This is a genomic window from Providencia sp. JUb39, assembly GCF_012272845.1.
GTDB classification, from domain to species: Bacteria; Pseudomonadota; Gammaproteobacteria; order Enterobacterales; family Enterobacteriaceae; genus Providencia; species Providencia lanzhouensis.
Map to the genome: position 1 here is coordinate 2,361,344 of NZ_JAAWXD020000001.1, position 56,313 is coordinate 2,417,656.

A 56,313-nucleotide genomic window follows, 5' to 3' on the forward strand; every position below is an offset into this window, starting at 1 on the left:
CTCGTACTGCCCAAGTATATCGCCGCGCCATTGATGATGCGGTAGCGGGTAAGCCATTTGACCCAACCCTGCTTTCTACCCTTGAAGGGTTAGCACACCGTGGTTATACCGAAGGTTTCTTACGTCGTCACACCCATGATGCCTACCAAACCTATGAATATGGCTATTCCGTTTCGGATACCCAGCAATTTGTCGGTGAATTTACAGGCAACCGAGTGAATGGCTTAGCGGAAGTTGATGTGAAAAACAAATTTAGCGTCGGTGACAGCTTAGAGTTAATGACACCGTCAGGTAATATCGTCTTCACTCTAGATGCATTAACTAACCGCAAAGGTGAATCTATTGAAGTTGCTCCAGGTAATGGACATGTGGTTTATCTGCCAATCCCTGAAGATGTGGATGTGAATTTTGGTTTGTTGATCCGCAATCTTGCAGGAACGACTACTCGAGATCCGCACCAAGCCCAAGAAGAAAAAGCGTAAACTGACTAAGCATTCCATCGCTTATTACTAAACACGTTTTACTAAATAGAAGCCCATGGTCGATGACTATGGGTTTTTTCTTAGGCATTCGTGTAAAAAATGGTCATTTTATGCTTTATTTTAGTTGAGAATCATTCTCGTTATTGACAGTTTCGTTAAAAAGTGCACTCAATATCCAAATTTATGCAACAGATCACATCAATTGGTTATTCTATATCGTATAGTCACTGTCGAAAACGAAGAACTAGAAAGTCATAAATTAAGACTAGGAACCACCTCCTTGGCTGGCTCAATCTCCCTTGAGCTAGCCATTTCTTTTTTCTAGCCCCTCAAAATTCTCACCACCAGCGATGAAAATGGTGTACAGGCCCAAAACCACTACCAACTTCTAAACTATCCGCTTGCTCCAGCGCCCCTTGCAAATAGGCTTTTGCTTCCACAACTGTTTGTTGCCAATCCTCAAAACGCGGCCTCAGTGCAGCTAACGCAGCTGATAATGTGCATCCTGTACCATGGGTATTTTTGGTATCGATACGTACCGATGTAAAGCGCCACTCACCTTCTGGGGTGATCAACCAATCAGGGCTTTGAGAATCGATTAAGTGCCCGCCTTTCATCAAGACACTCTGGCAACCCAATTGCAGTAAGCGTTGCCCTTGCTCGCGCATTTGTTCTTCGGTTTGCGCCATCGGCTCATCAAGTAATACTGCCGCTTCGGGCAAATTTGGCGTGATCAGCGAAACCATGGGTAAAAGCTCCCGCCTTAGCGTCTCCACCGCATCTGGCAATAATAGCGGATCTCCGCTTTTGGCTACCATCACCGTATCGAGCACCACATAAGGCACGGGTGTTTTTTTCAACGCATTGGCGACAACTTGAACATTGTCGCGATTAGATAACATACCGATTTTCGCGGCATCAATACGGACATCACTTAAAACAGAGTTCAATTGGGCCGCAACAAAGTCTGAAGGGATATTATGGATGGCTTGAACACCTTGCGTATTTTGTGCCACCAGCGCAGTCATCACACTGGTTCCATACGCACCGAGTGCAGAAAATGTTTTCAGGTCTGCTTGAATACCGGCTCCACCTGATGGATCCGTTCCCGCAATCGTTAATGCATTCACTCTCATTAATGCTCTCTCCATTGTCTTCAGTAAAATAATTGTCTTCAGTAAAACAATTACCTTTAGAAAGATAATTGACCTTAGTCATATTGCGCTTATTACGTCTTTTTAACTTAATAAAAATCATTAAGTTAATTAAATAACGTCCTTAAATGAATTGTCTCATACACAATGCTAATTACTAGCAGATTATCCATTGTCTTCAATAATTAAATGCGATTGATTTCCATCAAAAATAAATTGGATTTTTATAATTAATAATCAAATAGTTATAGTTAATAGACTCATTCTAATATCAAAAAATTGATATCAATATAGAGTTGATTCCTTACAGCAAATTACGCCCCCAATACGTCATTATCCTAATTTAACCATTTATTGCTGTCCTATTTAGCTTATCTTTATTAAAATAATTTCCACTACAATTATTACAATTGCGATAATGATGTCATCATTGTCAATGTCTATCATGACTCATCTATCAGATAAAACTAGATTGGATCCACAATGAGAGTTAATAAAAACATACAGTTGGTTGTAGGCGCATCGGCAATTCTGAGCGCTTCAATCTGCATGTCATCGCCTGCATTTGCTGAAGAGCAGTCAGTCGGTTTATGGGATAAATTCACTAATAATGTCAGCACCACTTGGGATTCTGACAAATATGAGCTGTATATCCCGTTCTTCACTTGGCATAACCGTCTTATGTACGATAAAGAAAAAACAGATACCTATAATGAAGAGCCATGGGGCTTTGGTATCGGTAAATATCGTTATGATGAAGATAATGACTGGCATGCACTCTACGCAATGGCATTTATGGATTCCCATAATAAAGTCGAGCCAATCGTGGGTTATGGTTTCCAAAAAATGTGGATCCCGGGCGATCTTGATGGCTTCCGTATGGGTGCGGGATTCACATTAGGTATTACCGCGCGTGAAGAATATAGCTATATTCCACTCCCTGCGCCTCTGCCTTTAGTTTCTATTGAATATGATAAGCTTTCTGTTCAAGCGACCTATATTCCAGGAACATACAATAACGGTAACGTCCTGTTCGCTTGGTTACGTTGGCAGTGGTAATAGCTTAAGTTCATCTCGCTAGATTGATTTACCAAAAAGTAAGTATAAAAAAACCGGTAGATTAAAAATCTTACCGGTTTTTTTGTTTTTTATTTATCTGGTCTTTTACTGATTGATAAGGCTATAACGCTTTGCTCTCTACACCTTGTTTTTTAGCACCTGAGAATTGATAACCAACCCACAGAACCGCGATCCAAAGAGGCATAATCAGCACAGAAACGCGTAACCCATCCATTGTCAGAATAATAATCAAGATCAGCGACAAGAATGCTAAACACAGATAGTTACCAAACGGATACCAAATACTCTTAAACTTCGTTTCAATACCCTGTTTATTCATTGCAGCCCTAAACTTCAAGTTAGAAACACAAATCATAATCCAGTTTAGTACCAGCGTCGTTACCACTAAGGACATCAGTAATTCAAATGCCTTGCCTTCCATCACGAAGTTAATCAAGATCCCGCCAGAAGTCGCGATACCTGAAACAATCAGCGCCATTACAGGCACTCCGCCTTTATTCACTTTTGCCATAAAGCGCGGTGCGTTACCTTGTTGTGCTAAACCATACAGCATGCGGCTAGTACAGTAAGCACCACTGTTATAAACCGACAGAGCCGCAATCAAAATCACCACGTTCAATGCATTGGCAACGAGTAAATCACCCAGCTCATGGAAAATCAGTACGAATGGGCTCGTTTTACCATCCAGTTGCACCCACGGATACAGCGCCAGTAATACCGCCAGTGAGCCGATATAGAAAATTAAGATACGGTAAACCACTTGATTGATGGCTTTTGGAATGCTTTTATCTGGATCTTCAGCTTCTGCCGCAGTGATCCCCACTAATTCCAATCCACCAAATGAGAACATAATAATCGCCAGCGCGACTAATAGCCCATTATAGCCTTTGGCAAAAAAGCCGCCGTATTCCCATAAGTTACTCACTTTGGCTTGAGGGCCGCCATGGCCACTAAACAGTAAGTAACAGCCAAATAAAATCATCGCGATAACCGCAACAACTTTGATCAGCGCAAACCAGAATTCCGTTTCTCCATAGGAGCGAACATTAATCAGGTTAATTGCATTAACCGCAATAAAAAACACCAGTGCCGAAACCCAAATAGGTAACTCAGGCCACCAGTGTTGCATATATTTACCCGCAGCGGTCAGTTCAGTCATCCCCACGAGGATAAACATCACCCAGTAGTTCCAACCCGAGAGGAACCCGGCAAAACCGCCCCAATATTTGAATGCGAAATGGCTAAATGACCCTGCAACAGGCTCTTGAACAATCATTTCACCTAACTGACGCATGATCAGAAAAGCGATAAATCCACACAATGCATACCCAAGTAGTACCGACGGACCTGCCATTTGGATGGTGGTTGCTATCCCTAAAAATAGCCCTGTACCGACAGCGCCCCCCAAGGCAATTAACTGAATATGCCTGTTTTTCAATCCGCGCTTTAGCGTCTGTTGCGCCATATCTTTACCCTTCATCCTCTAGCTTTTTGTTATCGTCCACAGTTGTGATAATCACGCAAGTTTATTTGAATTTTTACATGAACTCCACTCGCAATTATACAACTGTAAAGCTGGCTTTCTGCCTGTCTTCTAATGTTTCCAAATAATGACAAACTAATATCCTGTAAGACGTTGCAAAATGCAAACTCAAAATGGTAACAAACCCGTCACGCGGCAAACACCGAGTTGAAAGTCATCCCCGCCCTGATCGCAGAGATTATTCATCGCCAAGAGGTATAAAAAAGCACAAATAATTACAATGCTGATGATTAATAGCATATTTCGCATAGATAATGGGGTTCTTAATAGTCACATCATCTGGCAATATTAATCGATATTATCGTCTTTAGTTTCGTAAAATGGGCTATTCATCGTTTTCAAGAAAACAATTGTTTATTTTTGCAGCTCTTGATAAATAACTGGCTATTATTGTGTGATTTTTATACATAAATCTGTAATACCGCACAACCAACCTTTGTCATGGTGAAATGAAGTTGTGTATACTTCGGTTACCGTAAAATAAGAATGAATTTGAGATGGCACAAGATAACCACGTAGCACTTGTTAATGCTCTAAGTAAATGGATCGAAGAGCATTTAGGTCGAGTCATCCACTTGGAAGAACTCGCTGCCTATTCTGGGTATTCCCTTTGGCATATGCAAAAAATCTTTAAGGAGGTCACCGGGATCTCCTTAGGAAAGTATATCCGTCAGCGCCGACTGGCTGGCGCCGTAAATTTATTAAGAAACAGCAGCCAAAGTATTTTTGATATTGCGTTAGATTTTGGCTTCGGCTCGCAATCTCACTTTACCTATATGTTCCGCAAAGAATATGGCATTACGCCGTTTGATTTTCGTCAAAATGACCAAATTCATTTGGATGTAAAAGAGCCATTACACCTAATCCCGGATGATGAGTGAATTTGTTTTACGCGCATTAACCTGCATTTTTTCAGTTTTAATGCGATAAAACATGGGTATTCTCATCCTTTTTACTGAGCAACTTATCCGTTGCCCTCTTAGATAATTTACATTCTCGATAATCAGAGTAAGGTACGTGTAAAAGTTCTATTTTAGGAGGCATTGATGTCAATCAAACTGGTCGCCATTGATTTAGATGGCACGTTACTCAATTCGCAGCACCAAATTTCTCCCGCAGTGAAAGAAGCCATTACCCGCGCGCACAAACAAGGTGTGCGAATTGTCCTTGCCTCAGGTCGCCCCTATTCTGGCATTTTGCCCTATCTTCAAGAACTTGGATTAGACACCGCCAGTAACTACTGCATCAGTAACAATGGCAGCGTTATCCATCAAGCCAATGATGGCAGTCACCTGTATGAAAACTTGTTAGATTTTGAAGATTATCAATATTTTGCTGAACTAGCTAACAACGTGGGAGTTCATATGCACGCCCTTGCAGACAACACCATGTTCACTGCGAATCGTCATATTAGCCGCTATACCATTCATGATGCCTATTTCACCAATACCCCTCTGGTGTATTGCCCGGTTAACGAAATGGATAGCTCGCTCAGTTTTACCAAAATCATGATTATTGACCATCCCGAGAAACTGGATGTAGGTATCAGCTATATTCCTGAAAATACCTTTGAAAACTACTCGCTGATCAAAACTAGTCCTTATTTCCTCGAAGTTTCGAATAAGGATGCAAGCAAAGGCTCTGCACTAAAAGTGTTATGTGAGAAATTATCTCTCACGCCGGATAAAGTCATGAGCATCGGTGACCAAAATAATGATGTTGCCATGCTACAGTATTCGAGTGTTTCGGTTGCAATGGGAAATGCTGCACCACATATTCGTGAAATAGTGAAATTTGTCACCGACACCAACGATTGTGATGGCGTTGCTGTCGCAATAAACAAATTTATTATCTAGTGAGCAGTTAATTTAAAGTTCAAATCTCTAGACCAAAATACAATTTAACTGGATATGCCTAGACATCCCCATTCTGGCATATCCATCTCCTGTGTTTCTCTTAGGGCTATTTTATCCTTTACCTTACTTACTCTTCCAAATTTGATACTATCTGCCTCTTTTAAAAAATTGTCATTCATCTATAAGTACAATAAAACCCACATCACAAACAGGTAGTAAAATGTTTTCGACTAAAGATATGTTAATTCTGGGGATGATGGTATTCGCCTTATTTCTAGGCGCGGGAAATATCATCTTTCCACCGATGGCAGGCTATCAATCAGGGACAGACTGGTTTGATACCTCATTAGGTTTTCTGATCACCGGTGTTCTATTACCCTTCTTAACCTTAGTAACAGTTGCAGTAAAAGGACGTGGTGAAAAGCTTTCTGTTGATTTACCTAAATGGGTTGCGGTCATTTTCTGGGTTGCACTCTACCTAATTGTCGGCTCCACATTTGCGATGCCAAGGGTGACGAATACCGCGTTTGAAATGGGCTTCTTACCATTAGGCTTCGTTGAAAAAAATACATTTTCTCATCTCACTTTCGCGCTCATTTTTAACTTTACCTCGATGTTCTTCATGTTGAAGCAAGGCACCATGATCAGCGCGATTGGTAAGTTTATGACTCCAGCGTTACTTGTTTTATTAGTAGTAGTGGGAATTGCCGTGGTCATTGACCCGCTTTCTGATATGAATCCCCCTGTTAAACAGTATGCAGAATTTGCCTTTTTTGGCGGTGTAATTGATGGTTACCAAACCATGGATGTACTATCTGCGATGGCGTTTGGCGGGATTGTGGCGCGTGCATTAGCTTCAAAACAGATCACTGAACCACGCCAAGTCGCGACCATCACGATTAAAGCGGGTTTAATTTCAGTGAGCTTACTCGCGGCACTGTATATCTGCCTGTTCTATTTAGGCGCGACCAGTGAACAAGTGGCGAATACAGCCACCAACGGCGGACAGATCTTCTCTCGTTACGTCGATGTCCTGTTTGGTGCGGTAGGTACGTGGATCATGTGCGGAATTGTATTACTGGCAAGCATGACCACGTTAGTGGGTGTGACCAGCGCCTGTGCAGATTACTTTGCCACTTTCCATCACCGTTTAGGTTATCGCTTCTGGGTGGTTTTCTTCACGATGCTAACCACTGTCGTGTCCACGTTTGGTCTCGATACTTTATTGCGCGTCACTATTCCGGCTCTGCTGATGATTTATCCTTCATCGGTCACTATCGTCTTCCTGCAATTTGCACGCAAATTTATGGCTGCTCCTAGGGTCACTTATGGGATCACCATTGGCGTCGTTGTACTGATGAGCCTATTCGATACGCTAAATAATATGGAATTATTAAGCACGACAGTAAAAGCAAACCTGATCACCTACTTACCGCTGTTTGAGCAAGGTATGGGTTGGTTAATTCCAGGGATTATCGCGTTTATTATCTCGATGTTTATCGGCAAATTGACCGCGAAAAGCGAGCCTGTTGCTGAGCAAAACTTAGCTTAATCTTGATATTTAAAAGCCGAATGTTGGCATATTGCTGACATTCGGCTTTTTATTTGCTTGATGGGCTTTTTCAGGTTGGAAAAGTAAAGCTGTTCAACATGGCTTACCAGAACATTGGGTAGTGCAGCTACTCGGTGTGATTTTTATCTTCGGCGCTATTAGTGTTCGATACACGCCCAAACATAACTCAGCGCCTTGTCGCAATAAAACAGGTGATTGACCCTATGGTTACCATCAAGACGCCTTGCCAGAACCCCAGTGTTAATGCAGTGCTCAATAACATTGAAGAAAACGCTGTAGAGATCACTGGAGTGAAATAGGACAATGTCCCGAGAAAAGCCACATTGCCTTTGATGATTGCCACTGTCCAAAGTGCATTCGCTCCGCCGGTTGCAATAGCAGTGACAAATAACAAACTGATACTATTCACATTGATATTAAATGGCGCTGGCGTCGAAAAGATAAATAAGATCCACAATCCGACCGATGTCATGATAAAAAACAGCACCATACCATTGCAGCCATTCGACATTCGTTTTGTAACATTGCTATAGAAAGCCCACAATAATGCGCCAACAAAGGCTAAGCCGTAGCTCAGTGGGTTACTTTGAATATTTGAAAGAATCGCATTCAGAGACAAAGGTTGATCCCCTGAGATAACCCACAATAAGCCTGCAAACGCTAAAATAAGCCCAATAATCAGTAATAGGCTAAAACGCTGCCGATTAAATAAAACCGCTAACGCAATTGTGAAGCTCGGCCATAAATAATTCACCATACCCAGCTCAATGGCTTGCTGACGAGTGTTGGCAAGCCCTAGAGCTAAAATAAAGCAGATTTCATAGCTAACAAATAAAAATGCCCCCCAGAACAAATAACGTCTAGGGAAAAGATGAATTTTCGGCAATCCCATTACAACAACCAAAACTAGGCTCCCTATCGAATAGATAAGTGCCGCACCACCAATAGGGCCAAAGTTTTCGCTCGTACTGCGAACAAGCCCTACCATCGTGCTCCACAATAATATGGATACGACCCCGTAAAATGTTGCTGCGTATCGTCCGAGTTTCATCTTCCTGATCAACACCTTATTTCATATTTATCTTGGTTATTATTTTCCTCCAAAACCTTACGCTCTAAAGGCAATAAAGCAAGTTTTTTATATTTATTGACCAGAGAATGAAGAATAAAAAAGGCGCTTAGAAATAAATCCAAGCGCCTTACATTTCTATTAATTTTCAACTGCGGTCAACTGCATCCAGCTATCGCAAAATTAGTGTGCCTCGTTCTTAACCCACTGCTCAACCGACTCTTTTTCCCAAATTCCTTCATTGAGCTGCTTTTTCAGCTCTGGATGATCATTAATATCAAATGTTGGAATTTTGCCCGCACCTAACTGTTGGTTGTAATCTTTCGCGAGTTTAAATGCCACACCGGACAACAAGAGGATGGCAATCAAGTTTGTAACTGCCATTAAGCCCATCGAAATATCCGCAAGTTTCCAAATCAGTGGCATTTCACCGAGCGCCCCGAACATCACCATGCCCAATGTCGCTAAGCGGAAAATAAATAGCCCTGCGGTATGATTATTTTCCAAGAAAATCATATTGCTTTCTGCATAAGCATAGTTGGCAATGATGGATGTGAAGGCAAAAAAGAAAATTGCAATCGCAACGAAGATACTTCCCCAGCTGCCCACCGCAGAAGATAAAGCTAGCTGAGTCAGCTCAATGCCATTGATTTTACCCACCGGACCATCTAACACGCCAGAAGCCAAAATAATAATGGCTGTAGCGCTACAGATCACAATGGTATCCATGAATACACCCAACATTTGGACATAGCCTTGGGAGGCAGGATGTGGTGGATAAGGTGACGCAGATGCCGCCGCATTTGGTGCAGACCCCATTCCGGCTTCATTCGAGAATAATCCCCGCTGAATGCCTTGCGTCATCGCTTGAGCGATACCATAACCAATTGCACCGCCTGCGGCTTCCTGTAAACCAAAGGCGCTACGGAAAATCAGCATAAAGACATCAGGTAAGCGCTCAATATTTTGACCGACGACCCAGAAAGCCAGTACTAAATAAGCAATAGCCATGATTGGCACAACCAATTCGGCAACTTTAGCAATTGATCTTAATCCACCAAAAATAATGATGCCACTGAGGATCACTAAGGTAATTCCAACATAGAGTGGGTTAAAATCAAATGCCACAGCAGTTGCTTGTGCAATGGAGTTCGCTTGAACTGCATTAAAAACCAAACCAAATGCAATAATTAAGAAGATGGAGAACAATACACCCATCCAGCGCTGTTTTAAGCCTTTCTCCATGTAATAAGAAGGTCCGCCGCGATAGTTACCTTGGTCATCTTTGGTTTTATAAAGCTGCGCTAATGTACATTCAACAAATGATGTTGCCATTCCTAATAATGCAACGACCCACATCCAGAATATAGCGCCAGGGCCGCCTGCCGTAATCGCGATAGCAACACCCGTTAGATTTCCAGTACCGACTCGTGCCGCTAGGCTGGTACATAGTGCTTGGAATGAAGAAATACCTGAACTGTCCGATTGAGTGCTATTTTTCAGTACTCCGAACATGTGACCAAAATGCCTAAACTGAATAAATTTAGATCGTATTGTAAAATATAAACCGGCTCCCAATAATAAATAAATTAATAACGAGCCCCAAATAAGATTGCTGATTGAGTTTATAAATTCTATCAAATTATGCTCCTTTTATTATATCCACTAATAGAGGTATTAGTTGGTGAGTTATTTAGCTCCATATTATTTAAGTAATTAAACAAATAAAAATATAAACCATGATGGTTTATCATGAATAATCAATGTTATTAAACAAGACCCATGAATTATATTTTTTTTACTTTCTCTGTAAATTTTTTTCTGACCATCAGCCTATTTAATACTGAGGACAGAGAACAACCATGCAAGCAAGAGTAAAAAATCGAAATAAAATAATTATTAAAACAAAGTGATACAACCAGAACGGTTAATTTAAGAACAATCTCAATCAATTGATTAAAAATATGATATTTTTTAACCAGAATTTACTGTTATAAGTAAAAAATCATTAAATTTAATTAAGTGAAAGCGTATTTGGTTAAATGATATTTGATTATTTTTTAAATTGAATAACTAATTGGTGAATTTTAATGATTACTCCTTTGAATAATCATTGATGATAAATATTAAATATAGTTTGATACGTCTTCATTGAATTATATTTTAAATCTACCGCTCAAACCTATTTCAGAGTAGAATAATCGTTTTGCAATCATCATAATAAGATTATTGCTAATGTTTTATGATACCAATACACTTATCGCTAATTTGCTTTCTACATCAAAGGGTAATATATGGAAATCCACATCAAAGTTTCTGACGATTTAGTCTCAACGCTCTCTGAAAAATCCTACGACGCGTTCACTGCTGAATTACATGCCAGAGTTTTAGAAGTATACCCAGGTAGTAACCTTTTTATTACACATGACAGTGGTGCAACCACCTTCAATACCAAAGGCTTCCATGATGATAAAGAAGCCCATATCGTTCTCCATGAACTGGTTGAAGATGTATTCCATCATGGTCACTGGTTAAAAGCATAATACTCTAGCTCTATTTTCCAGCCTCCAGCGATAACCGCTAGGCTGGAACTCATCCCTCTCGCCCTTCCCCTATTTCAAACCCTGATCAAGATCATAGTTAATGATGATGTTAGTCAACTTTGTATAAAAGTCCTTTTCTTTTAAGCGTTATATGATAATGTATATAACGAATTTTCATTTACATTGCTTTTGCTAATTTATAGCAGCCAGTATTCATTACTGGCTTTTTTTATGGGGAAAATGTAGGCGAACGCCTGAATTGAGTACGTAGCTATACCGTAAATACTCTAGATAGAATTACTGTGATTTCTCACACAATGACACAATGGCAGTGCGTAGTTCTGGTGTATCACTGGTGATCAATTGATGATGTTCAGAGAATTTTCCACCTTGAACACTGACGCTAGCAACAAACGGTAACTTATCACCTTTCTCACTGATTTGATAAAAACCACAGACTCGGTAGCTTTCACCTTCTTTAAATTCGCTTTTCAGGACAATTTTGACATCCTCAAAAGTCAGAGGACTACCTGAACTTAACTTATTCTCGATAAGCTTTTCAGCTTGCTTAGTGACATCACTGTCACCGATCGTTGTATAAAACTGATAAGCAAATGCGCCTAACGCCAGTAAAATCACTATCAGTAGCTTACTTTTTATACGTTTCAATCTCAAATCCTTCTCATACTACACTTATGGGCTTATCGATTATGTTAACACCTTTACCCCATCAATAATAAGTATCTCGATATTCATGCCGCACAAAAAGTTCTATTTAATTGACAGAATAAAAATAAATTTATTTTACATTTAAAATTCTATAGCTTATATAATATTGTCTTTCAAACATTAGAATAATACCAATATTTATTTAACAAATTTTTATCAGTGTGAAGAAATAATGAATAACTGTGTTTTAAATATGAAACTCCCCTATATTTAAGTAAATAAGATTGAAATAAAAAACCACAGTGGCAACCTGATAATAAATAAAGAGGAGAATCAAAATGAAAAATTTAAAATCACTTATTTTAGTCGGCAGCTTATTAGCAGTGAGTTTCTCTACATTTGCTTATCACGGTAATGGTTATCACCGAAATGGCAATGGAACTTGGTGTAACGGATCCAGTCAATCTCAGTATGACAGGCCCTGTGATGGTACTTACCGTGGGCAATATATGGGACGCCATCAAGGAATGATGCAATACTCCACAGCTGTACAAACCACTCAACCAGAAGAGGCGTTAAAGAAAATCACAGCGGAAGTACCAAAGGGTGAGAATAATAAAAAATATATGGTGAAAGTGGCAGTGATTGAAATTTCACCTAGCTTAGCGACACAAGAAGCTCAATAAATTTCACTCTGAATAATAATAGCCAGTAATATCTTTAATAATGCTGGCTATTACATATTAACTAAAATTTAGCTATTTATACCTATTGGTAAATATCCTTGCCATAATGGTTGATATCTATTTCCATTCTCATTTTTATTTAGGTGAATATAATATTCACCAATTTTTTGTAGTAATAAACAATCATCAACATCTTTTAAATTATCTTTATGCTGTTGCTGGCTATTCACTAAGAGTTGGCTAATTGCTTTTTGTTTAGCTTCTTGGGCATTTTTTGCCACAAAGAGATCAAACTCATGCAGCTCCGCAAGTGTTGATGAAATATATCCACCTACATTAATAAAATAGAGTCTGTATTCACTTTCTGATGGTTCTTTGCTCAAACTGATGTCGAACCCATCTGCCCAATTGATATCTGCATACCCATCCACATGAATTTTATCTTTATCCCCAAACCATGCATCTCGCAATAGTGGCCAAGCTTCTTTTGGTGTGTTGACTGCCGCAAACTGAACATCGTGCACCTCAATATTGGATTTTCCGGCATTACCACCAACATAAAACATAAATAGCTTCATTATTGTCTCTCTGTGATTAGTTATCGTTATACATAACAATATACAACCATATCAATTCAATTTGCAATAATTAACACCGTTCCCTAAAATTAAAAATAATCAAAATTACTATTTATAATCAATCAATTAGAGAGATTTGAAAATTATCTCCGTTTCAAATCAGCCTTTTGAAACATAACAAAATGAATAAAAAATCACTTTAACTATATATTTATTTACAACTGAATTATTTCGAGTAATCTAATCACACAAGATAAATATATTTCAGGGACTCATTATGGATCGTCGTTCTTTTCTAAAATCAAGCTCACTTGTTGCAGGTGGATTAGCACTAAATTCAGTTTTAAATCAAGCAAGTGCAAATACTAGCGCACTTGTTAAACCAAATGCCCAACATCCTTTATTACTCAATTTCAATGAGAACTCATTGGGAATGTCACCCAGTGCACAAAAAGCGGTTATTGAAGCTTTACCCGGTTCATTCCGCTACCCTGATGACGCACGCTCTGAGCTTATTGGCAATATTGGCACACTGCATAGCCTAGACAGCAAGAATGTGACCCTCGGAAATGGTTCGTCAGAAACCATTCAGGCGGCTGTCGCCATGCTCGCAAATAAAGCAAGAAAAGATGGCATAAAAATTCAACTTGTCACCCCAGATCCAACATTTAACTATGCTGAACTTTATGCTCTCCCACTCGGTGTAGAAATTACTAAAGTTCCATTAAAATCGGACTTGAGTTTTGACCTGAAAAAAATGGAGCAAATCGCCAATGATTACGATGGTTTATCCATTATATATATCTGTAATCCAAACAACCCAACGGCGATGATAACTCCGCATAGCCCACTCGATAACTGGATGAAAAAAGCTTCAGATAAACAGTTTTTTATTGTTGATGAAGCCTACGCGGAATTTGTTGAAGATCCACAGTTTGTAAGCGCAATTGAATTAGTCAAAGCAGGACAAAAAAACCTAATAGTGACACGGACTTTCTCGAAAATTTACGCATTAGCTGGCCTACGAGTGGGATACGGCATTGCAACCCCTGAAATCATTGAAGCGGTTGATGAGTTTATCTCGATTGATAACACCAATACTGCCGGTGCTGTCGCTGCCATTGCATCATTGAAAGATAAGAAATTCCTGGAATATAGCCTTAAATCTAACAATCTTTCACGTAAAATCGTTGAAACTGCGCTTAATGAATTAGGCTTAGAGTATGCGCCATCACAAGCTAACTTTATTTTCCACAAAGTAAAAGGTGATGTGAAAACTTATAAACAGCGTATGAAAGAGGCCAATATTATGGTTGGCAGAGAATTTCCACCTGTTATGGGTTGGAACCGCTTAACCTTAGGTACCCCACAAGAAATGGAGCAGTTCGTTGCGGTACTTAAAGAGTTTCGTCAAAAAGGTTGGGTGTAAGTAAAAATCCCATTATTTATTAAGCATCTTCTACTTTCTATAAAGTAGAAGATGCTGTTCACTAAAAAGGACCTTTAAAAATAAAAAATGCGCCTGCAAAAATAAGAATAAAGCCAATGATATGGTTTATTGTAAAACTCTCACCTAGATAAAGCACAGAAAACCCAGCGAATACGCATAACGTAATCACTTCTTGCATCGTCTTCAATTCAGCGGCGCTGTAATATTGGTGCCCTAAGCGATTTGCAGGTACCGCGAAACAGTATTCTACAAATGCAATCAACCAACTAAAGAATATGACTATATATAATGGCTTATTCGTAAATTTTAAATGTCCATACCAAGCGAACATCATAAATACATTGGAAATAACCAATAAGATAACAGGATAGAATTTTGCTAGCATGATAAGCCAATGGCGAGTTCAAATATGCATATATTATGCGAATAACACCCCTTAATTTCAATCATCTTCCCATACTTGTTCATTATTGCTTTCACATATAACCAACCAAATAGCTTGCATTATTTCCCAACATGGAAATTAATTGTACTTATTGGTACATTTTTATTTACTTTAATCTTACAGTGACTACAATGACCTCAATTAATGTATGCATAGGTACACTTTATGACGGATTTTATTACTGCAAACCAAAAGGCATGGGATAAACAAGCGGCATCTCAACAACCTTGGTCTACTCCGGTTGATAGCCAAACAATTGAAGAAGCAAAAAAAGGAAATTGGGAAATTCATCTAACGCCAACCCCATTAAATAAAGCTTGGCTTGGTGACGTAAAAGGGAAAAAAATTCTCTGTTTAGCTTCTGCTGGTGGGCAGCAAGCGCCAATATTGGCTGCTGTGGGCGCTATCGTGACAGTATTTGATTTGTCAGAAAAACAGTTAGCGCAAGATAGTATGGTGGCTAAGAGGGATAATCTAGCACTGACAACAGTTCAAGGTGATATGCGTTATCTCCCTATGTTTGAAGACAATTCATTTGATATTATTTTTCACCCAATTTCAAACTTATACATTCCCGATGTTAATCCTGTATGGCAAGAATGCTTTCGGGTACTTAAACCGCAAGGTCGATTGCTCTCAAGCTTTTTTAACCCTGTCGTATTTGTTGATGATAGAGATAAAAGTCCTACTGAAAATACAATTATTCGACCACGATATACCATGCCGTTTTCAGAATTAGATAACTTATCGCAGGAACAGGTGGCATCGAAACAAGCAAAGCAAGAAGCGTTTGTCTTTGGTCATTCACTGACGGACTTAATTGGTGGGCAAATACAGGCGGGCTTTAACATTGCAGGTTTTCAAGAAGATTGGCAGCCAAATCCTCGTTTTGTTATCGATAATTTCTTGCCAACATTCCTAGCTACATTGGCAATAAAACCATGAAATCATAAGGCAGAGTTGATAATACAAAGATCAATCTGCCTTTTAATTATTATGATTTATGACTCTCGATTGCAATAACGTTCCCAGATAGGGCCAAATTGTTCAACAGGAACAATGTCATCAACTTTTTCCACCAGTGGAATAGAAACCACTGTTTTACCTTCTTTGTTTTTATGTAAACGAACAATAAATCGTTTATATCCGTAAGGTAAACCATCTTCAAACCCAAAAACTTCACCACAATAGTAGCCAGTCTCATCGCCCTCTTCATTCTGATTCAGAACATGATATTTCACATTTTTGTATGTTGCGGCTGATGGATATACCAGAAAATCTTCAACGGCGCTTTTGACTTTACTCTCTGCGTCCATCTCTGTATCTGAAGAAACTTCTGTCATCACACCTGCTATGTAGGAACAGCCCGCGACTAATAATACTACAAGGACTCTTAGTAACATTTTTCTCTATAGAATGGCGAATTAGAACACACTAAGTATTATTATAAATCGTCTAAAAAATAATTCGAGTGCAAATCTAACACAGAAATGTTGTATAAAAATTTAAGTGTTGAAAAACGCATATTTCATTCAATTTACTCAACAAAGAAGTTAAAACAATAGATTTCACTGTGCAAGTTGCCAGAAATACACTAAAACAGCTGCGGTAATTATCCAAATCAACGTCGCTAAACTTAAACAAATCCACGGTGTTAATTTGGTTGCAAAGACATAAACAGTGATTAAATACATTGCATAAGGGATTAGTGACCATAAACCAAATAATGCTGTTTTTCTTAATGCCTCCGCACCTTGCTCCTGAACCACGATCACATGGGCAATTAATGCAAAAGTAGGAAACAAAGGAACCAATCCCGCAATATAATAAATTTTGCTACGCGAGAGGATCGCGATAACTAAAACAGCGAGTGCACCAAACAAGCATTTTACCAATAACGAAATCATAGCAAACTCAATAGGGTTAAGAGTATTTGTATTGATTATCACTCTAAAGCACCCGCATTGACTAGTTCGCTTTCATAAACAACCCTTTCCCGATCACATATTTAAACATGTGATTTTTTACACCCTATATGTTTATCGATGGTTGAATATTTTTTGCCATTATTCTGATATAACCTCTTTGTATAATGAAACAACTAAAGAGATAAAAATGACAATAAAAATTTCTGTACTCGTTGATAACAACACCCTGATTGACAGTTATTTTTGTGGCGAACCCGCAGTTTGCTATCACATTGAAGCTGACGGTAAAAAAATCCTATTTGATACTGGCTATTCCGATGTTTTCATTAACAATGCCAATATCCTCAATATCGACCTTGCTCAAATTACTGACCTCGTTTTATCCCATGGTCATAATGACCACACATGGGGAATTAATCACCTTATTCAATATTTAGATCGCCGAAATGTTGAATCCCAGCAATCCAAAAAATTGATTTATCATCCGGACGCTTTGCAACCTAAAAGTTATCACTCAAAAGTTATTGGCGCGAATACCCCTAAGAATGTTTTAACCGCCTACTTTGATACAGTTGAAACTAAAGGTTCTTACTCTGTTTCTGAGAATGTCATTTTCTTAGGTGAGATCCCAAGAAATAACACGTTTGAAGGAAAAGAGCCGGTAGGTAAAACTATCGATGAACATAATAACAGTGTTGATGATTATGTACTGGATGACAGCGCCCTTGCGATTAAAACCTCTGAGGGGCTGATTGTTATTACGGGATGCTCACACTCAGGGATCTGTAACATTGTCGAGCATGCTAAGCGAGTCACTAAAATAGACAAAATTGTGACTGTCATCGGTGGATTTCATTTACAAAAAGCATCCGATGAGCTGTTAAACCAAACCAGTGAGTATTTTAAAAAACAGAATTTATTGCAGATCCACCCATGCCATTGCACGGACTTGGCTGCTAAAATTCATTTGGCAAAACACGCCCCTGTACAAGAAGTTGGAACCGGTATGCAACTCACTTATCCTGCATAAAATAGCACTTAATCATGTAGCTAATTACAATAACCCCTATATTAGCTACATGGCTTCATGTTGATTGCCTTTATAAATATATTTATGTTCTAGAGCCCAAATCATTATCGTGTTTTGAGCCAGATAACATTCTCGTCAGCTCTTCACATCGAATAATTTTTCCATCCATCAAATGAAAGCAAGCAAATACTTCAAATTCACTCACCGTGCCCTCTTTTTTTATTGCTTTCGCAATATGTTGCGTATGAACACAATTTTCACCTTCTGCAATTGACTTAATTTCTATCGTAATGCTCTCGGTGGCTTCTTTTAAAACCTGCATATGCGCGTAGAACTCAGAAAAATTAATCTGTTTTCCGTCAACTACTTGCACATAATCCGATGAGAAAAATTGCTTAATTATAGCTAACTCTCCAATTTGTTTACCAAGAACCGCTTTTAATGCCTGCTCCACAAATACCATCTTATTCATGACTATTTCCCAATATAATATTAATTTTGCATTTCTTAATGTTATATTCGGTCAAATCACATGACTTTCAATCACTCTGTCTTTTATTGGATAAAAATAATTCTTATTTACATTACGTAAATCTATTCATCTAATTCTTATCATCAAAATAAACTTATTGAATTTCATAAGTAAAAAGACTACAACATAGAGTAATAGAAAAAGAATTCTTTTAAGGAATAACATGAAACTGTTTAAATCTATTTGGCAGTTTTTTGGTGTTTATCAAACGCCCGCGGTTCGCTTAACTCATTGCATGATATTTTTATTGGTCATTGGGCAAATTATCATCAGCAATTGGATGTCTGTCAGTAAAAGTGGCGTAATCCCAACAAGTGGGCTTACGTATTATTTTACTTGGCTACACATTATCATTGGGTTTTGTTTATTATTTTTAGCGGTTATTCTCATTTTTGTCTGTCTCTCAAATCGAGGATTTCGATATTTCTATCCTTATTTATGGGGGGATCTCACTCAGATAAAAAACGATATCAGAAGCTTATTTAATTTAAAGCTTCCTGACAGCTCACCTAAAGGGTTAGCAACAAGTGTCCAAGGGCTTGGACTGGGTGCATTGGCGCTAGTTATCCTTTCTGGTGTAACTTGGTTTATTTTATGGTGGCAAAACTCATCATTAGCCCCTGAAGCAAGAAATATTCATAAAACACTCACAGGACTAATCGAAGTTTATATTGTGGGACATGGTCTTATGGGCTTATTGCATTTTATCCTATGGAGAAAAACACCCCATTAACCTACAACTAATAGAATGAAGCATCCGTCGTACTATGTTTCTTCAATGTAATTTGCTTTCCATCCGAAATAAGTGTCAATACAAATTGGCACTTATGCGACACGCCCTGCTGGTTATACTCACATTGAGTATCAACAGTTAGCACAGACTGATCGAGCACTTTAACTTCTAGAATAAGATCATACGGCTTAGTTTCATCACTCGTATACCTTACGGAAATCTCTGAAAACAATTTATTATCATTATAATAGGAAACATTGTATGAGCGATTATTTTCATCATAGTGGAACGCACTGAGCTTGGTTTTAGGTTCCGCGACCCATGAGCTATTAATGAAACCATCGGCATTATACTGGTAGGTTAATTTCCCATCGGAGTCTTTTTTAGATAGAATTAAACAATTATTTCCAATTTCCATTTCTACTGGTCCATTAGAATCTTGACCAATCAATTTATTCTTCTCACGTTTAACAGAAAGCTCATTATGTACACTATTAATATACTCATCTTTTGTACGAGTCATGCTAAAGCTTTCAATACAGCCATCCTTTGCTATTTTCAAATCTGACTCATAGTTTATAGAACCATCTTTATTATAAACGACAGATTTAACATGCTTAACATTGCCTTTTACTGGATTAAAATCATACAGTTGAGCCATATTAAAAACAACCGGGTTATATTTATCCATAGGGACTGCACCGGCCTGAAATGGTAAAAAAAATGTTGTTATGCTGGAAGCCAGTGATAAGAACTTAATATTCATGCTGTCCTCTAATTTTTATATTTATTCTGATAGTTAAATTACTATTTATTTTAATGAACTTGAAATTTTATACGTAAAAACACCACCAGAAGGATGCGCCTAATTTTACTGTGCTTACCTTTAAAGTTAAAGGTTAGATTACCTCACTGAGCTCAAGAAATTTAGAGCTTAGATGCACTACCATACAAATACTCTCGGTCATACTATCTTTATCTCTAACATAAAACTATTTCCATTTAAGTCATACATTTTTAAAATAGGAAAAAACCAGCACAATCTTTTAGCAAAGTGAAATAAGCTGCTAGAATTAATGTAAAGTTTCGCAAGCATGCCTGTTTTTAACAGATTATCTCATGGGAGATGGATTAATTTATTGAGAGTTATCTTACTGTTATCTTGAAATATACAGATAATGCTGATTTACACAAATTTAAGTTCTACCTATACTCACCACTCAATTTTTCGTCAAGGAATAAACATGAATTGGTATTTAGAAGTCATCAAAAATAACTATGCTAATTTCGAAGGTCGTGCTAGACGTAAAGAGTATTGGATGTTTACTCTTATTAACATGATCATCATTATGGTTCTATATGCATTGATCATTTCATCTGTTGATTACACAACAGGCGAAATGGGTGGATTAGGAATGATCGCTGGAATTTTATTAGGGATCTATGCGTTAGCCACTATCGTCCCTTCCATTGCTGTATCTGTACGTCGCTTACATGATACTGAAAAATCAGGCTGGTGGTATTTAATCTCATTTATCCCATTTGGTGCGATCGTTTTACTCGTCTTCATGTGCTTAGAGGGTACTAAAGGCGACAACCGTTTTGGCGCAGATCCAAAAGCATAAAAATAGTGCCCCTTATTATGTAAGGGGCTTATTTAACCGTCTTTTAAAACTCTCTTCATAGCATCTTTAATCTATTTACTTCAATCCATTAGCTGCTAGTAAAATACAGTTTCCGTAACACTTCTTTTAGGTAACTTTATTGTTTTTCCATTTGATACGATTGTGAGTATAAAATTGCATTTGTGTGCAATATTTTGCTTGTCATAATCACATTTAGAATCAACAACTAAGATAGGCAGTTCAAGTGCCTTAATTTCCATTTGAAGATCAAATGGCTTTGTTACGTCTTTGCCGTAGCTAATGATACTTTCCGAGAACACAATATTATCTTTATAATATTTTATCGTCTCAGGAAGGTTATTCTTGTTATACGTGTTTTCGCTGTATTGAACTTTAGGCTCTGCACTCATTGAGCCTATAATTATCCCATCATTATTGTACTGATATATTAACTTTCCATTACTATCAGTTCTTGAAATAATCAAACAATTCTCTGCCACTTCCATTTCAACAGGTCCATTTGCATCTGAACCCACTAATTTATTTTTGTCTCGTTTGATTGAAAGCCAGTTATCAATGCTATTTAAATACTCATCTTTTTTTTGTTTCATCGTGAAGCTATCAACACAACCATCACGACCAACCCTTAATGCAGACTGATAATTAATGGTTTCATCCTCATTATAAACAAAGGTATTCAGTTCTTTGATATTGCCTTTAACTGGATTAAAATCATAGAGTTGAGCAAAATTAAAAACGATCGGGTTATACTCATTTTTTTGAAATGCTGCAGATTGAAAAGAGACGGTAAATAATGCCAATTGAACAATTGAAGCTAAGTATTTGTTATTCATATAATTCTATACCTCAGAATTGCTAATTTGCTGTGTTCTAAACTTTATAACGATTCTTTTCTAATTTTTATTTACTTCATTAATTTCACTACAAATAATTCTTATCATATTAACATTTATCAAACTAACTTCCAGCGCCATTTCCTTATGCAAAAGTAAGTACAAACACTTATTCATTAAATGTCTTCACATTGCATTAAGATAATCTTTAGATAATAGGATTCATACCTATTTGATTGTTTAGAATTAATAAAAGACTGCACTAGGCAGCTGTAAATACAAGGCTAAATACTATTAATTAATATATATTTTAACCCTTTTAAGTTTTCCAAATTTTGGTTATGCGACCTATAGTCTAATGAAATTAATTTATGCATTTTTGAGAGAAAAACCCGAAAAAAACGGGAGTTTTTAGGCTCCCGTTATTAATCACACTACGTAATAAATTACATGTGTTTAATGATTGCGTCGCCGAATTCGCTACATTTCAGTAATTTAGCGCCTTCTAATTGACGTTCGAAATCGTAAGTTACAGTCTTAGCCGCGATTGCGCCTTCCATACCTTTAACGATTAAGTCTGCCGCTTCAACCCAACCCATGTGGCGCAGCAGTATATAGATACATTAATCATAACCATCTGATATTTATCATATTACTATAAATATTTTATCTTTTTCATGATAAAAACAGAGAGTTTTAAGTCATTGATAACATAAATGATTAATTTAGTTTTGATAACTGCTATTTCTCAAACATTGAGTGGAAATTAATCGATTTTAACACAATTAACCCATCACAATAATCGTCTTTTCTAATCGCTTAAATTATCTTTGCTTTAATTAGACAGCTAAACTCGAGTGTCTGGTTTGAACAATAAGCGGACGTTCATAATTATCCCTGTTCAGGAATGCATGGTTAGCGCGACCGCTAATGCATTTTTAGGTAACAACCTACTTTATATAGGCTCTTGCGTTGCTAATAAGCGGAACCGACGAAAACATATGCTATCAAACATCACTTCACCATCAGGTTGAAAACCCAACCGTAAAATAGTTTTAATTTTTACCCTACTCAAGGGCAGTAAAATAGTGATGCTTTCTAGTTTCATCTCACAGAAAGCACGTCTGATAATTTCGTCATAGATTATTTTACCAGCCCCCCAATAATCTGGGTGAAGCACCAGGGCAAGGTCTGCATCACCGTCTTCATATTGTAATCCCCCCCACCCAGCAAAATGCTCATTAATCATAATTGCCCACGGGCCATAACCATGTTCTTTCCATTGAGCATCTTTTTGTGCCACCCATTCTATACACTTTTGGTAGTTAAAATCGGGGCTTCCCAATGGCATGTGCCGTAATACATCAGGATGGTTATTGAGCGTAATAATATTGCTAACATTGACCTCTGTTAGTCTTTTAAATTCTAAAATCAAATACGGATCCCTTATGAAAAAATGCATGAATAAAATAATTCTACTGACATTATCATAACGTTATGGTTCTAATGATACTTTCATGACCTATTCAGCAAAGAATTGGGATAGTAGAACTTATCACATCTATCAAGATAAGCTATTAGAACACTTCTGATGATATTTCTTCTAAGAAATAAATCATATTCACTGCTGCGCTCCATTACATCGGACTTTTTTAATTATTTACAGCGTCCGTTTGAATTTCCGCTCATGGCACAAAGCTGATGGAGACCAAAACTTAAAGGTTTACACTGAATAAGTACCTTATTATAACTTTTTTAGAACAACATTATCTTGTGTTAAGGGGATCAGATATCGCTTCGCATCATTTTCCATGACGCAGCAGTATATAGCTATATTAATCATCTGATATTTATGACATTATCATTAATATTCTATCTTTTACATAGCAAAAATAGAGGTTTTTAAGTTATTGATAATATTAGAAATTAATTCGTTCATCTAGAATCCATTAAATCAATTGCAATGGCATATATGGTAATCATTTGTTTCTCTTGCTCACTTTCTTTTTGCTCTTTTAAGATCGCAGATATGCGCTCTCCAGTAATGTTATGCTTTGACTCATTTAGCAACATAACAGCCCGACCAACTACTTGGCATATTCGCATATAAATTACATCTTTATCCGTATCCATAATCACCTCTGAGTATTCTCTCAACAGTATCACTTAGTTAACGTAATTCCCAGATAAGATTTGTATAGTTTTACTATAATTAATTTTTCTGTAAAAAATTTAATGAATTCATTTAATATTTTTCATATTCAAACATTTTCTGATTTTTAGTTCATTAATTATTTTACTTGTTTAGATCAACTTTCCTACCATAGCTTATCATTAAGCTAATTATTTATTTTATAATAAAATCATTCTTTGGGCTTTAACCTATCAGCATTGGAAACATATAGAGCAAAAATAAGTACTAATATTGATACGGAGTAAATAATAAAGAGTTGTGGATCTTTATGCTCAACCACTATTAACCTAATTACTGCAGTAATTGCAATATAGATAAAATACTGTAATGGAAAATGATAGTTAGATTGAAAATATTTAATAATCAATGCAATGAACTCAAAGTATAAAAAATAAACAATAAGGCCATCTACTAATAAATAAATTGATATGGAATCATTAGCTGTAAATAATAACCCTGCTAATACAACAGTTTCTTTTATTAAAAAGGCTATTAATATAACAGCAAGTAAAAGTAATGCGGCACTACTAATCCACTGCAATATTCTACAAATCAATTTGGATTGACTTAGTCCTGACATGATACACCCACAGGATATTAATCCTTTGATATTAAATAGTAATATCATTAATTAAGGAAATGGACCACCATCGAGGCATCGAACCTCGACTCTTAGACTTAATAAGGCTAAATACTCTTCCAGTTGAGTTAATGGTGGGAAAAAATCATTTAAATAAATTAACTACATATGAAGTAATCAAAATTAATATCCCTACTAATATAATTACTACAAATATATTTCCTGAATATATAACAATACGTCGATAAAGAGGAAACCAGTTCACAGAATACACCTTATGAGTTAATTGTTAGAAAACACATACCCATTACCAAGCTTATTTAATGATGGCGTATCAAAGAAATAAATTGCACCAAGGATCGCTATAGTTAACACAGCCAAAATGAGTATGTTCTTATAAATAGTTACAACTAAACACTGAACTGTTTGCTTTTTCATTAGTATACCTTGGGTAAATATCCCTTGGATACCACATTTATTTTTAGATAAAAGCTTGCGGATGCAAGATTTGCTATTCATAGCAATGAGGTATAATTATTCCTTAACCTTAACACATCCATTTAAATAAATACGATTTAAATAAAAAAACCTCGTTGTAACGAGGTTTTAAGTGCTATTGAAATTTTAATCAGCAAACTTTTGCTTTCATTGAGCTTTTGCAAAAAATGCATTTAGCCCCATGTGGATTATTTACTGAAATATCAAACTGTGAGGTTCTATATTGAGATCCACTACAGCAAGGACATTTAAAGTACAGATAGATTTTTATAGTGTCTTTAAAGCGCCACCACTTGTCCTGCAGCAGGACCTTTTGCACCATTTTCAATGATGAATGAAACTTGCTGACCTTCAATTAAAGATTTGAAGTTATCACTCTGAATTGCAGAGAAATGAACAAATACATCTTTAGAGCCATCAGCTGGAGTAATGAAACCAAAACCTTTATCGTCGTTAAACCATTTTACTGAACCAGTCATTGTATTAGACATAGAATTTCCTTTAATTTTTTAAGTTTGCCACAAGGCATATTAGGTTTGTTTTTTATTTTTACTTATGGGAATTAATTAGAAGGAATTCGCAATGAAGGGTATCTTAGATAACGCTAAATGGTGAACGACTTTAAACTGACTAGCATAAATAGGCCTGTACTTCCAAACCAGTTAAACCATTAGGCCACACAAACACAATAATAGCAAATTTTATATTTCACTCCTTTTTCAGAAAAGCTTACTATTGATAGTATAAATGCAAATTAAAAAGCCATATTTAGCGATTTATTTGAATTCGTTATACCACTATTTATACAGCTAGAGCATATTTTTACAACTTCATAACCTGATTTTTTAGCCATTTTAATTGCTTGCATAGCATTTAAAAAGTTACCCAGATAAAATCTATTTACAGCTATAGGCATATTCTTACATCCAATCTTATGCATTTTATAACTACCCTGTGGTTCCATCATTGTCTGAATGTAATAGTTCATTTTTTCTCCATTAAGCTATACGAGAGGAAGCACACTAACAATCCCCATAATCGATGGTTTTAAACCTCTACACTTAGTTTTCAGAGGCTAAATACCTTTTATTTCCGTGATCTGCAGAATAGTCTTACATCCAGTATACAAGTGAAAATGCAGCTAACAGTAATACAACTATTATTAAAGCATTTCCTGTAAGTGATAAAATGTTTCGGTACAATGTAGATAAATTCATAGGTAGTCCCTTAGGAATTACTTCCCTTGGATACCGCATCTATTTGTTAGATAAAAGCTTGCGAAAGCAAGATTTGCTTTATAGCAATGAGGTATGATTATTTAATGTACTATAACACACTATCTATACATTAACTTAATTAATAATTTTATAAATAAAAACATTAAGTTAGGAAGCATTTCATTTAAAAACTTTAATAATTAAAATGCTTACTCACTATACATACAATTGATAACAATTTTTTATTATCTTTTTACTTTTAGCTAATCTTATTTTTAGAAAATAAATTCTATATTTATATTTTATTCATGCGTTTAATAATAACTTAACTTATTGATTCATAGCTATTTAAATGGCATTAACCCTTGGTTTTATGTCATTTTCAACTATCATTTAACCTCTTGATTTAACGATATTCTTTAAATGGTTTTGGGGAAGTCATTTTCTTAGCCATAAGATAAATTTTACCTTATTTCTTGATCTCCATTAATATTTTACTGTATATAATCACAGTTATAATTTAACTGTTTTTATATACAGCGCTTTATGCAAGGAGAATGTACGATGGTTACTATTAAAGTTCGCTTCGCTGCAAGCATGAAAGGTAAATTACCTGTGGGGACTTTCGACGCATTGAGAAATGAGATCACAAAAAGATTGACCCCAAAATACCCTGATTTAAATATCGATATTAGTTGGGGATCTCAAGCTAATGTTTCTATTGATGGCCTTGGTAAGAACGAAAAGAAAACCTACATTGAAGAAACGCTGGAAGAAATTTGGAATGATGGAGATTGGATGCCTGAAACCCAAGAAGCCGAAGTGGAATATTTTGATAAGTGATCTAGATGCGCCAACCACTCGAGCTGGCGCACCTTAGTTATTCCCCTTCTAGTTTACTTGCTTGTTCTTGTTTAGATTCTTCCTCTAATCTCTCAGCTTCCTCACGCGCAGCTTTTTCAGCCTCTTCTTTCGCTACCCGTTCCGCTTCAATTTTCGCTAATCGCTCTGCTTCAGCTAGCTTCTGATTGTAGATAGAATCACTTGGCATATTCACACGAACATCAATCCAGTGACCATTTGGGATGTCGCAATAGTCATAGTCTTCACGCTCAACATCATTCTCATCGAGAAACTCTGGATAAGTCATTAAGCGCTGAGCTTCGAGTCGAGGATGAAGAGTGTGCTTTCTATAGCGGGTTTCAATGATGATGTCACCATCGGGTAGCACGTCAAAGTCAGCCCACACTAGAGGTAAATTGTTAATCCCATTCGGTACCACTAAGCCACCATGAATACCGCCCCATGATGCGTCAGAGTTCATACCGAGAGTGCCTTTGAGCTTATAGCGCCCGGTACCGAGTTTTTCTAGCTCTACACCTTCTGATTCATCGTTTAGTTCGACATGGTCTGAATAAACTTTAATGATTGGCGAGGCTGCTTTTAAGTTTCCGTTTGCATCTTTAGTGGTGTTTGCCGTGCCATATAGAAGATTCGTTTTGTACGTTGTTGTATTAGCTGTAATGCCAGCACTAGCCTTAACAATGCCAGTATATATATCAACCCCGATGTTAGCGAAAGTGTCACCCGTTTTAAACATAAGATTTGGGCAGTATCTAAATGTCCAATCGTTAGCAGCTTCTGTTCTCCATATCGTAGACGCATTTGCTCTGAAATGTTCAGTGACACTGGCTGTAGTCCAGTTCCATGCGACGCCCTCCCCCTTGCCGCCCCAGCCAAAATCTCCAACTTGCATCAAAGTACCACTCTTGTTTGGAACCCCTATCACCGCGATGTTGGTGTTGTTCGCTTCTCTATGAATTATGTTAAAAGTATTTGGAAAAGTTTTCGGAGCTGTTTCTAAAGATATATAAGACCCGTCTGCTCTAATCAGGTTCATTCTAGGGTAGTCACCAGAACCAGTAACTTTAATTGTATCCCTACTTTCAACCCAACCACGGTTGTCAGCTGTCGCAAGCATTTTTACATTTGCAATATAATAGGCAGATTGCACCCCGTTATTTACAGGAACAAGAGTTGCATCCGTTACATGCTGGGATATTTCAATATCCCCTTGTGTATTGGCTAAGCATGTGTAGTTGGTATAGTTACCAGCTCTCAACCATATCTCAGCTTTATACGCATTAACTTGTTTTATCAGCACTGGAGCAATGGTCGTACTACCGATGTCAAAATGACCAGTACAGAAGTAAGAACCGAGGATATTCTTTTCAGGTTTTTGTCCATTCCCAATAGTTAAATTGATAATACCAAAGTGTTGTTCATTCTCACTCCCTGCGCCAGATGATGAGTACCCAGAAGAAGATGTGTTTGTAACAAAAATTTGATAACGCTGAGCTTGGGAGGAAGCATCCCCAACCCCTATTGTACATATTTTAATAAAAGTAGCTCCACCACCAGATTGACCAGCAAACCAGCTTGCCGCCGCCCTAGCTTCGCCAGTAACACGATTAAGGGCTGCTAAGTCTCTACCTTGCCAAGTTAGCTTTCCGTCCTCTGTCAATACTAAAGCTGTTCCAGCGATGTCATTAACGAACGCAAGTCTATCCTTATCGTTAGGGGCGCCGATATACCCCCGGCGTTTCCCGTCCATCTTCTGAAAGCTCAAAAATAGCGCCTGATTTTCCGAGATATTTCTTAAATTTAGTGCGTCACTATTTTTCGTTATGGTGCCGCCAGTTTTATCGAGCTTGTTATCCATTTGTTTTTTCAGCTCAACAAGACTCTCAAGCCTTACTGTTTCCCCAGTCGGTGTTTTGACTTCAACAATGCCGTCTTGCGTTAACCATGCATCCATGTTGCGCAAGAAATACTGGATATACTGCTGATTCGCTAGCATCTTGCGGACACCATCGCTCATGCTGTCCAGAACGAATGTCGCAATCTGATACTTCGCAGCAGTGGCTGCAATCGGTACCGGATAAGTGAGGTTAATCTCTGTATCTGAATTCACGGATAGCACGGTGTTCATGTACACAACATTATTGATGAGATAAGAAATAGGACAGCCTTCGGAGATACCGGCTAAGTTATCTTTCCAGCGCGTTCCGGTACCTTTTATTTTTGTTTGTCCTGCCGTGGTTGCGATTGTGCCTGTTTGATAAATCATGGTTATCCCTATTTCTTTAAGCAATCTTGCTGTTTAAATTCAAAATTTCCGTTATTTTTTGTGGCCGTAAACATGCCATCACATGGGTTATGACTCACCGTTACTGGCGATTTGCAGGCAACAATAAGCGCAACGATCCCTACGAGAATCGCATAGTTGATTTTTTTCATTGGATTACCTTATGGGAATGGGAAGTAGTCTGCTGCGTCTAGAAAAATAGCCGGGAGTGCCGTTCTCGCTACTGTATAATCACCGTGATGACCACGATCTTGTAATGTGCTCGTCAGTAATAAGCCAACCTCAGACTCACCAATATTCCCTATATTGAGGTCCCGCCACCATCCCAAACCTCCATTGCTTGAAAAAACTTCTCCCACCACTGTCGGCGTATACATAGGACGACGTATATCATCAATACTTATGCCACTATTGATTGGGATCTGATTTGAAGGGAGCGTAATCGGTCGGGTCATTACGCCCATTTGTGAGTTAAAAGTCACCTTTTTCTCGTTGATGTTGCGAATTTTAAGCCCAAACCCCGGAGTATCGAGTTGCTCACTAGGTACGTTGGTAAACGCAATCACCCAATACCACGCTGAAGAATAATCAGTAATACCGGTACTGTTCCTATTACGGCTCACATATCTCCACCACTTAAGCTCCTCCCAACTGGTTACGTTAGAAGCCTCAAGCCGAATGAATGATTTATTATCATCGGTGTAAAAAAAGAAAATAGCATTCTCTATCGTCAATCCCGGAAATACTTTGCCTATATCAAAAAACTTATCGATATACACTTTTGCTTTATGAGTTGCGTAGGCATAACCCAATGGTGGTGTCTTTTCAAGAAAAATAGAACTTCCCGATACTTTTAAACCGAAGCCACTGGTCACTTTTTGAGATTCAGCGGTAGGAAAGGCGATGATTTTTACATAATTAAGGTCATAGTCATGCAGCCCCATAACCGTAATTTTTCGATTGCTGGTACTGTATATCATTTTATCTCTCGTCCCTGACACATATCTCCTATCCCCCACTTGCCTGAAAGTTACCTCGGCGGATCTAAATGATACAACCTGAAACCCGTAACCATCTGGCACCTCATTTGGACATGTCCATTTGTAGGTTAACCAACCTCCATCGGGAGTTATGCCATCACGCCGAGTCACATAGCGAGTCCATAGATTTGTGGCTGGCGCTGTTTTCTCATTGAAAATAAATTCGCTACCATCAAGATTTCTTATTTTTAGTCCATACAATTTATCAATCATAAGAACCATCCTAACTCAATGATGTATGTGTCCTTGTACTTGAAGTAATCACCCTTACTGTTTCGAATAACTGAGTAATCCCCTTCGTTGCTGTTCGTTTCAAAAACACCCGTGTTCATGTCGATACGCGTACCTGATTTGCCCGGTACATAGTTCTTAGAGCGCATATCGGTACCAACAATGATTTCTTGAATATACGCTTTCTCAATGAATGCATCTTTCACGAACATCTGACCGTTCTTCATGTACATAAATGTCTCAAAGCTACCATTAGCAGGGTTGATAAACGCAAAATTATTCGCCATAAAGCCAATGTATGTATCGACTTTTCCTGCTTTCACTTCCGCGCTAATCACCATACCTGCTTTGTAAAATTGCTTGTTGTACCAAACTCCTGCATTCACATCCCACGTTGCGTAGCCTTCACCTTTTGCAGTAAATTCGGTTGTCGCTTTGGTATTAACAATCGCCATCTGTTCATCAAGCTTTGACTGAACCTGCGTTTGTGATTCCGCAAACGACTTGTTTAATGACGCTATAGCCTGATCGTTTTTAACAACACCGGACTTCACTTCACCAATTGAGCTTTCTAATTCAGTGACTGATTTAGAAAATGCTTTATCTAGATCAGCAATGGCTTGGTCATTTTTGATAACCCCTGCTTTAACGCCATTTATTGACGCATTAACTTCAACAATAGATTGCGCCCATGCCAAATTTGCATCAGCAAACACACGGTCTAAGCGCTTAATTTGCGCCATCGACTGGCCATGCTTAGTGAATAAATCCTGCTGGACTTCAAACGTTGCAGCGCCGTTGATTAGGTTGGACTCAGAAAGCCAATAAAGCTGATCTTCCAGCCTCTTACCAGCTTCGGTCGTCATAAACTGCCCGCCCATTTCTTCGATGATATCCGAAGGCAATGCATTGGCTTGCCCAGCCGCTTCGACAAAGGGTGACTTTCCGTAACTATTGACCGTTCGAACATAAAACCAATAATCGGTACCCGCTTTTAAATTCTCTTTCGTCCAGAACTGCCCTTGCCCTAATCGATTTGATTTTGTTGTAACTTCCAAATCGTTAGTGTTGGCCAGCTTCTTGTCGCTGAACCAGAACTCAAACGTATAGCCATGTTGTGCTGATTCACCCGCGCGCGGAACGCACGTTAATGAGAACATTCCGCCGGTGACTTCGGCACTGACTGGCTTGGGTGGGGCTTGAATATCAAAATCAATAATGGCGGGTGCAGACATGGCGCCAGCGGCATTAATTGAACGAACTTCAGCGCGATACGATCCACGAACAAGCCCTGACAAATCGACTCTATCTTGCGGCACCTGAATTGATTGAACCACTTTTCCATCTTGTATAATGTTCACTGTATTGTAGCGAACATCTGCAGCAGCTGATTTCCAACTCAAATACCCTTGCACAATCTCACCGATGCTAACCGGTACGAAAGCAAGATTTAATGGTGGTGCAACACCGCCAGTAGGCAGCACGGTAAACGGTGGTCTAACAAATGGCTTGCCGATCACGTCTTCATAGATATAAGCACCGTCCTCCTCGAGGAGAATATCAACACCCTCCTGTGGGTGAAATTTCCATTCAGCGACACGAAACTCAAGGTTTTGAATGCCAATATGGGGAAGATTTAATAAAACAACCTCTCCTGGTCGGTAAGCGTAACCATCCATGTTCATGCGCAATTGAACACGGCGACCTGCACGCTTTTTCCGTAGATATAAATTAGAAAGCCTAGCTGCTTGGTATGGGCTAGTGACAAACCGGTAATCCATGTTCTCTTTGATTTCTAACCCATCTTCATCAATCCATTCTTCGATAATGACAGGCTCAAAGTCAGTTTTGATGTACAACTGTTCAGCATCAACAAACGTCCCATAAATCGCATTAGTGGCATCACGTAAAGCCAGTTCCGGCGTGATGTTAACGGTATCAATGATTTGATTCGGTTCAATGCGTAATACTGCAGGACCATTGTAAGCCTGCATTAAAATCCCGTGCTTTCCAGCTACATAGGTCGGCTCCGCTGCAATGCATTTGTGCATGTGATCGAGTATCGATGCTGGAGATTCAGAAAGTTCATAGGCCCCATTAATTGTGTAGCGTGGTTCGGCAACACCTTCTGGGCTAACGACTTGTTCGTCACACAGATCTGCAGCGACCTTAAATGACTCAAAATCAATATCAGCATCAGGCACACCAAGATAACTACGATAAAAATCGAGAACGACCAGCGCCCCATTGTTGCTCCAGATTGTTTTATTCGTGCGAGGATCGAATAGCTGCTTACCCCAAACCTCTACTTTGACGTTTGGCACACCGTACGGGAATTTTTCAGCATCGTATCTCAGTGTTAATCGTAACCATGCCAAACCATCCCCGATCATGTCCTCTTTCCATGATGGTGCATTCTTTAGCATGTATGGGTCACAATCAGTCCGGGAGTTATGAAACTCATAACCCGCTTTATCGCCGAAAACTCCTATCAAATCATCATTCAGCCAAATCTTGCCGATGTGATCAACTTTGTGTGCAGCAATGGCTAATGCCATAAATAGACGTTCATTTTCATCTTGTTCGCCGCGCTCTTCTTCTGCGAAAAACAATAAACCAGAACACACCGTTTTCCCCACAATAATAGTTTCTGATGCAACCGCAGAGCGTAGAATTTGTTTTCGTTCAGATTGGTCCCGATAGCTCATCGATGGCATTTTATCTTTGAAGATCATAGTACCAGCCGCTTGCACAGCAATACCCGCTACGATTAATGCTGTACCCAATCCACCTGTGGCAATGACCCCTGCAATCATCAACCCAGCAGAGACAATGTTAGTGACCGTCTTTCCCATTTACTCTACTCTCCATGCTTTGACTGGTTGATGATTAACTGGCATTGCTCCTGACTCGGTAACCGCCCAAACTTTATTTGCCCATATAACGCCAAGCGTCTTCCCATCATCGCCGTTAAACATGACGATATCGCCACGCATTGCTTGATTAACTGGAATTTCAAGAAAGTGATTTAAAAGCGCAGACTCAATATCACCGAACTCCGTTTTTAAAACACGCATTGCGCCGGTGCGAGTTTTATATCTTCCACGCACTTTTTCACAGGGATCAAAATCACAGAGCGCAATCACACAATCCGCAGCAAATAAGCAGCAATCGTGCTCACCCCATGAAAATGGCGTTTGTGTTGCTTTTTGTAAGGTTTCAGGGAGTCTGGTTGTCCAGTTAGGATGTCGCATTGCTGATCTCCGGGCATAAAAAAACCCGCCGAAGCGGGTTTATGGAATTCGAATAATTATTTTTTGCACATTTCTAATATGGCTTTATCTTGTTCAGCACTATTAGAAATAATTACAGATCCAACATCAATGTTATACCCATCTATTGCCACTGTGGATATAAACATTCTACTGCCAGCATACCCACCATATATGTTTTTGGAATTCACATACCCACACACAGTAACATTTTTTGATTTACCATTAGACTCATTTGAGTGAGATTCAAAATCTCTAAAAATTGCTGATGAAGGATCCGTCATTTTACTAGAAACTTTTTTCTCTACAGCTTCATATATGGATGACTGAGATACAGAAGCCTCTCGATAAATAAAAACAGCGACAACCACGCCAACTACAACTGCAGAGCTAATCATTAATTGTTTGTTCACTCGAATATCCTATACAGTTTTTTTTCAAGAGTAACGACAAATCACTTATAAATAAATGCTGGCGCATCTTTTTTGCTACCCCAATAGATAGCACGCTCCGCCATTTGTGCAACATAACGAAAAATACGATCACCCGTGTGCCTCTTTGTCCATGATTCATCGGTGAATCTATCAGGCAAACCTTGTGACCATCGCTCAAAGCGGTTTGATACCGTCACGGCAACTTCGTTATTATTACCCGTAGTCACACCAATATTTGATATTTGACCAGCGAACACAATTTCAGCTACAGCGGGTTTCCCATCACCACCTAAAGCCACCAGCATTAAACTGACATTTCTACCACGACTTCGCTCATTCATAACATCGGCAATTAAAAGTGAGTCAAAACCAGAAAGTGACAAGATAAGTTGTTGTGGGCTTGTGGTGTTACTTTCCGAAACTGTTTCTATGCTCCCCAAAGAACCCACGCCTAAATAGACTTCCCCCGCAATAATCAAATTGCCAATCCCGGTATGGGCTCTTGTTACCCCTGACTTCAAATCAAGTTTTGCAGCAATGACTAATTCAGCCCCATCATTAATTGCTTTGACCATGCTGTTAGAAAATGGATGATAAAGCATTAGAATAACGCCTCCTCAAACGTAATTGTTACATTAGAAAAGACGCCCGGTCTGTATTGAAAATTACCCTGATCATTGCTGGTTAATTTAAAAACTCCAAATGGACGCACAGTTTCTAATTTATCATTGGCTGCTGGAGAAACCCTTAACATAGGTGAAATAGGGATAACTGCATTCCCTTCTTTGTCACTAATGACATTATCAGTGACCATTTTCAACTCATTACCAACCGTCAAATAATCGCCTTTACGCAATATAATTGAACTAGCTATCCATCCTTTAGTTTGTAATATTTTACCTGTTTGATTGGCGGTACTTATTCTTGCTTCACCTTTTCCAATCAATCCTTGACGCAACCAATTACTAATTTTTACTCGGCCACTTTCACCATCAAGCGCCGCCATAAGAACCTCTAGATCGCGTGATAATTGCTCGGTAAGATTATTAAAGGTTAATGTGCAGCGCCAACGGCTACCAGGAAAGCGCACTGTTTGCACGCTTCCGGTAAAAACAGACGCAAATGATTTACTATTGCTGATTAATTGCCAGTTCATTGTTGCTGGCACAACGGCTTCTGGCCACTCTAATACCATGATTACCTCTCAAGGGATCCTCGGATTTTTCCTCTCGTCATAAAATCACGCTGTATTTTAGCTAAAGCGTCATCTGAACCTTGCTTTGCCCCCATCTTTGCAGCTTCTTGCATTGCATCATAAAGAGCCTGATCACCATTGCCAGTAACGTGGAATGTTTGATGAATAATAATACTTGGCGCGGCTGATTGTGCTTGCTCCAACCCTAGAACCCTAACGCCTAGCGAACCATCCCTTCCGCGAGTTAATGGCATAATCGCCTCTGGTCCAGCCTCACCCATTAACCCCATCCCAGGAACGCCACCCTTAGCAAAAGGAAATAACGTTGGAGATTTCACAATACTATTACGATGGGCGCTTAATCCAGGAGACTCATAAGTATTACCTTTGGCATTTGGTGTGGCTTTTAGTCCCATTGCATCACCAAAAGCGGTACCAGTAAAACCTGCTTTTAGAGCATTGAAGATCATCATCTGGAAGATCATTTTAGTAATTTCAGTCACTACTGATTGGGCAAAATCGGCAAAGTTTAATTTCCCTGTCGCAACGAAGTTAGCCAGCATACCTGACATGTCACTGAGGGCTGAATTACTAATAGATCGCATTTGGTCATAAACATTTTCAGCTGTATTGCCAAAATCTTGCACACCTCTAGCCATTCCTTTGTAAGCATCCTTCTGATCTCTAGATTTATCTTTCGACGATTGACGAACAATTTCTAACTGCTTTTGCTCTTCTTGAAGTAAAAATGCCGTTTGGTCAGCATAGAGTTGAGATTTTTTATCTGAAACTTCCTTGTCCAATTGATAGCGTCTTTGCCTGAAATCATCTTGAATACGCTGCTCTTCAAGCATTAAATCATAAGCATTTTGACTCATCGTCATTTGCAAGATTTGATTTGTTGCATCTTGACTAATTTTTGACGTTTTTTGCATAACCTCAAAATTTTGGTCATCAAATTTCTTTCGCAACTCCTTAAATTTAATTTCTTTTTCTAACTCAGCGTTTTTTAGTAACTGTGTGCGGATCTCAACATGGTGTGATTGGATGCTTTTTTGTCGAGCATTTAAATGCTGCCCTTGCAATCCAATTAATTCTTGTTCAAAGGAAGCAAGCTTACGCTCTGATGCAGTAAGACCTTCAGTTTCTTCCAATTGAGCTCGTAGTGCGGCACCTTGTTGCAAAAGCTGTTCTATACGCTGCTTTCCTTCATCAACAACAGGGTTGCTACCTGTTTTCTTTGGGGCAGTAAATAACTTATCCAGCCCTTTTATGGCTTGTTGATATTCATTTGCGGAAATAGTGCCCTTATCCAACATCTCTTTGAATTGCTTTTGCCTTTCAGAGCGTTCCTTTTGCTGATCTGTTCCTGCTTTAAATGCTGCATTAAAATTTGTAGTTATCTCAAGTTGTTTATATGCAGCTTCTTTTTGCTCTAATAATTGCTTTTCTTGTATTTGCGCCTGTTCTTTTTTTAGTTTTATTGTTTCCTCTAAGAATGCATTATTCACTTGTGTATTTATTTTTACATAATTACTACCGTTAGTTACCTCATATAGTCCTTGATAGCTACGCCTAAGAGATTCAACCTCATTTTTTTGTGCTTTTAGCACTTCACTTTGCGTATTTTCCGCTTTTACCTTAGCTTGCAGTGTCGATATTTGAGCTAATTCGGAAGCATCTCTTGTTTTTCCTTCTCTTTCAAGTAGCGCGATGCGCTGAACAATATCTGATTCGACAACAACGCCTTCATCAATTAGTTTTTTTATTCCAGTTAATGGCTGTTCACCTATAGAAACCAATTTACTAATAAGCAAATCAACGCTACCACCAGACTTTTCCATCTGAACACCAAGCTCTGAAACTTGGTGAAGCAAATCACCAGAAAAACCCGCACTAGCTGCGGCAGTCACAGATTTATAAGCTTCTGCAGTTCCACCTAGCTCATTCGCTAGATTTCGTAGATCATAGGCGGTTGTTACAAGCCCTAACCCGCCTTTTTGCAAGGCTGCATTGAAGGCTTTTTGGCGCTCTTCGGCTTGCTGATATTGAGAGTATAAATAAGTAAAGGCACCCGCTGACGCCATAATGCTAATACCAACAGCGCCCCCCATCATGCCCCATGCACTTTTAAACAAACTGGCACTATTCGCCGCTGCCCGCTGTGAGAAGGTTAGTTCTTTGCTGGCATCGGATAATTGAACTGTCGCAGCTGCTAGATTTTTCTTACCATCAAGCTCGCTTTTATCAGCCAAAATAATGGCATTAGACGCACTCTGCATTCGCTTCTTGGCATCGGCTTCGGCAATATTTGCCTCACTGATAATGCGTGCGTTTTTAGCATGATCCTCAGCATAGCTGACTGATATACCATGCTGCTTATTCACTTCAACTTGTCGCTCTAAATACTCATCGAGTGCAAAAGCTTGCTCTCTGCGGGCAATGGCTTCATCACGCATTTTTGCTGCAAGATTGATTTTTTCTTGGGCGCTTTTTCTATCCGCTTGAGCCCCTTCGATTTGAGCACGAGATAAATTAATAGCCTCTCTCGCGGCTTCTTGTGCGACTCGCTGCTGTTCTGCTAAAGAAAATTTAACACTGTTGACGTTCTCTAATGAGCGTTCCAGTGCAGGAATAAAACCCCCAATTAAACTACTGGTCGCTACCGATGAACCCGCAGAAACACTGGTAAGTGCATTTCTTAGTTGAGCAAATCCAAGTTGTGAGTGTCTCGCCAATTGGCCAGAAGCAGATAAATCAGCACCCGCCTTTCTGGCACTGGCTGACACTTCTAATAATCTTTCCGCTGTGTTACCCGCATCTTTCGTTGCTGCTTGTGCGAATTTTTGGGATTCTTTTCGCGCAGAGTCATACGCATCAAAGACTTGTGATTTAAAAGAGGCTGCGTTGAGGTGTAACGCAACCGCTAAACTTGCAACGTCAGCCATTTAAGATCCTCATGACATTATTACACTGCTCTTCCACATTTGATGGAAGCGGTGTTTGGGTTATTGGAGGGTGTTCGCCTTGCTCCGGCTCCTGATCAGGCTCATGAGAGAAAAAAGCCTGCCAGTGAGTGATAATATCTGCAGGCAATTGTGCTATTTTGCGTGGGTCTGGCTCACCCCACCTGTCAGCCAGTTGGAAAATCAACTTAAGATAGGGTGAGTTGGTTAGTTTTTTTTAGCTTCCTCAACCGAGCCATAACTGTATTTTTGTACGAATGCCATCGCAGAAAGTAGTGTTGGCGTATCGTGTACCGTCACTAATTCATCCGCTGTAGGTAACTCATCTTCAGGGATTGGATTACCTTTTTCATCGCAAATCGCTTTTAAAATCAACTTAGCACCAGCCTTACTAGCGTCTGAACTAAATCCGGTTTTTTGAGCTTCCTGAAGGTCATGCTCATATTCATCAAGCTCAGCAATTGTTAGCCGGCGAAGAAAGACTTTGGTACCTAAAATTGAATGTTCTTCAATGTGGGGTGTAGGTTTCAGAAGAGATGACTTCAGAGACATTATTCTGTACCTCCAGCAGTAGCAACACCCCATGTGATGTTATTTTGCTTACCTTTTACAGTAATTTGGATAACCTCATTCGCAGGCGCTTCAAGGCTATTCATTTCCCAGCCAGATAATGCCAAAATCATGGTTGCTGTACGTTTGTTAGGTAGCTCAAGGTAAAACTGCACTACTTCACGGGCATTCGCAGCGTTCAAAAATGCAGCAAAATCCGCATTCTCTGGATCATCGATAAACCCAAGTGATTTTTCAGGTCCATCCGGTAAATCAGAGATTGATTGTTTGTTTTTATCGATAAGCGTAGTGCAATCAACAAACCCGCCAGTTAGCCCCGTTGCGCCTGTTGCTTTGCAGTTTTCCAGTGCTTTCATCTGCTCAACGGTATCACCCGGTTTACCAAATTTAACGATAGTGCCGGCAGGCAACATTGCATATTCAGGGGATGATTTTTTATCAGCCATATTGATAGCTCCAATAGTTTAATTAACGATATTTTTCGATGCTTGCACGTATTTCCGATGCAAGTGTGTTGAGAATAAATTGACGGTTATAATCCAACGCAGGTCTGATGAATGGATTCGGTATCTGTTTGATGGTGCCAAATTCTTGCGCCTTTGCTTTCATATAATGCGCTTTAGTAGGACCCACTCTTACTGTCATGACAGAGAGTGTTTTGTTGTCCTTCATTCGGCTTGTGGTCGTAATTTTGATGCTGTCTCTCATGTGTTCAGCTTCGCTTGTCGCATCATAACCAGCATGCTTTTTCATATCGTCCAACACGGGTGTCATTGCCTCTCGCCCCGCTTGCCTTAACACCTTTGTGGTAATTTCTTCTCCTAGTTTATTTAGCTCATACTCCAGGTCTTTTAACCCCTTCACTTCGACCGTCATTCTCATGTGGCGTCCTCTGGATAAGTAAGAACAAAATCACGCATCACTCTGAAAATAACGCGCTTATCTGTCTGCTCCTCTCGTGACTGCATGAAGGCCCCACGCTGAACGGTTTGTACTGGATATGATCCGATATGACCGTGCGTAATGTTTTCCCAATCTTTAAGTACTAAGGCCTCTAGCTTCAATGCTTTGGCATAATCATTGGGGATCTGGAAGGTGATTTGAAAGCGCGATTGAACAAGGGAGGTTTTAGCGAGCCCAGTAAGCACTTTAGGGTCGCTGATGCGCTGATAAATAACCCCTTCCAACACATCGGATGGCAGCCCTAACGGATATGTCTTTAATCCAGTTAGTCGCTCCAAATCGGCTTTAATGTCAGTTTCTATCATGCTGATTGTCAGCCTCCGTCGTTATGATTAGTCGGTCTGACTGGTTTCTATCAACAGCGCGAACCGTGAAGTTGCGGTTTTGATAAGTGATGATCCACCCGATATTAACGTCGCTGCGTGGTCGAATAGTGAATTGGTACGTTTCAATAACCTGCTGTTGATCGGCGGTGCGTATTTTCCGGTTAGACATCGCCTCCGCTTTTGCCCAAACCTCTTTGACTTTCACCAAACTAGATTTAGGGACGCCGAACTCATCCCTCACTTCCTCGATACGCGATAACAAAATCCGCTTATTGAGTTCGCCCGCTTTCATATCCCCCCCCCCTAAATATTAATATAGCGATATGGCTCCAATAGAGCTTTAAACCCGGCAGACATTCCCGTTGTTTCTCTATTTTCATAGAAATGACCCACCGCCAGCATAATGGCCAACTCAATATCCTCCGAGATCTGCAAACCATCTGGATCGGATTCAGGAATATCACCATCATAAAGCGTTCTGTTGACGTAGTTTTCTGCCCGCTTCTTAGCCGCCAGCATATACGTGATCAGCAAGTCATCTTCTGTTGCACTGTCATCGTCAATCCGACATTGCGCTTTTAACTTCTCCAATGTGGGCAATGGCATGAAGCCTCCAATAAAAAAAGGCCGCTGAGCGACCTATTCACTTTTATTCACTGGCAAATGAAATGCACAATTGCCGCTTTTGCTCTAGTTTGCTTATTCTTGATAGTAACTGTGGCTTTTTTACTCTTCCCCATCGATTTAATAACCGACCAGACATACTAGCTACATCCTTTTCTTTCATATACTCAAGCATTACAGCGTTACTTTCAGCCTCAAGGGAATTATTTAGTTCGCTAAGTTTCCCTTTCATCCAGTTGAATGCATTGATGTACGCCTCTTTTATCTGACCAGCTTTAGATCCGCTGAATCCCATTACCAGCATAACGAACCCGCTAAAATCCATAACATAGTATTTTTGTTTTTTATCAAAAATACCTAACTCATTGATTTTCTCGGAAACGAAAAAATGCGCAGCCCTGAATTCATCTGAGCAATGACACTTCGCCAAGGCTCGGAGGACATCAGCATGACGTCTATTGAACACCTCAGCTATTTTAAATGTATCAGTTACCGGTTCTCCATCTTTTGCAGAAATCATTGCGCGGAGGTCTAAATCTGTATAATTCACTAATTTAGTTGACATGATACTGTCCTTACTTAGAAATGAACCTTTGCCACATAAGAGATCAGCCCATCGAAGCAGTATCAGCTATAACTGATCTCCTCAAAGGCTCATTCCTAAATAACGGTTCGATGTTTAAAAATGGTGCGTATGTGGTACGCAAAAGAGAGGCATAAAAAGGCGGCAATTATGCCGCCATTAATTTACGTTGTGATTATTTCGCTGCAGCTGCTTTCAATACTTTCACTGCATTACTATCAACCATCATCGAACCAACACGCTTGGTCGTGTAGAAATGTACAAACGGCTTGTTGGTGTATGGGTCACGCAGCATACGGACACCCATGCGATCCAGAATGGTGTAGCAACGTTTGAAGTTACCAAATGCAATTGGCGTTGATTCAGCAACAACATCCGAAAATTGCTCATTTTCAGCAATGCCGTAACCCAGCAATGCGGAAGGCTGCCCTAATTGCAAGCCCGGTTGCCACAAGTAATTTCCTTGCGCATCTTTCAACGTACGAACTTGGAACAGAGTATTGTTGTTCATCATGAACTTGGCGCCGGAGCGATAGACCTTGCGCATGGTATAAATCAGCTTCATGATTTCATCAGCAGTGACTTCCGTTGGCTTTTTGAGTAACAAATGTTGTAACTTGCCCCACTCGCGTTCTGTATCAGCTTTATCATCGCTACCATATGCCAATAAACCTTTTGGCTTTTTGATACCATCTCCATTGGTGAAGGCGGCTTCTTCTTGCTCGGCGAATTCAATGGTCAAATCCCCCGTGATAAACTGCTCAACATCAAAGAACGCATCATCAAGCATCGTTTGTGTTGCTGCTGGATTACCGTAAATCTCGCCCCACACAGGCTCAATGGACGCCAGTTTTGGGGTTTTAGTTTCAGGTCGCTTATCCACCTCACCCACCCAGCCACTATTCGTGCCACCCTGATTCACCAAACGTTTAAAGTTAGGTGAACCAACAGTCACGACATTACACTCTTGACGCATAACCACTTCATCGCGAAGCATGCTGATAATATTGCGATCGAGCTCTTCAGGTACGGCAAAACCACCATCGGGGTCTGAGCCAACTTGCATCGCTTTACGCTCTAAATCAGCAAGCCCTTCTTCTTTACCTTTGCGCACAAACTGCTCAAATGCCGTTTTATGCTCAGCAACATCCTTATTTACCGTGCCACCATTTGGTCGCTTAACTGCAGCTAACTCTGCTTCTAAGTTAGTTTTTAACTCATCTAATTCAGTTAATTTTTCGTTCAGCGTATCAACTTGACCTGATAACTTACTTTTTTCCGATTCAATTGCTTCGATGCGCTTATCATTCTTTTGGGTGAATTCTTCAAATTTACCTTTCAGTTCCTGCGCAACTTCACTAACGTCTTTATGATCTACAGCCATAATATGTACCTTTATTTAAAAATGGATTTCAATGTGTCGATAGCTTCTTGCTCAGCATCACGCAGAGAAAGCGCATCGTAGCCTTTAGCCATAAAGGCCTTGGCTTGTGTTCGCGAAAGCCCAACATCGCGCAGGACTCGCTCAATACTTTTTTGTGTGGGTAATTCGCCTCGAGCAAATGCCGATTTCACATCACTGACTCGGGCTTCATCGTTTGAGGGAAATGTCACTAAACTGACCTCCCACAGGTCGATTTCTTTCAATAGAAAGGCATCTTTATTGCGGTCATACTCCCAATCTTTGAGGATGTACCCAATAGAAAGACCGGATAATGATCCGGCCTTCATGTGAGCATGCGCGCGCTTGGATAAGGGGTCGTCATCAGTGAGTAATCGCCCTTTGACATAGAGCCCTGTGCTGTCTTCCCGCATTTCGGTATAAATACCAATCGGCTCAGACATGTTGTGCTGCCAAAGCATTGCAGGAAGAGACCCTTTTTCTTGCCACTGATTCAGTGAGTTAAGAAAAGCCCCCGGCATCACAATATCGGAGTAGCTGTCTTTCACGCCAAAAACCGAGCCATAGCCCTCAAACTCTCCCGAGTCGCTGACTGACTTAATTTTCAGTGGTACATCAAGTCGTTGTTTGGTCATCATCGACATGCGTTTTTCCCTCCTGTTTTGAGGATTCTGGCTTTGTGGTCATGTTTAGTGGCGTAAGATAGATATCACCACCTTCACGCGGATTAAGTTCTTCCAGTTCACGGCATTCATTCGGTGAATAGATCCCCCAGTTGATACCCGTTGCATAGGCATCAAATCGAGATTTCATGTCCCCACGAAGCAGTGCGCCTGTATTAAATTTGGCATAGAAAATACCGTGTTTGCTTGGTTTGACTAAACCAATATTGATACGCTGCTCAATACGAATAAGGTAGGGAACCAAGGAGTAATTGATAAACCCGATCCCAAGGTTTTCAATGTTATTAAATGTGGCCCTATCGGTGTTCTGCACTAAATGAAGTGGCACGCGGAAAATACGGCAAATTTCCTCGAGCTGGAATTTTCGCGTTTCAAGAAACTGAGCATCTTCTGCGGATAAACTGATTTGCTGCCACTTCAGCCCCATTTCTAAAATCATAGGTTTATGGGAATTCGTTAGCCCTTGATGATTCGCTTCAAAATCATTTTTTAACCGGTTAAAAGCAGGGTCTGAAAGTTCCTGATCTGTTTGGAGTACGCCACTAGTCACTGCACCGTTACCAAATAGACGGGCGCCATGCTCTTCGGTTGCCAAACCGAGACCAATAGCTTGCTTGGAATAAGCAATAGGGCTTAACCCCGTTAACCCATCCAATGTAAAAATACGAACATGCCAAATTTCAGCCTGTGATAATGTTTTGCTCTCACCGTTGGGGAACGTCACCTGATATTCAGGTTCCCACTGGCTGTTTAGCTTCGGTACCACCGAGCCTGGGTCAAGGGGTAATAATTCCACCACCTCACCCAGTGCGTAGACTTTGTAGGCGTAAAAATTCCCTCGCAAGCATAAGCAGGCAATCAATAACTCCCAAAACTCTTGCGGAGTCATGTAGTTATTAGGTTTTACTGACAGTAATTTATTCAATCGTTCGCGGGTAGCTCGTCGATTCCCCCGCTCTAATTGCTCATATAAAGAACAAGGTAGCATTCCGACTGATTCAGCTAGAACGCGAACGCAACCGAATACAGCTGTTAGCTGCATGGCGAGTTGTGAGCTAACCTTTCGTCCTGAATAGGTATTATAAGAAAGACCGATAAGCTCACTCAGTTCATGAGATGTCATCCCTTCACTGGATTTACGAAATAGACCAGGAAAAAACATAGTTACCCCTTACCATTTTTCGGCTGATCCATCGACTTAGAAACTAAGTAGGACCATAAAAGGCATAACAACCCAGCAGTGATATAGCCAATAGGGGGATAAACCAACCAAGCACCAAACGACAGTAAACAGGCGCCCGCAATCCCAACCAATAAGGCTGTAATCGTTAAAAATTTCATTGAATCTCCTTAGAGAGAACGCAACCCGCGAGTCGCTAATACATCGGATAAATTTTGTTGTGGCTCACCACCACCCACCAATTGACGGCTTTTTGCAGTAAACATGGCAACAGGACCATCGATTTTGTTTTCAGGTGTGGATTTGTTAGGGAAGATATTTTCGTTTCTATCCGGTTTTACGGTGACGTTGGACAACATCCAAGCCATCATTGGGTTGTGATCGTGGTGGAACTTACCTGCATACACATCAGCCTGAACACTTTTCATGGCTTCAGACATATTCTTAACTGTTTGAGCAACCTCAACTAACGGAACGCCTTCCTCAGCTAGCCGGCGAGAGAACTGAACTGCACTCCATGGGTCAAACCCTAATTCACGGACATCATCACCCTCACACCACTTCAGGATGTCGTCTTTGATAATGTCATGATCAATCACTTCGCCGTCAGTAAATTCAAGGTGACCTGCATCTTCCCATTTCCGGTAAAGCTCAGCGATGTGTTTCGGTGCAGTATCAATGCGATCCTCGGGTATCCAGAATTTGCACTTAATGTGCGTTTTTCCCTGCCCGTCCTCATACATCTTAATTGCTGCGGCAACGTCAATTTTGCTAGCCAAGTCAACACCAACCCAAACAGGATAATTCTTCAACTCATCATCAGGTGCGTTAGCTGGAGCGGCGTCCCATTTACTCATGTCCATCCAGACAGATTCAGCATTAACCCACTTATTAAGGTGCTTAGTGAGAAAGTTAGGACGAGCAGCAATTTGCTCTTTCGCCTTCTTGGCCAGACGTCGCATATCATCAAAACGCTTACAGACACCAAGCCCAGGATTAGCTTTTATCCAAACGGATTCATCAAAATCATCGTCGCCCTCATCGAGGGTATAAATAATGGCAAAGAAAGTGTCATCATCAACAACACCCGTTAGAACTTTAATTGCGTAATCCCGTAGCTCGTAACAGATCCCCTCTTTGTTAAAACCCGATGTTGTGATGGCAAATAAAAGCGACTGCAATCGCGCACCTGTTGCCGTTTCAAGAACATCCCACACATCGCGAGTCTTATGAGCGTGGAGCTCATCGACTATCCCGCAATGAATGTTCAAGCCATCGAGGTTATTTGCATCACTGGAAAGTGGTTCAAATTTAGACGCCGTTCGCTCTTGGTAAATAGCTAACTTGTTGTAATCAAATAAGCGACCTAGCGTTGTTTTCGCTTTTTTGACCATATTTTTGGCATCTTCAAACACGATACGTGCTTGATCGCGAGTCGTTGCTGCTGAATACACTTCAGCACCACCTTCGCCATCAGCCCCGGTCATGTATAAACCGATACCACTGGAGAGCGTTGATTTTGCATTCTTACGAGCCACTTCATTAAATGCGGTTCGAAAACGACGAACAAAGATGGCATCACCATCATCATCAAGAACGTGTTCACCGGTTAATTCATCAATTAACGGGATCACGAACCCGAAAATATTAATCAAGATAAAGACATGCCACGGCATTAAATCAATCGGCTTTCCAGCCAATGCCCCTTTGACATGCGGGATAAAATTGTAAAAGTCGAGTATGTGCTGTGCGCGAGCTTCAATGAAATAGATGTCACGCTCAGGACCATGCTCTAAATCATTTAAAAAACGCTGGCACGCTAAGCGCACCAATTCGCACGCAACAATTTCTCCAGCCACGACCTGCTCGGCGTACTGAATTCCATCTGCTACGGTTGCCATTCATCATTTGCGCTTTTTCAGAAATGCTTCTAGTGGATCTTCCTGCTCAGGGCCTTTGACACTGACTTTTGTTCTTGCTGAAGGTGTCATGCCAAATTCACTGAGCATAGCTCGGATTCGCTTCCAAACATCGGCTTTCATTGCAGCCGCTGGATGCGCTTTTTTGATAATGTCACCAGTCATTGACGTGGTGTTGTAGGTATAACCTTCAGTATCGAGCACTTCGCAGTGATGCCGGTACTCAACGTATGCCTCAACTAATAATTCCAGAGCTTTTGCATCGAGTGTGCTCATGACACCCAATGCATCTAACTCTTCGCCCATTTTCTTGAACCAATACTTACCCCGCTTATCAAAATACTTCGGTGTTTGGGGTACCCCTGACGGCGGTTTTGGTTCTTGTTTATTAATAGGGCGTTTTGATGGGTTCCCCCTCACCAATTGCAGATGTGACGGGGTTTTAGGTGGTCCAGCCATGATAGAAACCTCCTATTAATTAACGCTGGGGATCCCCATAAAAAAGTTTTCTAACCTGCGGCGATATAACAAAAGGTAAGGCGGCGGTACTTTAGGGCGAGAGTGGTAGGGATTTGACCCGCCCCTCCCCCCTTGTGAGTTATCGCAATATAGCGATTATCCTCTGGTTCGTTCACTTGCCGTCTTGCTTCTATGGCACGACCAGCACAGCGATTGCAGATTGCTATCATCATCGGTACCACCATGCGCCTTAGGTTTGATGTGGTCCACTGTCTTTGCTTCAGTTGGTCTACCTGACTTCAAACACTCTTGGCATAGATGTTTATCACGATGCAAAACGCGAGCACGTATCTTGTCCCACTTGGAGCCATAACCGCGCTCATGACGGCTCTTGCCTTGCTGGTGGTTTTCCCATCCTGTATTCATGTGCTCTTGACAATAACCACTACGGTCAGTGGTTGTTTTACTGCAGCCATGCTTGCGACAAGATCGAGGTATGCGAGGCGGCATAATTTTCTCCACAAATGAAAAAGCCACCAGTTATTAGCTGATGGCTATAAACCTTTACAAATATAAGGTAGCTATTGTCTAGGTAAGCGCGTACTGTTGCCGCGTTGAAGTATGCTTTAGCTTTGAAACCTAAACATGCATGACCTTTCAACAAAACCTAAAAACAATAAGTTATATTAAAGCCTACGACATTAAGACCCTCTTTAGACACGGGGTCTATTTTTTAAATCTACCCTTCCAGTTGTAAAACTCCATGTTCTTCAGAGCCTTAAGATCTCCATAAATAATTTCGTCACCATCACAGATAGTGATTACTTCATGGTGTATCACAACTGACCATCTTATTGTGTAAATTCATGTAGTGATTAATTTGCGCCTGTATCTTAATGAATCTCAGCACCTTGAATGCCATTAAAACTAATGCCCTCGAAATGAGTCATGCGGTCAAGTACCACTACGACACTCGAATTGTATCCGGAGCCATAAGGCGGAAAGCTGTAGGTTTTCACTATGCTGTTATCTCTGTATTAATTTTCAAATGTTGGAATAATTACACCAATAAAAAAGCCCCGCATTACGAGGCTCCGATTTGTAATATCTGCTTGAGAATACTACTTTTTTATTGTTGTAGCTTTTCGTGTTTAACGTATAGTGAAGCTCTATTCAAAAGCATTTATTCTCATTTAGCCCCGATTTCTTGGGCATTTTTATTTATCAAAAGCAAAAAGTCATCGGTGATTAGCTGATGGTTATGAACCTTTACAAATATAAGTTGGCTATTATTTAAACAATGGAGTACGTTGAATAGGCTCGCTTACCAAGCTAATACTAGCCGCGAGCATGTATGACACGTCTACTCAGACAAAACATAATAAGACTTAAACTATCCTATACATTCAGACCCTCATTAGACACGTGGGTCTATTTTTTAATTCTCTCAGCTTCAATTTCCTGTATTGCTTTAAGCTGCTCATTCGCTTTTTCTATCGTTCCCAGCAATAATCTGTTCCATAATACAGACGCTTTGAATGATAGGGTTTTACCGTCACTGTCAGGCGGCAATGGCGGTACCACAGAATTAGTCAATGTTGATGGAATTGGAACGCATTGCGCGCGCTCGTAACTCGTCTGTGTACTCGAACAAGCCATCAGTAACAAGCTGAGGCACAAGAGAATCACAAGAAGACTCTGCTTTGAGTATCGTTTTATATTCAATGATTTTCTCCTGCGCTTTCGCATCAGCTTGAATGCCGTTCCGGTATGCTGTTGTTGCTATCTGATTTAAGCGATTGAATTGAAATGACTGAATGGCAATGACTGCACTTTGTTTGATGTTATCTTGCTTTAACTTGTCGTTGTCGTTCTTAACTGCAGTGTTATTATCATAAAGCGTCAATGCCAACCAACTAACAGCAACTAACATTAAAAAAAGCCAAAACGAGTTATCTATCTTCATAAGTTAACCTGCCGGGCTTTGTTGTAATTGACCGCACTTTGGCAGCGCTTTTCTAAACTTACCTTATCAGTATTGCCGCATGTGTCATCTCGGAGTACGTATACGCCAGCGACCAAGAAAATGAGGATCCCGATAATGAAAGCGGATATGCATAGGCGAACTTTCCAAGACATACAGCATTCTCTATCTCTCTGCGCGTTATCAAGCCTTTCCACTCTTTACCCCCTGCGTATGTCCAGCGTTTAAGTTCGTTGCATGCACCAGCGATATCACCAGCATTTAGCTTCTTCAGCATCGTAGAACGCGCAAAAGCACCTGTTCCCACGTTGTAAGCAAAGGAATAGATTGCGGCTCGAATGTTATCGTCTAGATCAACTTTGATTAGCGGGTCTACACCCTTCCTGACTTTATTGAGGTCTCTTTCAAGCAAAGCTAAACATTCTGATTCGGAATAGGTTTTAGTGGGAATGATGTCAGCACCTGTATGGCCATAACATACAGTTTGCACACCAACTACATCTTTATACGGCTTAGTTTCCATGCCCTCAAAGTAAGCAATCATGCTTACCGTCAAGGCCATTAAGCCACCAGCGGCAGCTGTTTTAATTTTATTTGGTATCTTTGCCACTGTTAGCCTCTCTTAATTTGAATTCTTTCCGCTTGTAATACCAATTCACCAAAAATGTTGCGACTGTACATATGATCCCAATGAGTACCGCCCACTGATCTAACGATAAAGCCCCGACTGCAGTAGTGATGACTCCGAGAGCATAAGAAAAGGGGCTAGAGTATTTTTCGTGCATACGCATATCCACCCCCTGCGGAGTGTTCCGATGTTTAGTTAATAGAAAGCCACCAGCAATGGTAGCTATAGATTTGTTAGTGCTTTAGGTTGGTGATTTAGCTGATTGTTTTTGATTGGACCGTGTATCAGCAAAGCTTACATGAGTTGGAATGATGGATCTGTCACCAATACTACCCTCAAGTTTCCCATCTTTATCATAGCTAGCCATTCCTCCATTAAAGGTTAACGAGACGCCTGTATCTGATATATTGATCATCATGATATTTTTAAGATCCATACTCCCTCCCAAGGAACTGATATGAACAAACAGATGTTTATAAATAAGGTTAATGAAATTGGCGTCAATAAACTATTGATGCAAGCCATTCGAACAGAGGATGATATTGGCGCCGTTTTACGTATTCACTTACTGAGCGAGCAATTATCCGAGGCTTGGATTTGCGCGGCTTGCGATGCCGATAATTTTTTCGGAGAAGGTAACTATTCCGTAAGAATTAACTGTAGCGATAAATTTAAGCTGGCTCGAAATTTGGGAGTTCCCGACGCTCTGTATAGCGTTCTAAAAATGATTAACTCAATAAGAAATAATTTAGCTCATGGAAGCGGACATAATTTAATTTCTGATGAGTCAATAGATAAGCTAGTTAATTTATTAAAGAGTTTTCAACTAGAAAATCCAGCCGATGCATGGAAAATAGATGACCCGATGCTCGTAAAAAGCAAGGATGGATCAACGATCACTGAATACTCAATTTATGATGAAAACACGCCAAACAGATTAAAGTTATTCATATGCTTTGCATTCTTAATGTCTAGACTTGCTTTTTATCTAGAAATTGAAACTCTGGCGCTAAAGTAAAGTTTCTATAACACGGTTAAATTGAAATAATCAGTACCATTCTATCATGCTTAAAAGTGAAAAAGGCTACGCGATTCGTAGCCTTCTGATGCTTAATTTATTACTTACTTCGTTTTGTTAATGAATCTATAAGTGAAGCTAACTGTTCTAAACCATCGAATGTTGATGGTATATTATTTTCGTTTAGCTGAATATTTGAAAAAATAATATTTTCAAATTTATCTAACGCTTCCCTATTATCCTTACTTTTAGAAAAATCAGAGTAATTATCAACAAACATACACAGATTCATTCTTAATTTTATTTGTGTGAGCTCTGTTTTAATTGAATTATAATTCTGAAGTGCGACTTTAAAAAAATATAGTAAAATAATGGTTAATGCCGAAACCCCAAGATAATGCATCAGATTAATATCAGTTAATTTCGTTGAAGACTCAGATGATACTTTAATTCCCATAGGTAAAAATGATGCAATAGCCAGCACTACAAGGACGACTAATGACGCCCATCTCTCCTTATTTTTAGATGTATAGAAATCCCTATAAGCACCTGTTAAACCAGCAAAATTATAGCCAGAAACGACTCCATCCAGATACTCTCTAAGAGTAGTTATGTGCTTCTCTTTTTCCTCAATATACTCATTAGTTTCTTTCACTTTACTCTCAAATAAATCAGAGATTATTTTTTCTTTACCTTCGATAGATTCGAATTTAGTACTCACTTCATCTTTAATTTCTTGAATGCTCTCAAGTGTTGAGTTAATTTCCGTCGTCTTGCTTACACGCAAATTAATTTCAATCAATAACTTTCTAATAAAATAATATTGTGATTGATTAAATATAAAATCCAATTGATCGAAGACAGCCTCCCCCCATAAATGGAAAAGAGATTCAAATTTCTTCGGCTCTTCGAGTAACCTCGCTAAAAATACATAATTATACCCATCAGGAATCCTTGAAATATATTCTGAAATATATCTCAACATTAGAGAGTATGAAAGCATAATATCCTCACTGGTTTTGTATTCAATGGGAAAATTTATATCACCAGTAATTGTACAGGTATCATCTAAACTAATATACATTTTACCTACAAGCTCAAACGTGCCTTTTATTTTAGAAAAAAATTGTCGAGACAACTGCTCATCTGAATTATTATCAAAGATAAATTCAAATGAATCATCGTTACTAAGTATATCTATTATTGCACCAATGCTAGATATGTTATCTTTTAAACGAGTGGTCATAACTGTTCATTCCCTTTATATTTATAAATGCATATTGTGGGAATAATACAAAAAACCTCGAGTTTAAGCGAGGTTTCATTCTATAAGTTAGGTAACAACGTATTCACTCTTATCAGATTGGCACCTAAAATTCGTAGAATAAAGTATGTAGCCACACCCAATAGCAGACTTCTCAAGACCCCAATAGCAGCCCATTGCGCCGATGAAAAACCATCTAATAATTGCTTTAACCAGTAAACGTTGAACCTGTCGAAGCAGCATCGGAGGCGTCAGTCGTTAATTTATCCATATGCATATACTCCTTCAGAGTGTCCGATATTTAGTTAATAGAAAGTCACCAGCAATAACAGCTAGAACTGAATAGTTGGCAGACGCAACTCCGCCTTATGCGCAGCTATCTATTTCTCTACATGGGGTTTTCGATAAATTCATGAAATACTGCTCGCCAATAAACTTTGTATTTGGAATCGGTGAGGAAACAACGGAATGACCAAGAGAGGCTTAATTTCTTTTTTGCTTTACCAGATAACTTATTACACAGATTAATAAATAAATTTTTCATTTTTTCTTCAATAAAAAAGGTCACCGAAGTGACCTAATATTTTGAAATTAAGTTATTGGAGTCATTTACCTAGGATACTTTGTTCCAGATAAAATCGTCACTTTGTAATTTATGTGAGCCATAATGCACTTTATAGCCATTACCTAATAACGATGCTCTCAATTCCGCTTGAGTTTTAGTAGCATGTACGCTATCAAGATGCCACGGGTTATATTTAACCACTCCCCATCCCAAAACTGAATTTATATTGTCTGGGTCTGGCAGTAATTCACTATCTACAAACATATCTATTTCCTTTATTGGGTACCCAGAGATAGATTATTGTATTTACTGCTAACTAGCTAATGACTTTAACTGAGATATCTGTGGCGTCACTATCACAATGAGTGGTCACAATGGCTACCTCACTTGAAATACAATCAATATTGTATTTTTTGTTAAATTTAGTATCCGACTACCGTTAAAGGTATCTTGTACCAACAGATTACCTTGTTGGTATATCTCAAATGAAATTACCCATTAAGCTTAGTTACGGTGACTAGGATTTTTTCACTCGATACTTCTCTTAAATAGAAAAAGGCATACGCTATGCGCAGCCCTTGGAATATTTTGTTGTTGAATTACTACCTATACTTAAAATGATAGTAACTAGTATTTATCGTTTTTTTTCAAAAACGCTATTCTCAGCTTGCATATTAGTCATGCATTCAGGACAACTAACAACAGTGCTCGCAGTCATGCTTTCAACTTTCTGTACTGCGCCATATTCACCAAAATAATAACCAACATAAGCAGCATTACTGTGTTGAATAAGTTGCGGGCATACTTTTTTATGTAATACGACTATTCCATCGCGATCACTTTTCGTTAAATAATAATCCATAACGCCCTACCTTATTCTTTTCCCCGTTATTTCAACCTAGCAAATAGACGGCTTCACATCAATGAATAGATCTAACGCAGATAAATAATTGGAAGAATATATGAGTAGGTACTCAGCATTCGCGTTATCCACAATGAAAAGGTAACTCCTAGCTTTGCGGGTCGATTTAAAGAGTGGCAGACCTACCATTTAAACGTTATAGAAAATAAATAAAACGTACCGACCGACTTTATGGATTACTTTGTACTTCACTCTTAACCTTTGGTAGCATTAATAATTACCCTTTAAAAACAGGATAAAGAGTATGCGTAAAAACAAAGCTATATTAGTATTTTTTATTATCGCCTTAGTAACAAGTTGTTCATCGAACACTAAGCCCCAAGCTAAACCAGATACTTGCGTGATAAAGATGGATACTCCCGAGGGTAACTTACCGGGTAAAATAGAGCAATTCAGTGGAAATGGTCCTGAATGTAAAGCGATTGAAAGAGCTATAGATAAAACTATCTAGCATATGAATTAGACAGAAGATGGCAAATAGAGCTTTCATTATTGAGAAAGCAAAAAACCCCGCAGATGCGAGGCCTTAAATTTGTTTACTGCCTTGCTTGTACAGCTTCGTGCAGCATATACGAAAACTATAACTTTATCGGCAAAATAGTCAAGGCTTATTCACTATAATGATACTTATGGTCGAATTCGTCACACATTGGGCGATATAACATAAACTCGGCAACACTTAACCACGCCTTAACTCTGTCCTGATATGTACGAAGGCAGTAACGCCTTTCTTTATCACAAAGCTCCAGCGCAATTTCATGTTGAGATTTTTTATAAACATAATGCTCTTTTAGAATATTCAATAAACCAGCATCCGCATTCATGACCTCACAAATGACCTTATCCATTTTTCCACCTTCAGCATCCGAGCAGAACCACATGCTACTTAGTGTTTTTTTGTCCTTAAACTCTTCAAGAAACATCAATAGCGTTTCTTTGGATAGCCCTGAAGTTCGCATTCTTTTCATTGCGTCTCTTAACGCTTTTTTGGTGATTGTTGGCTCTTCCAATAACTGATTAAACATTCCCGCTGCACTAGGAACCTTGCTAAATGCTGCCCATCTTCCCCACATTTTTAAACGCCCACGGATCCACACACTTTCCAATGTACGTAATTTTAAATGTTCTTCGCCTTTACCTGTAGTTAATGGATAAATCACTTAATACCTCTTTAGCAGACCGCACTCTGCATTAACCAAATACGCCTAGACCGATAGAGCGATCTAGAAATTTAAATAACAAAACTAGCTGGCCACCGTTTTCTTGTTCCCACCCTTTCGGATCCTTATGTAATTCACTGTGGTGAACCCGACATAATGGGATAGTAAACAAGTCATGAGCCTTTGTGCCTATGCCACCCTGCCCGTAGCCGATAATATGATGAGCATCGTCAGCTGTGGCGCCACAAACACAACACGGCTGTGATTTAACCCATTGCAGATATCTCACACTCTCCCAGCGCTGAAGCTTTGGTAATTTCATAAAGCTTGCTGGTGGCTCAGCGTCTATGGTTAAATTTAATACAGGTTTTGATACCAGTTCACCATTCACCTCGTCACTGAAGTTATGTTGAGAAGAAGAGATTAAACCCGAGGGTTGATGCTTTAATTCATCAGGTAATGTCGTGATCAGCATTCTGCCACTAAACATACCTAGGCTCGCTCCTGGTTTAAACATCACTGCCTTCACTTCTGGAATGATGATGGGAGTTAATATCCACTGATGAATCATGCCGATTTCCCCCCTTCTGTATTAAGAGGGCGTATCTCAATTTCAAACCGACCACCCTTGACTACTTCACACCATTCAATGATTGCACGCCTAACCTGAACATCATCACTCCAAACACCCGCATGTGTTAATGCATCAAAAGGCGCTTTCAAGTAATTATCGATATCCATTCGGCGCTTTGATGGTGGATACATCTTCACAGTGACAGATACATGCTCAGTGATTGCTTTCGGTCTTCTACGTAATTGCTCATAGATGGCTGCAGCTGCATTTGCCCGGAACGCGCGCCCTTTTGCACTGATCAGAGTTTTACCGTTGATATTCCGCCAGCAAGCGTTAACACTTGGAGGAAATGGTAGTGTTAGAGATATTGAGTTACTCACTAATTACCCCCTTATTCCATACAATTACTGCCATTGGTTTATCATTAACATCGGGGCCTTTAGCGCCACAGCTATGACATCTGACATAGAACCATGTTCTATAACTATGACTTTCAACTGTTGTGTCAGAACTATTGCAATAACGGCAAGGCTGGATTTCTGGCATCTTGTCTTTCATGCTCTAACTCCCGCCAGCAATTTATCTAGTTGTTTAAGCAAAGGACTTCCCATATCGCCGATGTAAGCTTTTTCAACAACTCTCATTTCACCCAAAGAGTCCGTTTCTTTCTTTTTAGAGCGCTCTGCTGGCATTTCAACTACAGGTTTTACTTCTACCCTTTTCACTCGCCTTGCCGCCTTTCTCGCTTCCAGCTTTTCAGCCTTCAGTCTTTCAGCCTCTAACTTCACAGCCTTTAATTTCGTTACCGCATAAGGATCTACTCTATAACGATTTTCAGGGGTCACCTTACCGTTATATTTACCAATTAATTTCACGCACCCAAG

Annotated in this window: 68 protein-coding genes, 1 tRNA gene and 4 pseudogenes (2 of these 73 only partly in view); 15 read left to right on the forward strand and 58 right to left on the reverse strand. The window is 39.5% G+C overall.

The features are described 5' to 3' along the window. Positions 1-482, forward strand: the end of a protein-coding gene (trhP, locus tag HFU86_RS10860) for a prephenate-dependent tRNA uridine(34) hydroxylase TrhP (protein ID WP_154636889.1). 895 nt of this gene lie to the left of the window's left edge; only the last 482 of its 1,377 coding nucleotides appear in the window; its start codon lies off the left edge, out of view; it ends in the stop codon at positions 480-482. Between the two features lie 338 nt (positions 483-820). On the opposite strand, the gene thiD is transcribed toward trhP, so the two are convergent. After that, positions 821-1,618: a bifunctional hydroxymethylpyrimidine kinase/phosphomethylpyrimidine kinase gene (gene thiD / locus HFU86_RS10865; protein WP_132496074.1), complete on the reverse strand. Its 798-nt coding sequence runs from the start codon at positions 1,616-1,618 to the stop codon at positions 821-823. A 501-nt stretch (positions 1,619-2,119) separates the two neighbouring features. Here thiD and pagP point away from each other — a divergent pair. Beyond that, a complete protein-coding gene (pagP, locus tag HFU86_RS10870; protein ID WP_036953173.1) occupies positions 2,120-2,695 on the forward strand; it encodes a lipid IV(A) palmitoyltransferase PagP in 576 nt (191 codons plus the stop codon). Between the two features lie 121 nt (positions 2,696-2,816). Here the strand turns inward: pagP and HFU86_RS10875 are convergent, their stop codons facing one another. Beyond that, positions 2,817-4,181 carry an amino acid permease gene (locus tag HFU86_RS10875; RefSeq protein WP_036953171.1) on the reverse strand — a complete coding sequence of 455 codons (1,365 nt, stop codon included), beginning with the start codon at positions 4,179-4,181 and terminating at the stop codon, positions 2,817-2,819. A 186-nt stretch (positions 4,182-4,367) separates the two neighbouring features. After that, positions 4,368-4,508 (reverse strand): PhoP/PhoQ regulator MgrB, encoded by a 141-nt coding sequence (mgrB, locus tag HFU86_RS10880; protein ID WP_071992159.1) that lies wholly within the window; start codon positions 4,506-4,508, stop codon positions 4,368-4,370. 248 nt (positions 4,509-4,756) lie between these two features. Here mgrB and HFU86_RS10885 point away from each other — a divergent pair, with 248 nt between their 5' ends. The 3 genes from HFU86_RS10885 (at position 4,757) to brnQ (ending at position 7,667) form a co-directional block, all read left to right on the forward strand. Next, entirely contained in the window at positions 4,757-5,140 is a 384-nt protein-coding gene (locus HFU86_RS10885) for a helix-turn-helix domain-containing protein (protein WP_036953169.1), read from the forward strand. Between the two features lie 165 nt (positions 5,141-5,305). Next, complete coding sequence (gene yidA / locus HFU86_RS10890) at positions 5,306-6,115, forward strand: sugar-phosphatase (protein WP_108478022.1); 810 nt, start codon at positions 5,306-5,308, stop codon at positions 6,113-6,115. A gap of 220 nt (positions 6,116-6,335) precedes the next feature. Then, positions 6,336-7,667 (forward strand): branched-chain amino acid transport system II carrier protein, encoded by a 1,332-nt coding sequence (gene brnQ / locus HFU86_RS10895; RefSeq protein WP_132496075.1) that lies wholly within the window; start codon positions 6,336-6,338, stop codon positions 7,665-7,667. A 187-nt stretch (positions 7,668-7,854) separates the two neighbouring features. Here the strand turns inward: brnQ and yddG are convergent, their stop codons facing one another. Both yddG and HFU86_RS10905 read right to left on the reverse strand, forming a co-directional pair. Continuing rightward, complete coding sequence (gene yddG, locus HFU86_RS10900; protein ID WP_132496076.1) at positions 7,855-8,739, reverse strand: aromatic amino acid DMT transporter YddG; 885 nt, start codon at positions 8,737-8,739, stop codon at positions 7,855-7,857. 201 nt (positions 8,740-8,940) lie between these two features. Continuing rightward, on the reverse strand, positions 8,941-10,398 hold the full coding sequence (locus HFU86_RS10905; RefSeq protein ID WP_132496077.1) for an alanine/glycine:cation symporter family protein: 1,458 nt from the start codon (positions 10,396-10,398) through the stop codon (positions 8,941-8,943). A gap of 653 nt (positions 10,399-11,051) precedes the next feature. On the opposite strand from HFU86_RS10905, the gene HFU86_RS10910 reads away from it, so the two are divergent. After that, entirely contained in the window at positions 11,052-11,300 is a 249-nt protein-coding gene (locus HFU86_RS10910; RefSeq protein ID WP_036953155.1) for a DinI-like family protein, read from the forward strand. A 297-nt stretch (positions 11,301-11,597) separates the two neighbouring features. Here the strand turns inward: HFU86_RS10910 and HFU86_RS10915 are convergent, their stop codons facing one another. Next, positions 11,598-11,969 (reverse strand): hypothetical protein, encoded by a 372-nt coding sequence (locus HFU86_RS10915; protein WP_187129256.1) that lies wholly within the window; start codon positions 11,967-11,969, stop codon positions 11,598-11,600. 338 nt (positions 11,970-12,307) lie between these two features. Here HFU86_RS10915 and HFU86_RS10920 point away from each other — a divergent pair, with 338 nt between their 5' ends. Beyond that, positions 12,308-12,655: a hypothetical protein gene (locus HFU86_RS10920; RefSeq protein ID WP_187129257.1), complete on the forward strand. Its 348-nt coding sequence runs from the start codon at positions 12,308-12,310 to the stop codon at positions 12,653-12,655. A gap of 68 nt (positions 12,656-12,723) precedes the next feature. Here the strand turns inward: HFU86_RS10920 and HFU86_RS10925 are convergent, their stop codons facing one another. Beyond that, positions 12,724-13,233, reverse strand: coding sequence for a DUF1543 domain-containing protein (locus tag HFU86_RS10925; protein ID WP_187129258.1), 510 nt, complete (start codon positions 13,231-13,233; stop codon positions 12,724-12,726). A gap of 277 nt (positions 13,234-13,510) precedes the next feature. Between HFU86_RS10925 and HFU86_RS10930 the strand changes: the two genes are divergently transcribed. Beyond that, entirely contained in the window at positions 13,511-14,662 is a 1,152-nt protein-coding gene (locus HFU86_RS10930; RefSeq protein WP_132496081.1) for a pyridoxal phosphate-dependent aminotransferase, read from the forward strand. A 61-nt stretch (positions 14,663-14,723) separates the two neighbouring features. On the opposite strand, the gene HFU86_RS10935 is transcribed toward HFU86_RS10930, so the two are convergent. Beyond that, a complete protein-coding gene (locus HFU86_RS10935; RefSeq protein WP_036953148.1) occupies positions 14,724-15,068 on the reverse strand; it encodes a DMT family protein in 345 nt (114 codons plus the stop codon). A gap of 225 nt (positions 15,069-15,293) precedes the next feature. Between HFU86_RS10935 and HFU86_RS10940 the strand changes: the two genes are divergently transcribed. After that, the gene (locus HFU86_RS10940) at positions 15,294-16,073 is read left to right on the forward strand and encodes a class I SAM-dependent methyltransferase (protein ID WP_036953147.1); all 780 of its coding nucleotides are present in this window, start codon (positions 15,294-15,296) and stop codon (positions 16,071-16,073) included. Positions 16,074-16,129: 56 nt separating this feature from the next. Here HFU86_RS10940 and HFU86_RS10945 read toward each other — a convergent pair whose 3' ends face one another. Next, positions 16,130-16,471 (reverse strand): hypothetical protein, encoded by a 342-nt coding sequence (locus HFU86_RS10945; protein WP_255425973.1) that lies wholly within the window; start codon positions 16,469-16,471, stop codon positions 16,130-16,132. A 225-nt stretch (positions 16,472-16,696) separates the two neighbouring features. Beyond that, positions 16,697-17,035, reverse strand: a complete 339-nt coding sequence (locus tag HFU86_RS10950) for a GlpM family protein (RefSeq protein ID WP_132496084.1) — start codon at positions 17,033-17,035, stop codon at positions 16,697-16,699. Positions 17,036-17,243: 208 nt separating this feature from the next. Here HFU86_RS10950 and HFU86_RS10955 point away from each other — a divergent pair, with 208 nt between their 5' ends. Beyond that, complete coding sequence (locus tag HFU86_RS10955; protein ID WP_132496085.1) at positions 17,244-18,086, forward strand: MBL fold metallo-hydrolase; 843 nt, start codon at positions 17,244-17,246, stop codon at positions 18,084-18,086. An 82-nt stretch (positions 18,087-18,168) separates the two neighbouring features. On the opposite strand, the gene HFU86_RS10960 is transcribed toward HFU86_RS10955, so the two are convergent. Then, complete coding sequence (locus tag HFU86_RS10960; RefSeq protein WP_187129260.1) at positions 18,169-18,558, reverse strand: nuclear transport factor 2 family protein; 390 nt, start codon at positions 18,556-18,558, stop codon at positions 18,169-18,171. Between the two features lie 223 nt (positions 18,559-18,781). Here HFU86_RS10960 and HFU86_RS10965 point away from each other — a divergent pair, with 223 nt between their 5' ends. After that, on the forward strand, positions 18,782-19,351 hold the full coding sequence (locus HFU86_RS10965; protein ID WP_187129261.1) for a cytochrome b/b6 domain-containing protein: 570 nt from the start codon (positions 18,782-18,784) through the stop codon (positions 19,349-19,351). A gap of 7 nt (positions 19,352-19,358) precedes the next feature. On the opposite strand, the gene HFU86_RS10970 is transcribed toward HFU86_RS10965, so the two are convergent. Further along, entirely contained in the window at positions 19,359-20,117 is a 759-nt protein-coding gene (locus HFU86_RS10970; RefSeq protein ID WP_187129262.1) for a YnfC family lipoprotein, read from the reverse strand. 478 nt (positions 20,118-20,595) lie between these two features. Here HFU86_RS10970 and HFU86_RS10975 point away from each other — a divergent pair, with 478 nt between their 5' ends. Continuing rightward, entirely contained in the window at positions 20,596-20,976 is a 381-nt protein-coding gene (locus HFU86_RS10975) for a DUF805 domain-containing protein (protein ID WP_036953139.1), read from the forward strand. 95 nt (positions 20,977-21,071) lie between these two features. Here the strand turns inward: HFU86_RS10975 and HFU86_RS10980 are convergent, their stop codons facing one another. From HFU86_RS10980 to HFU86_RS11020, 10 genes and pseudogenes are all read right to left on the reverse strand, one after another. Beyond that, positions 21,072-21,830 carry a YnfC family lipoprotein gene (locus HFU86_RS10980; RefSeq protein WP_187129263.1) on the reverse strand — a complete coding sequence of 253 codons (759 nt, stop codon included), beginning with the start codon at positions 21,828-21,830 and terminating at the stop codon, positions 21,072-21,074. Between the two features lie 446 nt (positions 21,831-22,276). After that, a pseudogene (locus HFU86_RS10985) lies at positions 22,277-22,444 on the reverse strand (NADP-dependent isocitrate dehydrogenase); the annotation flags it as partial. A gap of 341 nt (positions 22,445-22,785) precedes the next feature. Continuing rightward, on the reverse strand, positions 22,786-23,265 hold the full coding sequence (locus tag HFU86_RS10990) for a GNAT family N-acetyltransferase (protein WP_036979447.1): 480 nt from the start codon (positions 23,263-23,265) through the stop codon (positions 22,786-22,788). A 500-nt stretch (positions 23,266-23,765) separates the two neighbouring features. Beyond that, positions 23,766-23,963, reverse strand: coding sequence for a DUF2767 family protein (locus HFU86_RS10995; RefSeq protein ID WP_132496092.1), 198 nt, complete (start codon positions 23,961-23,963; stop codon positions 23,766-23,768). 230 nt (positions 23,964-24,193) lie between these two features. After that, the gene (gene psiE, locus HFU86_RS11000; RefSeq protein WP_154599178.1) at positions 24,194-24,604 is read right to left on the reverse strand and encodes a phosphate-starvation-inducible protein PsiE; all 411 of its coding nucleotides are present in this window, start codon (positions 24,602-24,604) and stop codon (positions 24,194-24,196) included. Positions 24,605-24,664: 60 nt separating this feature from the next. Continuing rightward, positions 24,665-24,742, reverse strand: a tRNA-Asn gene (locus HFU86_RS11005). Positions 24,743-24,886: 144 nt separating this feature from the next. Beyond that, on the reverse strand, positions 24,887-25,042 hold the full coding sequence (locus HFU86_RS11010; protein WP_154599177.1) for a hypothetical protein: 156 nt from the start codon (positions 25,040-25,042) through the stop codon (positions 24,887-24,889). Between the two features lie 208 nt (positions 25,043-25,250). Further along, positions 25,251-25,424 (reverse strand): annotated as a pseudogene (gene ymcF, locus HFU86_RS20150) (cold shock small protein YmcF); the annotation flags it as partial. Then, positions 25,381-25,593: a transcription antiterminator/RNA stability regulator CspE gene (gene cspE / locus HFU86_RS11015; RefSeq protein WP_036975560.1), complete on the reverse strand. Its 213-nt coding sequence runs from the start codon at positions 25,591-25,593 to the stop codon at positions 25,381-25,383. The pseudogene ymcF and the gene cspE, both read right to left, overlap by 44 nt. Positions 25,594-25,856: 263 nt before the next feature. Continuing rightward, positions 25,857-26,090, reverse strand: coding sequence for a hypothetical protein (locus tag HFU86_RS11020; protein WP_154599176.1), 234 nt, complete (start codon positions 26,088-26,090; stop codon positions 25,857-25,859). Between the two features lie 793 nt (positions 26,091-26,883). Between HFU86_RS11020 and HFU86_RS11025 the strand changes: the two genes are divergently transcribed. After that, on the forward strand, positions 26,884-27,162 hold the full coding sequence (locus HFU86_RS11025) for a DinI-like family protein (RefSeq protein WP_187129264.1): 279 nt from the start codon (positions 26,884-26,886) through the stop codon (positions 27,160-27,162). A gap of 37 nt (positions 27,163-27,199) precedes the next feature. On the opposite strand, the gene HFU86_RS11030 is transcribed toward HFU86_RS11025, so the two are convergent. From HFU86_RS11030 to HFU86_RS11160, 27 genes and pseudogenes are all read right to left on the reverse strand, one after another. Next, positions 27,200-29,449 (reverse strand): phage tail fiber protein, encoded by a 2,250-nt coding sequence (locus tag HFU86_RS11030; protein ID WP_187129265.1) that lies wholly within the window; start codon positions 29,447-29,449, stop codon positions 27,200-27,202. An 8-nt stretch (positions 29,450-29,457) separates the two neighbouring features. Further along, positions 29,458-29,619: a hypothetical protein gene (locus HFU86_RS11035; RefSeq protein WP_187129266.1), complete on the reverse strand. Its 162-nt coding sequence runs from the start codon at positions 29,617-29,619 to the stop codon at positions 29,458-29,460. Positions 29,620-29,628: 9 nt separating this feature from the next. Then, positions 29,629-30,720: a hypothetical protein gene (locus tag HFU86_RS11040; protein ID WP_187129267.1), complete on the reverse strand. Its 1,092-nt coding sequence runs from the start codon at positions 30,718-30,720 to the stop codon at positions 29,629-29,631. Beyond that, on the reverse strand, positions 30,717-33,593 hold the full coding sequence (locus HFU86_RS11045; RefSeq protein ID WP_187129268.1) for a phage tail tip protein J-related protein: 2,877 nt from the start codon (positions 33,591-33,593) through the stop codon (positions 30,717-30,719). The genes HFU86_RS11040 and HFU86_RS11045 overlap by 4 nt, the downstream gene beginning before the upstream one ends. After that, positions 33,594-33,992, reverse strand: a complete 399-nt coding sequence (locus HFU86_RS11050) for a DUF6950 family protein (protein WP_154636884.1) — start codon at positions 33,990-33,992, stop codon at positions 33,594-33,596. 56 nt (positions 33,993-34,048) lie between these two features. Then, positions 34,049-34,423, reverse strand: a complete 375-nt coding sequence (locus HFU86_RS11055) for a hypothetical protein (protein WP_154636883.1) — start codon at positions 34,421-34,423, stop codon at positions 34,049-34,051. Between the two features lie 41 nt (positions 34,424-34,464). Then, a complete protein-coding gene (locus tag HFU86_RS11060) occupies positions 34,465-35,046 on the reverse strand; it encodes a hypothetical protein (RefSeq protein ID WP_154636882.1) in 582 nt (193 codons plus the stop codon). Beyond that, complete coding sequence (locus HFU86_RS11065) at positions 35,046-35,639, reverse strand: hypothetical protein (RefSeq protein ID WP_154636881.1); 594 nt, start codon at positions 35,637-35,639, stop codon at positions 35,046-35,048. The genes HFU86_RS11060 and HFU86_RS11065 overlap by 1 nt, the downstream gene beginning before the upstream one ends. A 2-nt stretch (positions 35,640-35,641) precedes the next feature. Beyond that, positions 35,642-38,587, reverse strand: a complete 2,946-nt coding sequence (locus HFU86_RS11070; RefSeq protein WP_187129269.1) for a phage tail tape measure protein — start codon at positions 38,585-38,587, stop codon at positions 35,642-35,644. 225 nt (positions 38,588-38,812) lie between these two features. Next, on the reverse strand, positions 38,813-39,157 hold the full coding sequence (locus HFU86_RS11075) for a hypothetical protein (protein WP_036975543.1): 345 nt from the start codon (positions 39,155-39,157) through the stop codon (positions 38,813-38,815). Next, complete coding sequence (locus tag HFU86_RS11080) at positions 39,157-39,621, reverse strand: major tail shaft subunit (RefSeq protein ID WP_036983293.1); 465 nt, start codon at positions 39,619-39,621, stop codon at positions 39,157-39,159. The genes HFU86_RS11075 and HFU86_RS11080 overlap by 1 nt, the downstream gene beginning before the upstream one ends. A gap of 22 nt (positions 39,622-39,643) precedes the next feature. Next, on the reverse strand, positions 39,644-40,057 hold the full coding sequence (locus HFU86_RS11085; RefSeq protein ID WP_154599483.1) for an HK97-gp10 family putative phage morphogenesis protein: 414 nt from the start codon (positions 40,055-40,057) through the stop codon (positions 39,644-39,646). After that, positions 40,054-40,443, reverse strand: a complete 390-nt coding sequence (locus HFU86_RS11090) for a hypothetical protein (RefSeq protein WP_187129270.1) — start codon at positions 40,441-40,443, stop codon at positions 40,054-40,056. The genes HFU86_RS11085 and HFU86_RS11090 overlap by 4 nt, the downstream gene beginning before the upstream one ends. Next, a complete protein-coding gene (locus tag HFU86_RS11095; protein ID WP_154599481.1) occupies positions 40,430-40,756 on the reverse strand; it encodes a phage head closure protein in 327 nt (108 codons plus the stop codon). Before HFU86_RS11095 ends, HFU86_RS11090 begins: the two co-directional genes overlap by 14 nt. Before the next feature lie 11 nt (positions 40,757-40,767). Next, positions 40,768-41,070, reverse strand: a complete 303-nt coding sequence (locus HFU86_RS11100) for a head-tail connector protein (RefSeq protein WP_154599480.1) — start codon at positions 41,068-41,070, stop codon at positions 40,768-40,770. A gap of 43 nt (positions 41,071-41,113) precedes the next feature. Beyond that, positions 41,114-41,700: pseudogene (locus HFU86_RS11105) on the reverse strand (Rha family transcriptional regulator). A gap of 146 nt (positions 41,701-41,846) precedes the next feature. Continuing rightward, positions 41,847-43,055, reverse strand: coding sequence for a phage major capsid protein (locus HFU86_RS11110; RefSeq protein ID WP_154599478.1), 1,209 nt, complete (start codon positions 43,053-43,055; stop codon positions 41,847-41,849). Positions 43,056-43,066: 11 nt separating this feature from the next. After that, entirely contained in the window at positions 43,067-43,711 is a 645-nt protein-coding gene (locus HFU86_RS11115) for an HK97 family phage prohead protease (RefSeq protein WP_154599501.1), read from the reverse strand. Next, positions 43,689-44,918, reverse strand: coding sequence for a phage portal protein (locus HFU86_RS11120; RefSeq protein WP_154599477.1), 1,230 nt, complete (start codon positions 44,916-44,918; stop codon positions 43,689-43,691). Before HFU86_RS11120 ends, HFU86_RS11115 begins: the two co-directional genes overlap by 23 nt. A 2-nt stretch (positions 44,919-44,920) precedes the next feature. Continuing rightward, positions 44,921-45,097, reverse strand: coding sequence for a hypothetical protein (locus HFU86_RS11125; RefSeq protein WP_187129271.1), 177 nt, complete (start codon positions 45,095-45,097; stop codon positions 44,921-44,923). 9 nt (positions 45,098-45,106) lie between these two features. Next, complete coding sequence (locus HFU86_RS11130) at positions 45,107-46,837, reverse strand: terminase large subunit (protein ID WP_154599476.1); 1,731 nt, start codon at positions 46,835-46,837, stop codon at positions 45,107-45,109. Between the two features lie 3 nt (positions 46,838-46,840). Beyond that, on the reverse strand, positions 46,841-47,314 hold the full coding sequence (locus tag HFU86_RS11135) for a phage terminase small subunit P27 family (RefSeq protein ID WP_006658959.1): 474 nt from the start codon (positions 47,312-47,314) through the stop codon (positions 46,841-46,843). 156 nt (positions 47,315-47,470) lie between these two features. After that, positions 47,471-47,824 carry an HNH endonuclease gene (locus HFU86_RS11140; RefSeq protein WP_036975514.1) on the reverse strand — a complete coding sequence of 118 codons (354 nt, stop codon included), beginning with the start codon at positions 47,822-47,824 and terminating at the stop codon, positions 47,471-47,473. A gap of 1,078 nt (positions 47,825-48,902) precedes the next feature. Then, positions 48,903-49,280 carry a hypothetical protein gene (locus HFU86_RS11145; RefSeq protein WP_187129272.1) on the reverse strand — a complete coding sequence of 126 codons (378 nt, stop codon included), beginning with the start codon at positions 49,278-49,280 and terminating at the stop codon, positions 48,903-48,905. A gap of 58 nt (positions 49,281-49,338) precedes the next feature. After that, positions 49,339-49,908, reverse strand: coding sequence for a lysozyme (locus HFU86_RS11150; protein WP_036980000.1), 570 nt, complete (start codon positions 49,906-49,908; stop codon positions 49,339-49,341). Then, positions 49,889-50,089: a phage holin family protein gene (locus HFU86_RS11155; protein ID WP_036975504.1), complete on the reverse strand. Its 201-nt coding sequence runs from the start codon at positions 50,087-50,089 to the stop codon at positions 49,889-49,891. The genes HFU86_RS11150 and HFU86_RS11155 overlap by 20 nt, the downstream gene beginning before the upstream one ends. Positions 50,090-50,167: 78 nt before the next feature. Then, positions 50,168-50,362 (reverse strand): hypothetical protein, encoded by a 195-nt coding sequence (locus tag HFU86_RS11160; protein WP_187129273.1) that lies wholly within the window; start codon positions 50,360-50,362, stop codon positions 50,168-50,170. 21 nt (positions 50,363-50,383) lie between these two features. Between HFU86_RS11160 and HFU86_RS11165 the strand changes: the two genes are divergently transcribed. Next, positions 50,384-50,944 carry a hypothetical protein gene (locus tag HFU86_RS11165; RefSeq protein ID WP_187129274.1) on the forward strand — a complete coding sequence of 187 codons (561 nt, stop codon included), beginning with the start codon at positions 50,384-50,386 and terminating at the stop codon, positions 50,942-50,944. Positions 50,945-51,044: 100 nt separating this feature from the next. On the opposite strand, the gene HFU86_RS11170 is transcribed toward HFU86_RS11165, so the two are convergent. The 4 genes and pseudogenes from HFU86_RS11170 to HFU86_RS11185 form a co-directional block, all read right to left on the reverse strand. After that, positions 51,045-52,190 carry a hypothetical protein gene (locus tag HFU86_RS11170; protein WP_187129275.1) on the reverse strand — a complete coding sequence of 382 codons (1,146 nt, stop codon included), beginning with the start codon at positions 52,188-52,190 and terminating at the stop codon, positions 51,045-51,047. Between the two features lie 80 nt (positions 52,191-52,270). After that, a pseudogene (locus tag HFU86_RS20315) lies at positions 52,271-52,384 on the reverse strand (hypothetical protein); the annotation flags it as partial. A gap of 437 nt (positions 52,385-52,821) precedes the next feature. Beyond that, positions 52,822-53,037 (reverse strand): hypothetical protein, encoded by a 216-nt coding sequence (locus tag HFU86_RS11180; protein WP_154609787.1) that lies wholly within the window; start codon positions 53,035-53,037, stop codon positions 52,822-52,824. 370 nt (positions 53,038-53,407) lie between these two features. Next, positions 53,408-53,635: a hypothetical protein gene (locus HFU86_RS11185; RefSeq protein WP_154609788.1), complete on the reverse strand. Its 228-nt coding sequence runs from the start codon at positions 53,633-53,635 to the stop codon at positions 53,408-53,410. 304 nt (positions 53,636-53,939) lie between these two features. Between HFU86_RS11185 and HFU86_RS11190 the strand changes: the two genes are divergently transcribed. Beyond that, positions 53,940-54,146 carry a thiamine biosynthesis protein ApbE gene (locus HFU86_RS11190; RefSeq protein WP_187129276.1) on the forward strand — a complete coding sequence of 69 codons (207 nt, stop codon included), beginning with the start codon at positions 53,940-53,942 and terminating at the stop codon, positions 54,144-54,146. A gap of 157 nt (positions 54,147-54,303) precedes the next feature. Here the strand turns inward: HFU86_RS11190 and HFU86_RS11195 are convergent, their stop codons facing one another. The 5 genes in view from HFU86_RS11195 to HFU86_RS11215 are tightly spaced (at most 31 nt apart) and all read right to left on the reverse strand, a layout consistent with a single transcriptional unit that may run on beyond the window. Beyond that, complete coding sequence (locus tag HFU86_RS11195) at positions 54,304-54,855, reverse strand: DUF1133 family protein (RefSeq protein ID WP_187129277.1); 552 nt, start codon at positions 54,853-54,855, stop codon at positions 54,304-54,306. A gap of 31 nt (positions 54,856-54,886) precedes the next feature. Further along, entirely contained in the window at positions 54,887-55,426 is a 540-nt protein-coding gene (locus HFU86_RS20320) for a DUF968 domain-containing protein (RefSeq protein ID WP_187129278.1), read from the reverse strand. Next, on the reverse strand, positions 55,423-55,809 hold the full coding sequence (locus HFU86_RS11205; protein WP_132495214.1) for a RusA family crossover junction endodeoxyribonuclease: 387 nt from the start codon (positions 55,807-55,809) through the stop codon (positions 55,423-55,425). The genes HFU86_RS20320 and HFU86_RS11205 overlap by 4 nt, the downstream gene beginning before the upstream one ends. After that, on the reverse strand, positions 55,802-55,987 hold the full coding sequence (locus HFU86_RS20160; protein WP_006661527.1) for a Lar family restriction alleviation protein: 186 nt from the start codon (positions 55,985-55,987) through the stop codon (positions 55,802-55,804). Before HFU86_RS20160 ends, HFU86_RS11205 begins: the two co-directional genes overlap by 8 nt. Then, a protein-coding gene (locus HFU86_RS11215) for a hypothetical protein (protein ID WP_132495216.1) crosses the window boundary here: on the reverse strand, positions 55,984-56,313 show its 3' portion. The gene runs 141 nt beyond the window's last position; the window shows 330 of its 471 coding nt (coding positions 142-471); its start codon lies off the right edge, out of view — the gene reads right to left on this strand; its stop codon occupies positions 55,984-55,986. Before HFU86_RS11215 ends, HFU86_RS20160 begins: the two co-directional genes overlap by 4 nt.

Bases quoted from the DNA above. Each gene is read 5' to 3' on its own strand.
- thiD (WP_132496074.1), bottom strand. From the start codon at position 1,618: ATGAGAGTGAATGCATTAACGATTGCGGGAACGGATCCATCAGGTGGA.
- pagP (WP_036953173.1), top strand. From the start codon at position 2,120: ATGAGAGTTAATAAAAACATACAGTTGGTTGTAGGCGCATCGGCAATT.
- HFU86_RS10875 (WP_036953171.1), bottom strand. From the start codon at position 4,181: ATGGCGCAACAGACGCTAAAGCGCGGATTGAAAAACAGGCATATTCAG.
- mgrB (WP_071992159.1), bottom strand. From the start codon at position 4,508: ATGCGAAATATGCTATTAATCATCAGCATTGTAATTATTTGTGCTTTT.
- HFU86_RS10885 (WP_036953169.1), top strand. From the start codon at position 4,757: ATGGCACAAGATAACCACGTAGCACTTGTTAATGCTCTAAGTAAATGG.
- yidA (WP_108478022.1), top strand. From the start codon at position 5,306: ATGTCAATCAAACTGGTCGCCATTGATTTAGATGGCACGTTACTCAAT.
- brnQ (WP_132496075.1), top strand. From the start codon at position 6,336: ATGTTTTCGACTAAAGATATGTTAATTCTGGGGATGATGGTATTCGCC.
- yddG (WP_132496076.1), bottom strand. From the start codon at position 8,739: ATGAAACTCGGACGATACGCAGCAACATTTTACGGGGTCGTATCCATA.
- HFU86_RS10910 (WP_036953155.1), top strand. From the start codon at position 11,052: ATGGAAATCCACATCAAAGTTTCTGACGATTTAGTCTCAACGCTCTCT.
- HFU86_RS10920 (WP_187129257.1), top strand. From the start codon at position 12,308: ATGAAAAATTTAAAATCACTTATTTTAGTCGGCAGCTTATTAGCAGTG.
- HFU86_RS10925 (WP_187129258.1), bottom strand. From the start codon at position 13,233: ATGAAGCTATTTATGTTTTATGTTGGTGGTAATGCCGGAAAATCCAAT.
- HFU86_RS10930 (WP_132496081.1), top strand. From the start codon at position 13,511: ATGGATCGTCGTTCTTTTCTAAAATCAAGCTCACTTGTTGCAGGTGGA.
- HFU86_RS10935 (WP_036953148.1), bottom strand. From the start codon at position 15,068: ATGCTAGCAAAATTCTATCCTGTTATCTTATTGGTTATTTCCAATGTA.
- HFU86_RS10940 (WP_036953147.1), top strand. From the start codon at position 15,294: ATGACGGATTTTATTACTGCAAACCAAAAGGCATGGGATAAACAAGCG.
- HFU86_RS10945 (WP_255425973.1), bottom strand. From the start codon at position 16,471: ATGACAGAAGTTTCTTCAGATACAGAGATGGACGCAGAGAGTAAAGTC.
- HFU86_RS10950 (WP_132496084.1), bottom strand. From the start codon at position 17,035: ATGATTTCGTTATTGGTAAAATGCTTGTTTGGTGCACTCGCTGTTTTA.
- HFU86_RS10955 (WP_132496085.1), top strand. From the start codon at position 17,244: ATGACAATAAAAATTTCTGTACTCGTTGATAACAACACCCTGATTGAC.
- HFU86_RS10960 (WP_187129260.1), bottom strand. From the start codon at position 18,558: ATGAATAAGATGGTATTTGTGGAGCAGGCATTAAAAGCGGTTCTTGGT.
- HFU86_RS10965 (WP_187129261.1), top strand. From the start codon at position 18,782: ATGAAACTGTTTAAATCTATTTGGCAGTTTTTTGGTGTTTATCAAACG.
- HFU86_RS10970 (WP_187129262.1), bottom strand. From the start codon at position 20,117: ATGAATATTAAGTTCTTATCACTGGCTTCCAGCATAACAACATTTTTT.
- HFU86_RS10975 (WP_036953139.1), top strand. From the start codon at position 20,596: ATGAATTGGTATTTAGAAGTCATCAAAAATAACTATGCTAATTTCGAA.
- HFU86_RS10980 (WP_187129263.1), bottom strand. From the start codon at position 21,830: ATGAATAACAAATACTTAGCTTCAATTGTTCAATTGGCATTATTTACC.
- HFU86_RS10995 (WP_132496092.1), bottom strand. From the start codon at position 23,963: ATGGATACGGATAAAGATGTAATTTATATGCGAATATGCCAAGTAGTT.
- psiE (WP_154599178.1), bottom strand. From the start codon at position 24,604: ATGTCAGGACTAAGTCAATCCAAATTGATTTGTAGAATATTGCAGTGG.
- HFU86_RS11010 (WP_154599177.1), bottom strand. From the start codon at position 25,042: ATGAAAAAGCAAACAGTTCAGTGTTTAGTTGTAACTATTTATAAGAAC.
- cspE (WP_036975560.1), bottom strand. From the start codon at position 25,593: ATGTCTAATACAATGACTGGTTCAGTAAAATGGTTTAACGACGATAAA.
- HFU86_RS11020 (WP_154599176.1), bottom strand. From the start codon at position 26,090: ATGAACTATTACATTCAGACAATGATGGAACCACAGGGTAGTTATAAA.
- HFU86_RS11025 (WP_187129264.1), top strand. From the start codon at position 26,884: ATGGTTACTATTAAAGTTCGCTTCGCTGCAAGCATGAAAGGTAAATTA.
- HFU86_RS11030 (WP_187129265.1), bottom strand. From the start codon at position 29,449: ATGATTTATCAAACAGGCACAATCGCAACCACGGCAGGACAAACAAAA.
- HFU86_RS11035 (WP_187129266.1), bottom strand. From the start codon at position 29,619: ATGAAAAAAATCAACTATGCGATTCTCGTAGGGATCGTTGCGCTTATT.
- HFU86_RS11040 (WP_187129267.1), bottom strand. From the start codon at position 30,720: ATGATTGATAAATTGTATGGACTAAAAATAAGAAATCTTGATGGTAGC.
- HFU86_RS11045 (WP_187129268.1), bottom strand. From the start codon at position 33,593: ATGGGAAAGACGGTCACTAACATTGTCTCTGCTGGGTTGATGATTGCA.
- HFU86_RS11050 (WP_154636884.1), bottom strand. From the start codon at position 33,992: ATGCGACATCCTAACTGGACAACCAGACTCCCTGAAACCTTACAAAAA.
- HFU86_RS11060 (WP_154636882.1), bottom strand. From the start codon at position 35,046: ATGCTTTATCATCCATTTTCTAACAGCATGGTCAAAGCAATTAATGAT.
- HFU86_RS11065 (WP_154636881.1), bottom strand. From the start codon at position 35,639: ATGGTATTAGAGTGGCCAGAAGCCGTTGTGCCAGCAACAATGAACTGG.
- HFU86_RS11070 (WP_187129269.1), bottom strand. From the start codon at position 38,587: ATGGCTGACGTTGCAAGTTTAGCGGTTGCGTTACACCTCAACGCAGCC.
- HFU86_RS11075 (WP_036975543.1), bottom strand. From the start codon at position 39,157: ATGTCTCTGAAGTCATCTCTTCTGAAACCTACACCCCACATTGAAGAA.
- HFU86_RS11080 (WP_036983293.1), bottom strand. From the start codon at position 39,621: ATGGCTGATAAAAAATCATCCCCTGAATATGCAATGTTGCCTGCCGGC.
- HFU86_RS11085 (WP_154599483.1), bottom strand. From the start codon at position 40,057: ATGAGAATGACGGTCGAAGTGAAGGGGTTAAAAGACCTGGAGTATGAG.
- HFU86_RS11090 (WP_187129270.1), bottom strand. From the start codon at position 40,443: ATGATAGAAACTGACATTAAAGCCGATTTGGAGCGACTAACTGGATTA.
- HFU86_RS11095 (WP_154599481.1), bottom strand. From the start codon at position 40,756: ATGAAAGCGGGCGAACTCAATAAGCGGATTTTGTTATCGCGTATCGAG.
- HFU86_RS11100 (WP_154599480.1), bottom strand. From the start codon at position 41,070: ATGCCATTGCCCACATTGGAGAAGTTAAAAGCGCAATGTCGGATTGAC.
- HFU86_RS11110 (WP_154599478.1), bottom strand. From the start codon at position 43,055: ATGGCTGTAGATCATAAAGACGTTAGTGAAGTTGCGCAGGAACTGAAA.
- HFU86_RS11115 (WP_154599501.1), bottom strand. From the start codon at position 43,711: ATGATGACCAAACAACGACTTGATGTACCACTGAAAATTAAGTCAGTC.
- HFU86_RS11120 (WP_154599477.1), bottom strand. From the start codon at position 44,918: ATGTTTTTTCCTGGTCTATTTCGTAAATCCAGTGAAGGGATGACATCT.
- HFU86_RS11125 (WP_187129271.1), bottom strand. From the start codon at position 45,097: ATGAAATTTTTAACGATTACAGCCTTATTGGTTGGGATTGCGGGCGCC.
- HFU86_RS11130 (WP_154599476.1), bottom strand. From the start codon at position 46,837: ATGGCAACCGTAGCAGATGGAATTCAGTACGCCGAGCAGGTCGTGGCT.
- HFU86_RS11135 (WP_006658959.1), bottom strand. From the start codon at position 47,314: ATGGCTGGACCACCTAAAACCCCGTCACATCTGCAATTGGTGAGGGGG.
- HFU86_RS11140 (WP_036975514.1), bottom strand. From the start codon at position 47,824: ATGCCGCCTCGCATACCTCGATCTTGTCGCAAGCATGGCTGCAGTAAA.
- HFU86_RS11145 (WP_187129272.1), bottom strand. From the start codon at position 49,280: ATGAAGATAGATAACTCGTTTTGGCTTTTTTTAATGTTAGTTGCTGTT.
- HFU86_RS11155 (WP_036975504.1), bottom strand. From the start codon at position 50,089: ATGCGTATGCACGAAAAATACTCTAGCCCCTTTTCTTATGCTCTCGGA.
- HFU86_RS11160 (WP_187129273.1), bottom strand. From the start codon at position 50,362: ATGGATCTTAAAAATATCATGATGATCAATATATCAGATACAGGCGTC.
- HFU86_RS11165 (WP_187129274.1), top strand. From the start codon at position 50,384: ATGAACAAACAGATGTTTATAAATAAGGTTAATGAAATTGGCGTCAAT.
- HFU86_RS11170 (WP_187129275.1), bottom strand. From the start codon at position 52,190: ATGACCACTCGTTTAAAAGATAACATATCTAGCATTGGTGCAATAATA.
- HFU86_RS11180 (WP_154609787.1), bottom strand. From the start codon at position 53,037: ATGTTTGTAGATAGTGAATTACTGCCAGACCCAGACAATATAAATTCA.
- HFU86_RS11185 (WP_154609788.1), bottom strand. From the start codon at position 53,635: ATGGATTATTATTTAACGAAAAGTGATCGCGATGGAATAGTCGTATTA.
- HFU86_RS11190 (WP_187129276.1), top strand. From the start codon at position 53,940: ATGCGTAAAAACAAAGCTATATTAGTATTTTTTATTATCGCCTTAGTA.
- HFU86_RS20320 (WP_187129278.1), bottom strand. From the start codon at position 55,426: ATGATTCATCAGTGGATATTAACTCCCATCATCATTCCAGAAGTGAAG.
- HFU86_RS20160 (WP_006661527.1), bottom strand. From the start codon at position 55,987: ATGAAAGACAAGATGCCAGAAATCCAGCCTTGCCGTTATTGCAATAGT.